This window comes from Variovorax sp. FW305-3-2-15-B-LB1 (assembly GCF_058787635.1).
Map to the genome: position 1 here is coordinate 1 of NZ_JBYSZY010000048.1, position 48,578 is coordinate 48,578.

Sequence of the window (48,578 nt, forward strand, 5' to 3'; positions counted from 1 at the left end):
CCCGCCGGCCGCCGCCTCGCTCGTCGTGCGCGGCAACCTGCAGCGCGACCTGTTCCGCCTGGGCGTCGTGCCCTGCGCGGCCGTGGCGCTGGCGCTCACCGGCTGGTTCACGCACAACCGGCTGCAGACGCTCGAAGCCGCCTTCGACGCCGAAGGCCAGGCGGTCGCCAAGCAGGTGGCGGCGATGTCCGACCTGAGCCTGTACGCGGGCGACCTGCCGGCGCTGCAGAACGTGGCCTCGGCAGCGTTACGCGGCGGGCAGGTGACGCGCGTGGAGATCAGCAACAGCGCCGGCGTGTACGTCACGGCCGGGCCCAAGAACGAATCGCTCGCGCAGCTGCGCATGTTCAGCGCGCCGGTCACCTTGCGCGAGGCCTCGCGCGCCAGCGCCTTCGCGCCGGCCGGCTCCACCGCGGCGGGCGACACGCCCATCGGGCTGGTGCAGACCTTCCGCGACACCACCGCCTACACGCACGAGCGCAGCCGCTCGCTCATCGCCGGCATCGGCATCGCGCTGGTCGCGCTGCTGGCGGCGTGGGCTTCGGTGCGCCACATGGCGCGCACGGTGGCGCGGCCGCTGCGGCGTGTGTCGCGCACCGTGGCGGCGCTGGAGGCCGGCCACTTCGAGGTGCGCTGCGATGTGGTCGAAGGCGGCACGCGCGGCACGCACGAGCTGGCCGTGCTCGCACACGACATCGACCGCCTCGCCGAGCGCCTGCAATACAACCGCCAGGTGAGCGAAGAGCGCGTGCGCGAGGCCACCGCCGTCGCGCTGCAGCGCATGGCCGAGGCCGAGCAGGCCGCCCTGTCGCGCGCGCGCTTCCTGGCCGCCGCGAGCCACGACCTGCGCCAGCCGCTGCATGCCATGGGCCTGTTCATCGACGGCCTGCTGCCCAGCGCCACCGAGGCGCAGCGCCCGGCCGTGCTGCGGCTGCAGGAGAGCACCGGCTTCATGGGCGTGCTGCTCGACGACCTGCTCGAAATTTCGCGCCTCGATGCGCAGGTGCTCACGCCCGCCATCACGCGCGTCTCGCTGGCCGCGCTGTTCGACCAGCTCGACGCGCAGCACGCGCCCGCCGCCAGCGCGGCGCAGGTGCGGCTGCACTGGCGCGACCGCGGCCTGGCGGTGCGCAGCGACGCGGCCATGGTGCAGCGCATCGTCGGCAACCTGGTGGCCAACGCGCTGCGCCACGCACCCGAGGGCGGCACCGTGCTGGTGGCCGCGCGGCGCAGCCGGGCCGGCGTGCGCATCGAGGTGCGCGACAACGGCGTGGGCATCGCGCCCATCCATCAGGGCCGCATCTTCGAAGAGTTCTACCAGGTGGCCAACACCGAGCGCGACCGCCGCCGCGGCTTCGGCCTGGGCCTGGCGATCTGCGCGCGCATCGCCACTTTGCTGGGCACCCGCATCACCGTGCGCTCGGCGCTGCAGGCGGGCAGCACCTTCGCGTTCACGCTGCCGCCCGCGCGCAAGGCCGACGTCGCGCCGCCCGAGCCCGCACCGGTGGCGCCGGCGCCGCTGGCCGGCCTGCGCTGCCTGGTGGTGGACGACGACCCCGCCATCCTCGACGGCACGCACGCGCTGCTCACGCAATGGGGCTGCGAGGTCGAATGCGTCACCACCGGCGCCGAGGCGCTGGCGCGGCTGGGCACCGGCGACATCGTCTACGACGCCGTGCTGTGCGACCTGCAACTGGCCGGCGACGCCGACGGCGTGGAAGTGATCGATGCCGCCCGCCGCCTGCAGCCCGGCGCGCTCGCCGTGCTGGTGTCGGGCGCCACCGGGCCCGAGGTGCTGCAGCGGCTGCGCCACGGCGGCGTGACGCTGTTGACCAAACCGGTGGCGCCGGCCAAGCTGCGCGCACTGCTCACCACGCGGCGCCACGCGCCCGGCGCCTGACCCCGCATGCCCACCGCCATCGACCTGAAAGACGTCCGCCCCTTTGTCGCCACGCCCTGCCACGGCGGCGCGGTCGGCACCGAGTGCGCGCGCAGCCTGCTCGGCCTGGTGAACCTCGCGTGGACCCACGGCTTCGCGATGCAGACGCGCTTTCTCGACGGCGACAGCCTCGTCACGCGCGCGCGCAACCGGCTGGCCGCCGAGTTCCTGGCCGACACGCGCTGGACGCACCTGTTCTGGATCGACGCCGACATCGGCTTCGAGCCCGAGGCCGCGCTGCGGCTGCTGGGCGCGGGCCGCGACGTGGTGGCCGGCGTGTACCCGCACAAGAGCGACGGCTGGCCCGAAGGCGGCCTGCGCGCGCCGCTGCCGGCGGGCACCACGCGCGCCGACTTCGAGGCGCTGCATGCAGCGTTCCCGGTCAACGTGAACGACGCGGGGGCGCGCGTGGACGCCGACGGTTTTCTCGAAGTGCTGGACGCGCCCACCGGCTTCATGCTGATCGCGCGCCGCGTGCTCGAGCAGATGGCGCAGGCGCTGCCCGAACTGCGCTACACGCCCGACCGCATGGACGACCCGGTCGCCGCGGCGCGGCCGCACTACCGCTTCTTCGACGTGTTTGCCGAACCGAACAACGGGCGCTACCTCAGCGAGGACTACGGCTTCTGCCGCCGCTGGCAATCGATCGGCGGGCGCGTGCATGTCGACACGCGCTCGCGGCTGTCGCACCAGGGCCTGCGCACCTACCGCGGCGACTTCGCGAGGACGTTGGGGCTGGTCGGCTGAACCGGTTCTTGCAGGTCCAGCGGCAAGGTGTTGCGGTCGTAGTCGCGGTCGGACTCGATGCGCCTCAGTTGCAGCCCCGGACCTTCTTCCGCGAGGTAGTCGTAGCCGATGGCCTGGAACTGCCGCGCCGGATCGAGCCGCGTGTACAGGTCGCGGCGCGCCACGCGGTCGGCGTGACGGATGCTCTTCAGGTGGTAGAGCCGGTAGCGGCTGTAGAACATCAGGCCGTGGCGCTGCGCATCGTCGGGCAGCCAAGGGCCGTGCAGTTCCGAACTCGATTCAAAAGAGATCTGCTGCGGCAAACGGAACAGCCGCGCGCGCGACTTGCGGCCCCACGGGCCGTCGCTGCGCCAGGCGTCGGGCGAATTCCAGAGTTCGCAGGACACGAGCGACAGGCTGGCGAGCTGGTTGTCGGGCAGCGAATCGACGGTCGCGTGCAGGTGGCGCAGGAACAGTTCTTCGTAGCGCTCGTCGGCATCGCACACCAGCACCCAGCCCGCGCCGTGGCGGCGCGCCGCTTCGAGCAGGCGGCGCTTGTTCTCGTTCTCGCGCCACACATGCGCGCCGTCGTCGCACGGCGGGTTCGACAGCAGCTCCAGCAGCATCGGTTCGCGCCGCAGGATGTCGGCGGTGCCGTCGGTCGAACCGTCGTCGAGCGCGACGATGCCGTCCACGTGGCCGCGCAGGTGGTCGAGGCAGCCCGGCAGACAGCGCGCTTCATTGCGCACTTGCAGCACGCAGACGATGCGCAGCCGCGACGTGAGACGCTGTGCGATCGGCGGGCGCGCGCACCGCGGGCAATGAAAGGCGCTGGGCTCGTGGTGCAGCAGGCGCGCGCAGACCTCGCACTGGCGGCGCGAGCCCATCGGCACCACGGGTGCGGCGGCCAGCCAGTCCGGCGCTTCGGCGGGCCATGCGCGGGCGCCGTCGTCGCGCGCGATGCGGTCGAAGTCGCGGCCCCATCCGGCATCGCCCGCGCGCGCCTCGTGCGGTGTGCACTTGATCCAGTCGACGTCGCGGTCGAACTGCTCGCCGCCCGTGCGCGTTTCGTCCGACAGGTGCAACAGGTGCGCGCCCGGGCAGGCCAGCAGCTGCCAGCCCGCCATCTCCAGGCGCACGCGCAGGTTGTCGTCGTCGCCGCCCCATTCTTCGAAGGATTCGTCGTAGCCGTGCACGGCCTCGAAGGCCTCGCGCGCGCAGCACAGCGAGCCGTAGAAGGTCTGCAGCAGCAGCTCGGACGGCACCTGGCGTGCGAAGACGGTCTCGAGGGTGTCCGTGAGTTCGTCGAAGCGCGCAAAGCCGACGCGGCCGACCGCCACGCCGCGCGCGTGCCCCATCGCCGCCTGCAGCAACAGGGCCGGCGCATCGCCCACGTAGGCGGACTCGGGCGAGTGGACCAGCACGAAGCGCCCCGCGCTGCGGCGCACACCGGCGTTGATGGCCTTGCAGGGCGGGCGCCATGCATGCGTGACGTCGTTGACGAGCACCTTCCAGCGGATCTGCGGACAGTGTTCGACCAGCGCCAGCACGCCGGCTTCCTCCCCAGGTTCGTCGAGCGCGAGCACGACCTCGATGCCGGGCCGCGCCCAATACCCCGCATTCATCGGCAGCACGCGTTCGAATTCGGCAAGCTTGCGGTAGAAAGGCAGCACGACGCTGAGCCACGGACGGTTCGTGTCAGCCTCTCGACCTTCCGACGTCATGATGTTCACTGCATCGCTCCTTCAGCGATGACGCACCGGAGATGCCCATGCAAGGCTGCTACATCAACCTCGAGCGAAGCACCGAGCGCCGTGCCGCGATGGACGCGCAGCTGCAGCGGCTCGGGCTGACGAATGTCCGGCGGCACGCAGCCATCGACGCACAGGCACTCGCGCCCGGCAACGCGGCAATCACGCCCGGCGAGCGTGCCTGCTTCCTGTCGCACACCGAAGCCCTCGCGCGTGCGACCCCCGACGAAGCGCTGCTGGTGCTCGAAGACGATGCGCAGCTCAGCGAGGCCCTGCCGGCCGTGCTGCGCAGCGGCGCACTCGCGCAACTCGAAGCAGAAGGCTGCGACATCGCGTTCCTCGAATGCCAGCCCGTGACCTCGACGCAGCACCTGCTCGCGCTCTGGCACAGCCTGCAGCGGCGCCTGCCGCCGCAAGGCAGTGGCGCGCCGCGCCATGCGCTGTCGGGCATCGATTTCCTCGACGCGCGCACGCTCTACAACTGGGGCGCGGTCGCCTACGTCGTCACGCCGAAGGGCCTGCGCGTGCTGCCCGCGCTGCTGCAGGAAGCGCTCGCGCACGGACCATCGCAACCCTACGACCTGACGCTGGGCAGCTTCCTGCGCGACGGCCGCCTGCAAGGCGTGGTTCTCTCGCCCTTCCTCGCCACGCCGGCATGGGGCAGCCATGCCGACAGCACCCTCGGCAGCCCCGCGGAATCGGCGGCGCACGACGTGCTCGGCGGTGCGTTGCGGCGCCTGTTCTTCGCCGGGCCGCTCGACGGCCTCGAGGCCCATGTCGCGCCGTGGCGCCACGCCCCGCTCACCGACGACCCGCAGCTGCGGCTGCTCGCGGACCTGATGGCCCAGCTCTTCGTGCTCACGGCCCGCGATCACGCGCCGCGCTGACACCTTCTCAAAAATCCGAACAGCCGTTGCGCCGCTCGGTGTTCACGCAGCTCAGCAGGTTGGGCCGCGAGCGCACGCGCGACCATTCACGCGCCAGCACGTCGGCGCCCTGCTGCGCGCGGTCGCCATCCAGCGGGCCGGTGGCCAGGCAGATCGGCGCCTGGCCGATGTTCCGGTCGTACAGGTACGAGGTCAGCGGCTCGCGCACCACGTCCACCGAAGGCAAGAGCGGCAGGCCGCTCACGCGCAGCTGGCCCGGCACCACGCGCACCGCGTAGCCCTCGGCCGAGGTGAAGCTGCCGTTGATCGGGTACAGGCCCGTCGGACTGCCCGGCAGCGCCGGCGAGAACATCGAGCCGCTGAAGCCCGCTCCGGTGTCGCCCAGGATCAGGCCGGTGATGCTGTAGATGAAGAACGGGTTGGGCGCGCCCACGGTGCGCGACGCGTCGGCGATCACGATGGTCGCGGTCGGTTGCTGCGCGTAGATGAAGTGGTTGTCGCCCGGCGTCACGGTCACGGTGCACAGGCCCAGGTAGGCGCAGTGATAGAAGTTCGGCAGCGGACCCGAGCCGGCCAGGCCGCCGCGCGTTTCGCCCACCCAGGTGTCGGCCCACACGCGCCACAGCGCACCCGAGATGCCATGGCCGCCCGGGTTCTGGAAGCGCGCTGCCGCCACGAGCTCGGTGCCGCTGGTGCTGCTGACCGGCGCGCCCAGCGTGAGGTCGCCGCTCAGCGTGCGCACGAACACGGTGTTGGCGGCCATCGAATCGGCCGACGTGACCTGCGGCAGGTTGCCCGCCGCATCGAAGCCCGTGACCGACACCGGCCCGATCGTGACCGCGTTCGCGTCCACGTAGGCAAAGCCGCCCGCCGCGCCGCCGCCGACCGTGGCCACGTCGTTGCCCGGATTGCGCAGGTCGACACTGCCGTTGCGCGAGCGTGCGAGCAGCGTGCCCGCCGTGATCGTGCCCGCGCCCGACTGGCTCACGTTGCCGCCCGACAGCAGCCCCAGCGTCGCGGCCGAGACCGGCGCGTTGAGCGCGATGCCGCCGCCACCGCCTTCGTTCTGCAGGGTGAGCGCACCCGAGGTCGTGAGCGCGCCGGCCACCGTGATGGCGCCTGCGTGCGTGGTGCTGCCCGCGACGATGGTCGGCGCCGACAGCTGCGCGAACTCCGCGCCCGACACCGAGAAGCCGTTGACCGTCGGGCCGCCCAGCACGATGGGCGTGGCCGTGTCGTCCGACGCGACCATGTTGGCATCGACCCCGCCCGGTCGCAGGTCGATGGCGCCGGCCGCGACCACCGGCGCCTCGATCACGATCGAATCGCCGCTGCCGTCGTTGCTCGCGCGCAGCAGCACGTTGCCGCTGCTGCGGATGCCCGGCAGCGCGCCCGGCGCGGTCGGCGCACCGCCGGCCTGCAGCACGACACCGCGCCCGCCGTTCTGCGAACGGCCCGTGACCTCGATGTTGCCGCCGCCCGTGGTGACGAGCTGCGCGCCGTTTTCCAGCCGCACGCCGCTGTCTTCGGTCACGCCCGGCGCCGAGGGGTCGTTGTTGAAGTTGTAGCCGCGCACCGCGATGTTGCCGCTGCCGGTGGTGATGGAACTGCCGCCGTTGATGAGCACGCCGTGCGCCGCCGCGAAGGTCGACGAGGCCTGGCGCCGCGCCACGCCCTGCACCGTGACGTTGCCGCTGGTGGTGCTGATGGTGCTCGGGCCCAGCTGGCCGCTGGTGATGACCACGCCGCTGTCCCACGTGGTCGAGGTGCCGCGGATGTCGACGTTGCCGGTGGCGCTGGCAATGCGCGCGCCCTGCAGCAGCACGTCGCCGCCCTCGATGCGCACGTTGCCGCCCGCGCCCGCGTCGCTCTGGCCGACGCGCGTGTCGACCTGCACGTCCTGCGTGAGCACCACGGTGCCGGTGGGCGCACCGGGCTGGCCGCTGAGCAGCGACACGTTGCCGCCGTCGGTGATGACCTGCCCGCCGTTCAGGCGGATGAAGCCGCTGCCGGGCGTGCCCGTGCCCAGCGCGTTCATCGTCACGCTGCCGCCTTGCGTGAGGATGTTGCCCCCGAAGTCGATGAAGCCGCTGTTGCCCGAGGGCGTGCCGTCGGGGTTGACGCCCGCGTTCATCACCACGTTCAGGTCGTCGCCGCCGGTCGCGCGGATGGTGGTGCCGGGCGTGCGCGTCTGGATGCCGCTGGCGGCGTCCAGCTGCAGCGTGAGCGGGCCCTTGGAGCCGGTGTAGTTGATGTCGACGTCGGCGTCGAGCGTGATGACGCCGCCACCGCCCGTGCCGGTGCCCGTCGTGATCTTCACGCTGGTGCCACCGTTCAGCGCGGTGTTGATGTCGCCGTCCTGGATGGTCGAGTTGGCAACCGCGTCGTAGGGGTTGGTCGGCAGCGTGCCCGCGGCCGTGCCATGGGCGATGGTGAGGTCGAAGGGGTCGATGAACCACTGCCCCGCCGCGCCCACCGGTGCCGATGCGTCGACGCGCGCGCCGCGCAGGTCGAAGCGCCCGGCCGAGGTCTCGATGCGCCCGCCGTCGCCGCCGGCCGCGCCGCCGCGCGCCGAGAGCTGGCCGTGCGCGCGCAGCGACTCGGTCGCCACCACCTTGATGCTGCCGCCGTTGCCCGCGCCCGTGCCCGCGTTGGCTTCCAGGCGCGTGTTGCCGCCGACGGCGATGGCGTTGCTGGCCGCGATATCGATGCTGCCGCCGCCGGTCGCGCCGCTGGCGTCCAGGCGCGCCACCGCGGGCGAGCCGTCGGAGTTCGTGGCGCCGTCGATGAGCACGTTGCGCCCTTGCACCGAGATGCTGCCGCCCTTGCCGCTGTCGCTGGCCACCGAGGCCAGCGTGCCGACGCTGGTGCCCACGCCGGAGATGAAGGTGACCATGCGCATCGAGATGTCGGTGCCCTGGGCGTCGATGGCGATGGTGCCGCCGTCGGTGCGCAGCGCCGTCGGATGGTCGGCGTCGGCCGTGACGGCCACGCCGTAGGTGGGCGTGGTGGACGCCGTGATGATGATGTCGGGGCTGCCGAGCGTGGCGCTGAAGCCTTCGCTGCCCGCGTGGCCGATCACGTCGATGCGCCGGCCCGCGCCGGCCGAGACCGCGCCCCGGATGGCCACGCCGTTGCCGCCGCCGGCCGACATGTTCCCCGCCGCAAAGCCCGTGTCGGTGCGCAGGCCGTCGAGGTTCGCGCCCTGGCCTTCGATGCGCACGTCGCGCTCGCCGGCGACGGTGGCGTCGTCGATGACGACCGCCGTGCTGGCGCCCACCGCGGCGCCGCCGATGTTGGAAGTCCAGGTCGGGCCCTGGCCCTTGATGCCGATATCGCCCACCGACTTCAGCACCGCGCCGCTGCCGATGGCGACGCCGCTGCGCCCGTAGCCCGCGAGGCCGTCGAGCTGCAGGCCGCCGGCGCCCGCTTCGACCGTGCCGCCCGTGATCGACACGCCGTTGCTGCCGCGGAAGATGAAGTCGCTGTTGTTCTGGTCGTCGATCCAGGTGCGGCCCTGGCCGCGCATCGTCACGCGGCCTTCGCCGCCGGTGGTGACCTGGCTGCCGGCCAGCGTCACGCCGTCGCGCCACACGAAGTCGCCGGTGTCGCCGCCGAGCGGGACGATGCCGCCGATGGCGCGGCCGTTCTGCGCATCGCCCTGGCCGAAGAAGCGCACGTCGCCGCCGTTGGCCGCGATGGTCGCGCCGGTCAGCACGATGGCGCCGGCATAGTCGGTCTCCGCAGAAGGGTTGCCGCTGCTGTTGTTGATGTTCTTCGCGTTGGTGGCGACGCGCCCGGTCGCGTCGGCGTTGAAGTCGACGTGCAGCGCGCCTTGCTGCGATGTGATGGCCGAGCCCTCGTTCATCACGATGCTGCCGGCCGAATCGACGCGCAGCCGCGCCGTGCCGCCTTCGCTCTTGACGACCTGCACGCCGGGCGCAAAGGTCACGCCCGCGCCGAGGCCGGTGCGCCCGCTCGCCAGCGTCACGTCGGTGCCGCGGCCCAGCGTGTCGCCGACACTGCCGGCGCTCACGGAGCCGCCGGTGAAGGCCGGCAGTTTGCTGTCATACGCCGGCACGTTGCCGGCCTCGACGATGCCCAGGTCGGACTGCTTCGCGTTCACCGTCCAGCTGCCGTTGGCGCCGCCCTGCGCACCACCGCCTGCGTCCACACGCACGGCCTGCACGCGCACTGAATCGGCCTCGTTCGAGATCGCACCGCCCTTGCCGGCGCCCGCGCCGCGCGCGGTCATCTCGCCGTAGGCCTGCAGCCGCGACTCGCGCTCGGGTGCCGGGTCGGCCTCGCCCACCAGGGCCTGGCCCTGGGCACTGGCCGTGGTGACGGTTCCGCCCGCGCCGCCCGTGGTGGCGTCGGCGCGCAGCACCGAGGTGGACGACAGCGCCACGTCGTAGCCGTGCACCGACACGCTGCCGCCGCCGGCCTGGCCGCTGGCGTCGATCACCGCGCGCTGGTCGCCGCCGCCGGTGCCTTCGATGCGCACCTGTCCCGCCGCGATGCGGATGGTGCCGCCGTGCTGCCCTGCGCCCATGCCGGTGGCGTCGAGCGTGCCGCCGTTCATCTCGATGCGGTTGTTGCTGCCGGCGCCGAGCACGATCTCGCCGTTGACGTTCTCCAGCGTGCGCGCACGCACCGTGCCCGACTGGTTCACCACCAGCTCGCCCGCCGTGGTGGAACTGCCGATGAGCATCACGCGCCCGCCGTCGGCCTGCAAGGTGGCGCCTGCGGCGTTCACCACCTTGGCACTGGTGGCCATGGCATCGGCCGCGACCACGAGGTTGGTGAGCCCGTCGTTGCCCAGGTCGAAGCTGATCTTGCGGCCCGAGGCCAGAGCGACGGTGCCGCGGTTGGCGACGATGCTGCCGGTGTTGGTCACCTCGGCGCCCATCAGCACCACGGGGCCACCGGTGGCGGTGAGCACGCCGGCGTTGCTCACCACCTTGGCGTTGGCGTCGTCGCGCAGGAAATCGAGCTTGGTGCTGGCAGCATTGAGGAAGTCGTTGTCGGTGGTATTCAGTGCCAGCGTGGACGCCACGAGACCGCCCACGTTGACCGTCGCGCCCTGGCTGAACACCACGCCGCTCGGGTTGATGAGGAACACGCGCCCGTTGGCCGTGAGCTGGCCGGCGATGGTCGAGAGCTCGCCGCCCGTCACGCGGTTGAGCAGGATGCTGGACGCGCCCATCGACTGGTTGATGTTGACCGCGTCCTTGGCACCGATGGAGAAGCTGTTCCAGTTGATGATCGCGCGCAGCGACGACTGCGAAATGCCCAGCGCCTGTCCGCCCACACTGGTGGCCGACGTGGTGGTGCCCACGGTCACGCCGCCCTGCGTGGTGTAGCCGTTCGGGCCGAAGCTCGGCAGGATGGTTTGTGCCAGCGCCGGGGCCAGGCCCATGCAGGCGATCGAAAGCGCCAGCGGGCGCAGCGGATGCCGGGGTTGGAAGGTGGTGCGGGGCTTCATGGTCAGAACGCCTTCTGCAGCTGCACGTACAGCCGCGGGTTGCGCCCGCCGCCGTCGATCTGCGCGGGCGGTGTGCCGGCGCGCCAGGCGAGCGTGGCGTTGATCGAGAAGTTGCCCGGGCGCGACCAGCTCAGGCCGATGCCGTAGCCGCGCAGGCTGTGGGAGTTCTCGCCATCGAAGGGCGAGGGATGGCGCGCGATCTTTCCGCGTGCCGCGTCGTAGAACAGGTAGGGTGTGATCTCGTCGGTCGCGGCCCAGCGGTATTCGAAGGTGCCGATCAGGCCCTGGTCCACCAGCAGTTCGCCCGAGGGGTAGGCGCGCACCGCACGCGCGCCGCCGAGCGCGAGCTTTTCGGAGGCATCGAGGTTCTTGCTGGCCCACTGGCCGCCGACCGAGAAGTACAGCGAATGGCGCGGCACGATGGCCTGCAGGCGCGACACCTGGAAGCTCAGCTTGGTGAAGCCGCCTTCGGTGTGGCGTCCGCCGAACTGCTGGTCGGACTGGAAGCTCTGCGCGTCGCGGATCGACAGGTCGCCGTGGTACAGCGTGCCCGAGCTGGCCCAGTAGCCGCCGCCCAGCACCTCGTCGCGCCGCTCCCAGGCCCAGCCGATGCCGAAGCCCTGCACGCGCTTCTTGGCCGTGAAGTCGACGCCGCGCAGCTCGTCGGTGAGGTCCTTCACGTCGGCCGTGAGGCGCAGGAACAGGTTCTGCTGGCGCTGGCGGATCAGCGGGTAGTTGAGCGACACGTCGAGCACGTCGGCGCGGCCGCGCGCGTCGAGGTCGACGAACTTGCCGCCCAGGTCGTAGCTCACGCGCGAGATGCCGATGCCCGCGCGCAGGCCGCTGGTGCCCAGCGGCGCCTCGTAGGCCACGCGGCCGTACTGCAGCGCGTTGCTGTTGGACAGCAGCAGGCGCGCATCGAGGTTGTCGCCGATGCCGAAGGGGCTGAGCCAGCGCGCCGTGCCGCCCACGCGGTAGCGCCCCGCCTCCTTGGTGCCGTGGTTGTCGGCCTCGGCCGAGAAGGCCCAGCGCGCGCCGGCCTCGACCTCCACCGACAGGTCGGTGGTGCCGGCCTGCGCGCCTTCCTGCAGGCTGGACGACACCTTGAGGCCCGGTTGGTCCGACAGCAGCAGCATCGCGCGCTCGTAGGCCGGCGCGTTGACCGCCTCGCCCGGCTGCAGCGCCGCCAGGAAGCCGCGCACGCGCGCCTCGCTGATCGGCGCCTCGGGCGCGACCAGCACGTCGACCTTGCCGAGCCGGCCTTCGATGATGCTGATCTCGACGATGCCGTCACGCACGGTCTGCACCGGCACCACCGCCTGCGCGAGGAAGTAGCCGCGCTCCTTGTAGCGCGTGGTGATGGCCTGCGCGAGGCCCTCGAGGTCGCCGAGCGTGACGTCGCGGCCGATGTAGGGCGCGGTGATGGTCTGCAGCTCTTCGTTGCTCAGCGCCTTCACGCCGTTCAGGCGCAGGTCGGTGAGCTTGAAGCTGCCCGCGGCGGCGCGCTGTGGCGGCGCGGGCAGCGTTTGCGGGGCGACGGCGCCGGTGGCCTGCGCGACGGGGCGGTCGCAGCTGCCGCACGGGTCCTTGGTGGGCAGCAGCGTGGTGGCTTCCTGCGCATGGGCGCGGGGCATGGCGACCCACAGCGTGGCGCCGACGAGTGCAGTCGCCGCAATGGCGATCGGCGTCGGCCGTGGACGAAGGCGGATCGCAGGGGCCATGGCAGTGCTTCTTTGCAGGAGGGAGCGTGGCGAAGACATGGTCAGCTCCCCACCGTGAGGCGCCAGTTGCCGATCAGGTTGAACGGCGCCCAGAAGAAGGGGTGGGACATCTTGGGGTCCTTCAGCACGGCCAGTTGCCCGGCCTGCATGGCCTTCTGGATGTCGCGGCCCTTGGCGAGCTCGCCATACAACGTGCCCATGAGCACGGCGGTGGCGTCGTCCGACACGGGCCACAGCGAGGCGATGAGGCTGGAGCTGCCGGCCGAGAGGAACGAGCGCGTGAAGCCCAGCACCTCGTCGCCCTGCGCGATGCGTCCCAGGCCCGACTCGCAGGCCGACAGCGTGACCAGCGCCGTGCCGTCCATCGGCAGTGCCAGGATCTCGTGCGCCTCGAGAAAATTCTGCTTGCCGCCTTCGTTGGCCAGCAGGATGCGCGAGTACAGCGGATCGACCTCGTCGGCCTCGGCGTGCGCCGCCACGTGCATCAGCGGCGAGCGCGAGGCCACGTCGCGGAACTGCGTCTTGGTGGCGGCCGCGCCCATGTACACCGTGTTGCGTGGGAAGAGCTGCGCGAGCTGCTTGACCTCGGTCTCGGCACCCGGCAGGTCGTACTTGTCCTCGATGCGCGGATTGCCGAAGGCCGTGAGCGACGCGTTCACGCGCGGCGTGCGCTGCGCCAGCTGCACCGCGATGCTGATCGACGGCGCCACCGACACCGGGTGCGTCTCGATGAGGTAGCGCCCGTCCAGGCGCAGCGCCTGGAACGGCAGGTAGTGCAGCGGCCCGTGCGGCACCACCACCACGCGCTGGCCCGGCGTCAGGCCCAGCGGGCCGAGCAGCGCGGCGCCGAGCTTGTCGGCGTTCGTGATGGCCGCGCGGCGACCGCGCACGATCGAGTTTCGAAAGGTCTCGACGAGTTCGGTGAGCTCGTCGCGCTTCACCGCGATGCGCTTTTCGACAATGCTGTCCGGGCCGACGACCCAGACCATCAGGCGGTCGGGCAGCGCGTGGTACTGCACCACACGCTCGTCGGCCGCCAGCGTGCGCTGCAGCGCCGCCACGCCGACCGTGCCGGCCGACGACTCGCTGAGCTTGGCGCGGCCGCGCACCGCATCGAGCAGCGCGCGCGAGCGGCTGTGCTCGCTGACCTCGAAGGCGCGCTGCGGATCGCCCGCTTCGCTGTACACCGCCACGCCGCGCTCGAACACCGACTGCAGGTCGGAGAACAGGCCCATCTTCACTTCTTCGCTGCGAAAGCGCGCGCGCACCTGGTCGACATCGGCCAGCGCGCGGCCCGCGGCCTCGGCCGCAGCCTGCTTCTGGCCCAGCGCGAGTTCGCTGCGCGCCACACCGTCCCAGGCCCAGAGCCGGTAGTAGGCGGTGTCGGTGCCGACCTGGCGCGTGGTGAGCGCGCGGTACTTGTCGCGTGCCTCGGCCGGCTTGTTCTCGGCCAGCAGCAGGCGGGCGCGCGTGCGTTCGAGCTGCGCGGCCAGCGGCGCTTCGCGCGGCTCGGCCATGTCGCCGAGCACCTGGCGCGCGCGTGCCGCATCACCCGATTCGATGAGCGCGTTGACCAGCGAGGCCTGCACCAGCGGCGCGTAGCGTGGCGAGCTGTTGGCCAGTGCCTCGTCGTAGCTGAGCACCGCGCCGGCGAAGTCGCCGCGCCGCGTGCGCACGTCGCCGATCACCTTCTGCACCGGGCCGACCACCAGCTTCGGATCGCGCGCGGGATGGCGCAGCGCTTCGCGCGCGAACTCCTCGGCCTTCTCGAGCTGGCCCGAGTAGCTGTAGACGATCGCCAGGTCGCGGTTGGCCACGGCGCGCAGGTTCGGGTCGCTGGTGGCGTTGGCCAGGTGCAGCGCCTTGCTCGCGGCGCGCACGCTCTGGCGGAACTCGCCCGCCTCGGCCAATGCGACCGCCTGGCTGCAGTATTGATAGCCCGAGAGCTTGACCGCGTCCTGCCCGTAGAGCACCGCGCCTTCGCTGGTCAGGGCCAGCAGCGTGTCGGTGTCGGCCAGCCGCGCCTGCGCCATGCGGTCGGCCGCGGCCTCTGCATTCGGGCCACCCGCCGCAGCGGCGGGAGTTGCAGGTGGTGGCGCCGGACGTTGTGCCTGCGCCGAAGGGCCGCCGGGGCCCAGAAGCAGCACACCCACCAGGCCGACCGCACCGGCAAGACCGGCACGGCGACGCGCCGGATGCGCACATCCCCATCTCGAAAACCACGCCATTGAACCCCCTCGACCCATGCACTCGCTGCCGCGAACGCTCGACGCCGCGGGAGTGCGCGCCGTTCAGGCCTCGTGGGAAAGTCTAGGAGCGGGTGTTCACCTCGCCTATTCGCAATACGGTCTAGCGCAAATGGCGTAGAGCCGGCTCACGCTAGGCGGGCACGCTGTCGATGTTGAGTCGGTCCCAGTGCCGGTGCTTCGCAATCGCCGCAATGAAGTCGTGCGCGATCTGCGTCGCCGCCGTGGCGTCGCCCAGGTTCGTGACCGGCGTTTCGGCCACCACCACGCCGGCCGGTGCCTCGCCCTCGGGCGTGACGCCGAGCGTGGCCAGCAGTTGCACGCCCTCGCCCACCGCACAGATCGCCTTGCAGTGCTTGTAGGCCTCGAGCACGAAGTGCACGGCATCGCCCTGTGCCGCGAGCGCGGCGGCACCCTCGGCGCCCGCCGGCACAAGCACGGCGTCGAACAACACCGAGGCGGTGTTGGTGAAGGTCATGTCGACGTCGATCTGGCGCTTCGACGCGCTGGCCACGGTGCCGAGCTTCGGGCCCACCACCTTGCACAGCACGCCCACCTGCTCGAGCGCATCGCGAATGGGCTTGAGCGAGGCCGAGTCGACGCCGTCGGCCACGAGGATCGCGACCTTGCGCGTGCGCACCACGCCGTCGGCGCTGCCGTCGCTCATGCGCAGCGCGGGCGACTCGTCGATGGGCAACTCGATGCGGTGTTCGCGAAAGCCCGAGTACCCCGCCGCCGCTTTCGCGTCGGGCTCGCCGATGCCCAGCGGCTCGGCCACGCGGCGCGCGAGCTTTTCATCCACGTGCGCGAGGTTGTCGACCATGCGCTGGCGGATGGCGGGCACTTCGAGCTTCGAGAGTTCGAAGCGGAAGGCCGCGACGATGTGCTCCTTCTCGGCCATGCTCTGGCTGTTGAAGAACAGGCGCGCCTGCGTGAAGTGGTCGTCGAACGAGGGGCTGCGGCGTCGCACCTTCGGCGACTCGATCTCTTCGGGGAACGATTGGAAGCCGTGGCTGCCGCCGTCCACGCGGAACTCGGTGCCGCTGCCCAGGGTGTTGGGCTCGTAGGCGACCTGGCCGCGCGCGATGGTCTGGCGGTGCATGCCGTCGCGCTGCATGTTGTGGAACGGGCACACGGCCTTGTTGATCGGCAGCTCGTGGAAGTTGGCGCCGCCCAGGCGCGAGATCTGCGTGTCGGTGTAGCTGAACAGGCGCCCCTGCAGCAGCGGGTCGTTGCTGAAGTCGATGCCGGGCACGACGTGGCCCGGGTGGAAGGCCACCTGCTCGGTCTCGGCGAAGAAGTTGTCGGGGTTGCGGTTGAGCACCAGCTTGCCGATGCGCTGCACGGGCACCATCTCTTCGGGGATCAGCTTGGTCGGGTCGAGCAGGTCGAAGCCCAGCGACTCGGCCTTGTCGGGCGCGATGAGCTGCACGCCCAGTTCCCACTCGGGGAAGTGGCCCTGTTCGATGGCTTCCCAGAGGTCGCGGCGATGGAAGTCGGGGTCCTTGCCGGCGATCTTCTGTGCCTCGTCCCACACGAGGCCGTGCACGCCGAGCTTGGGCTTCCAGTGGAACTTCACGAAGTGGCTCTCGCCGCGCGCATTGACGAAGCGGAAGGTGTGAACGCCGAAGCCTTCCATCATGCGAAGGCTGCGCGGAATGGCGCGGTCGCTCATGGCCCACATCAGCATGTGGGTGCTCTCGGGCATGAGCGAGGCGAAGTCCCAGAAGGTGTCGTGCGCGCTCGCGGCCTGCGGCATCTCGTGGTGCGGCTCGGGCTTCACGGCGTGGATGAGGTCGGGGAACTTCATCGCGTCCTGGATGAAGAACACGGGGATGTTGTTGCCCACGAGGTCGTAGTTGCCCTCGCGCGTGTAGAACTTGACGGCAAAGCCGCGCACGTCGCGCACGGTGTCGGCCGAGCCGCGCGAGCCGGCCACGGTGGAAAAGCGCACGAACACGGGCGTCTTGGCGTCGGGGTCCTGCAGGAAGTCGGCGCAGGTGTACTGCGACATCGACTGGTAGACCTGGAAGTAGCCGTGCGCCGCCGAGCCGCGCGCGTGCACGGCGCGCTCGGGAATGCGCTCGTGGTCGAAGTGCGTGATCTTCTCGCGCAGGATGAAGTCTTCGAGCAGCGTCGGCCCGCGCACGCCCGCCTTGAGCGAGTTGTGGTTGTCGGGAACCTGCAGGCCCTGGTTGGTCGTCAGGTGCGTGGGGTGCTCGGTGGTGAAACCCTCGAGCTGCAGCTGCTTGGCGTTGGCGCCGTCACCGGTCTTGGCGGTGCTGGCGCGGCGGCCTGCGGCGGCCTTGTTCTGGGGGGACATCGGGGTTCTGGGCATCGATGCGGGTCGGCTCAGCCGGCCTCGTTGCTGTTGCCGCTGCCGATGAAGATGTCGAGCACGTTCACCACGGCGATCAGGCCGATGCAGGCGGTCACGGCAGCCACCGCCCAGATCAGGATGTCGTCGCCCCAGGTGCCCATGAGCGAATCGAACAGTGCCGAGATTTCCATGATGTTTTTCCCTCCGAGAGAAGCGGGGCCGCGCGCCGGCAAATCCGCAAAGAGGAAGCTTAGGTGGGGCCCGGTGCGCGGGCCGTAGTGGCCGCCCCTCCCCGTCTGTGGGAGAAGGTGGGCGTCACCGGTAGGAGGGCGCCGACAGGCGCGAGCCTCAGGCGCCCGGGTCGAGGACGCGTTCGCTGGGCCGCGCGAAGTAGAACCACTCGGCGCCCGGCAGCGCCATCGCGTTCGGGAACACGATGAAGCCGTCGTCGGGCGCGCTGACCAGCGTGCCGTCGTGCCGCATGCCCACGGGCTCGCCGCGCTGCACGGGGTCGAAGGTGGCCCAGTCGCGCACGAAGCTGTCGTCCTCGTGCAGGCGGTCGGTCACGCTCGCCAGGCGCAGCAGCTGGGGCGGCTGCGGGGGCGCGGCCGACAGGCCCGGCGGCAGCGCCGCCATGCCCAGCAGCGCGAGCGTGCGGCGGATGGCCGCCCACGCCACCTGCGGCGCCTGCGGGTCCTGGTGCTGGCCGCATTCGAGGGTGACGCCGTAGCCGCCGCAGCTGCGGATGTACTCGTTGGTGCCGCGGCCGAAGTCGATGGCGGCCTCGTCGACGGCCGCGCCGCGCTGCGCAAGGCCGGCGGCGTAGATGTCGAGCCAGCCCTCGACCACTACGGGCGTGCCGATGTGCAGCGCGAGCCGGCCTTCTTCCTGCGCGCGCGCAAAGGGTTCGAGGCTGCCGCTGTTGTCGCGCGGGCCGATCATGGCGAAGGCCTCGCCCTCGCTCTGGAAGGAATGCAGGTCGAGCAGCACGTCGTGGCGCGCGATGACGGGCGCCAGCCGGTTGGTGATGCGGGCCTCGTAGTCGGCCGGCGTCTCGCTCGGGCGGAACAGGCGGTTGAGGTTGCGCTGGCCCTCGCGCTGCAGGCGGCGCCGTGCGAGCGGGTTGGCCACGGGCACGAGCGTGAGTTCGCCGCGCAGCAGGCGCAAGTCGCCGGCATCGAACTCGGCCAGCACGCGCGCGATGCCCTCGGTGCCGCAGGTCTCGTCGCCGTGCACCCCGCCGATCACGAGCAGGCGCGGGCCAGGGTTCAGCGACGCGAATGCGTGAAGGCGCAGGCTGTCGGTGGCGGTCGCGGCGTCGTCGAAAAGCGGGGTGGACATGCGGGCGATTATGCGGAGGCGACTGTGGCCACGCAAAAGGCAAGACCCTGTGGCATGGCGGGCGCGCAGCGCGAACCTACAGCCGCGCCCTGGCCTGTCCTACCGCCCCGTGGCGGGGCGCCGCGCAAGCTGGCGCCGGACCCCGAACTTTGAAGGAGCACACGATGGCCCAGCAGCCGCGCAAGGACAAGAAGGACACCACCCGCGTCGAAAAGGACGGCGAATCGGCACCGCGCCTGCCGCACGAGCGCGACCAGTCGTCGGACAGCCAGGTGATGCAGGACGGCCAGCCGCCCGAGAAGGGCCGGCGCGGCTACGAGGACGTGGAACGCGGCGTGGTCGACACCGACCGCGGGCTCACGCCCGAGCGCACGCCCGACGGCAAGGTCAGGCCTTGACGGTGGCCAGCTGCTGGCGCATGTCGCCGATCACCGCGCCGTAGTCCTTGGCGTTGAAGATCGCGCTGCCCGCCACGAAGGTGTCGGCGCCGGCCGAGGCCACGCGCGCGATGTTGTCGGCCTTGATGCCGCCGTCCACCTCGAGGCGGATGTCGCGCCCGCTCTGCTCGATGCGCTTGCGCGCCTGCTCGATCTTGCGCAGCGCCGAGTCGATGAAGCTCTGGCCGCCGAAGCCGGGGTTGACGCTCATGATGAGGATGAGGTCGATGTCGTCGATCGCCCAGTCCAGCGCCTCGAGGCCGGCGCCGGGGTTGAACACCAGGCCGGGCTTGCAGCCGGCGGCCTTGATGGCCTGGATGCTGCGGTGCACATGGGTCGAGGCGTCGGGGTGGAAGCTGATGTAGTCAGCGCCCGCTTGCGCAAAAGACGCGGCCAGCGCGTCGACCGGCTGGATCATCAGGTGCACGTCGATGGGCACGGGCGTGCCGTCGGCGGTCTTGGCGTAGGGCTTGAGGGCCTGGCAGATCATGGGGCCGAAGGTCAGGTTCGGCACGTAATGGTTGTCCATCACGTCGAAGTGGATCCAGTCGGCGCCGGCCGCGATCACGTCGGTCAGTTCCTGGCCGAGGTGCGCGAAGTCGGCGGAAAGAATGGAGGGCGCAATGCGGAACGGGGTGCTGCTCATAACCCCGGATTCTCGCAGCCGACGGAAATCCGAGGAAAGGCCTCCGTTACCATGCGCCCCATGTCACACAGCCCCTTCAGCGTACAGGTCGAACCGCGTTACCTGGCCGACCAGTCCTCGCCCAAGGACAACGTCTACACCTTCTCCTACACGATCACCGTCACCAATGTGGGCACGGTGGGCGCGCAATTGATCGCGCGCCACTGGCTCATCAACGACGCCTCGGGCCATGCGCAGGAGGTCAAGGGCCTCGGCGTGATCGGCCAGCAGCCGCTGCTGGCGCCCGGCGAATCGTTCCGCTACACCAGCGGCTGCCGCCTGCAGGCGGCCAGCGGCACCATGCACGGCAGCTTCTTCGTGGTGACCGAAGAAGGCGAGCGTTTCGACGTGCCGGTTCCCATGTTCGTGCTCGAAGCCGACATTGGCGGCGCCCCCGTCTCGCGCGTGCTGCACTGAGCGCGCCGCGCTCGTTCTTTTTCTTTTCTCCCCGCTCCCCATGGCTGCCGCATCGCGCGATCTGCAGGGGCTGCTTGCCGGCCTCGACCCCACGGCCGATGTGGCGCAGCGCCACATCTGGCTCATCAACCTCTTCGACTGGCTGCGCGGCGACCGCGCCTCGCCGCAGGCCGCCATCGGCCGCGTGCAGCTGCTGCTCGACGCCGTCGAGGCACGCCCCGAACTGTGCGATCGGCTGCGCGCCTGGTGGCGCGCGTTCACGCAGTCGGTCGACCTCACGGCGCTGCTGGCCGACTACGGCTTTGCGCCGCGCACCGCCTTCCTGAGCGAGTTCGGCGAACGCATGCGCCGCAAGATCCTGCCGGGCACGCCCGAGACCACCGACGCCTCGGACCTGTTCCGGCTGGTGCTGCCCGGCGTGTTCGACGCCGGCTGGATCGCGCTGCTGGACGACACCCAGCTTGCGCGCATCGGCGCGCTGCTGGCCGACGCCGCGCCCATGCCCGACGGCTCGGCGCGCTGGCGCCACACGGTGATGGACGCCGTCACCTACTGCTGCAGCCAGGTGGTGGCGACGGGCTTTTCGCCCGAGCTGCGGCTGCGCATCAGCCCCGAAGCCGGCGAGGCGCGCCCTTTCCACGCCCTCATGGCCGACCTGGACGCGCTGCGCGAGCAGATGTTCGCCCTGCCGCGCGACGAAGAATCCCTGCAGGCCGCCTTCGTGGCCTTCCGCGACCGGCTCGACGCCTGCCGTTCCAGCGCCTCGTCGGTCTACACGCACCTGGAAGACAACGGCATCTCGGTCGGCCTGGTGTTCCGGCTGCGCCAGCTGCGCGAGCGGGTGCTGCGCATCCGCGAGCTGCTCGACTGCCTGATGTCGCCCGTGCCGGGGCCCAGCATGGCGCGGCTGGTGGGCAAGCTGGTGCTGGCGGGCGGTGAGCGCAACAGCATCCGCGCGCTGATCGCCTCCAACTCGTCGATGCTCGCGGCCAAGGTGACCGAGCGCAGCGCCGAGACGGGCGAGCACTACATCACCCGCGACCGCCGCAGCTACCTGCAGATGGTGAAGAAGGCCGCCGGCGGCGGCGCCTTCACGGCGCTGACGGTGCTGGCCAAGTTCGGCATCTACGCGCTGGCCCTGTCGGCCTTCTGGAGCGGGCTGGCCGCGGGCCTCATGTACGCGGCCAGCTTCGTGGCGATCCAGCTGCTGCACCTCACGCTGGCCACCAAGCAGCCGGCCATGACCGCGCCCGCCATGGCGGCGCGGCTGCGCGACATCAAGTCGGACGACGCCGTGGACCAGTTCGTCGACGAGGTGGCCAACCTCGTGCGCTCGCAGGTGGCGGCGGTGCTGGGCAACGTGCTGCTGGTGGTGCCGGCGGTGGGCCTGCTGGTGCTGGGCTGGCAGGCCGCGCTGGGCCGGCCGCTGCTGGACGCGGCGCATGCGGCCTCCACGCTGCATTCGCTGTCGCTGCTCGGGCCGACCGTGCTTTTCGCGGCAATCACCGGCATCCTGCTGTTTTCGTCCAGCATCATCGCCGGATGGACAGAAAACGCCTTTGTCCTGCATCGCCTGGACTCCGCCATGCGTTACAACCCTCGCATCGGCGCCTTTCTCGGTGCCGCCCGGGCCCGTCGCTGGGCCGCCTTCATGCGCACACACATCTCAGGCTTCGCCTCCAACATCTCGCTGGGACTCATGCTCGGACTGCTGCCCGCGTTCGCGGGCTTCTTCGGGCTCGGGCTGGATGTGCGCCATGTCACGCTGTCGGCCGGCCAGATCGCGGCCGCGGCGGCATCCATCGGCCTGCCGGCACTGCACCAGCCGGCCCTGTGGTGGGCGGTTGCGGCGATCCCGGTGATCGGCGCGCTCAATGTGAGCGTGAGTTTCTACTTCGCTTTCCGGCTGGCGCTGCGCGCGCACAGCGTGAGCCTCGGTGACCGCGCCCGCATCCGCAGCGCGATCTGGGCCCGCTGGCGCAGCCGGCCGGTGAGCTTCTTCCTGCCTACATGAACCTGACCGCACTCCTCGCCGAACTCCAGGGCTTCTGGGCCGAATGGGCGCGCCCCTCGGCCGGCCTGCCCACCGTGCTCTGGGCCCTGCTGGTGGCCGCCGCCGCGGCCTCCGGCCACCTGGTGCAGCGCTACCTGGGAATGCCGAAGGTCATCGGCTATTCGGTGGTGGGCGCAGTGGTGGGCTTTGCCGGCTTCGAGGGCGCGATCTGGCCGCTGCGCGGCATCAGCCTGTTCCTGCTGGAGCTGGGCGCGGCCGTGGTGCTGTTCGAGGCGGGCGGGCGGCTGCCGCTGCGCTGGTTCCGCCACAACCCGATGGTGCTGGTGCAGAGCCTGCTGGAGGCGGGGCTGACCTACTTCGGCGTGTACTGGATATTGATTCTTCTGGGCCTGCCCGAGCCGGTGGCCAACCCCATCGCGCTGATGGCGATCGTCGCCTCGCCGGCCGTGCTCAGCCGCGTGATCATGGACACCCGCGCCGCCGGCCCCGTGACCGAACGCGCCATGACGCTGGCCACGCTCAACACCTTCTACGCCCTCACGCTGGGCTACGCGCAGGCCGGCCTGATCGAGCGCGCGCCGCAGTCGCTGATGCTCAAGCTGTACCCGGTGGCGGTGGTGCTGGGCATGTCGTTCGTGGTCGGCGCGATCATGGCGCTGGCGCTGCGCTCGGCGCTGCGCGTGATGAGCCCGAACAGCGAGAACACCTCGATCCTGCTGCTGGCGATCATCGCGGCGGGCGCGGCGCTCACGGCCCACATCGGTGGCTCGGCGCCGCTGGCGGCGCTGATCGGCGGCGTGCTGCTCAAGACGCTCAACCCCAAACCCTGGGCCTGGCAGCGCCAGCTCGGCACCGCCTCGTCGCTGCTGACCATGCTGATGTTCGTGCTGGTGTCGATGGTGGCGGCGCAGGCCGACTGGACCCTGCCCGTGGCCAGCGTGGTGCTGGCCGTGATCGGCGTGCGCCTGGTCACCAAGATCTCGGGCGTGGCCATTGCCAACCCGGGCAGCGGCGCCAGCTGGAAGCAGGCCTTCTGGGTCGGCTGCGCGATGACGCCGCTGTCGTCCATCGCCCTGCTGATCGCCTCCAATTTCGCCTCGGCCTCGCCGCTCCTGGGCACCATGATCACGCAGGTCGCCCTGCCCTCGATTTTGCTGATGGAAGTGATGGGCGCCGTGCTCGCCACCGTGGCGATCCACGCCGTGGGCGAGAGTTCGGTCCCCTGGACGCCACAGGCCTTCAGCACCACGGAAGACACGCAGCGATGAGCAGCAACAGCAACCCCACCTCCGTCCTCCCGATCGACCCGGACAGCGACGACGTGCGCTCTGCGCCGCTGCCCGCCGATCCGGCGAGCCGCGCCGTCAAGCTCGAGCCCTTCAACAAGTCGGAGGCGCTGTCGCTGGGCGTGGAGCTCGAGCTGCAGCTCGTGAACACGCACGACTACGACCTCGCGCCGTACGCCGAGGACATGCTGCGCCTGATGGCGCAGACGCCGCTGCCCGGCAGCGTGGTGCCCGAGATGACCTCGAGCATGATCGAGATCTCGACCGACATCTGCCACTCTGCGCAGGACGTGATCACGCAGCTGTCGCCGATCCGCGAGGCGCTGATCAAGAACGCCGACAAGCTCAACATCGCCGTGGTTGGCGGCGGCACGCACGCCTTCCAGCAATGGCACGAGCGGCGCATCTACGACAAGCCGCGCTTTCGCGAGCTGTCGGAGCTGTACGGCTACCTGAGCAAGCAGTTCACCATCTTCGGCCAGCACGTGCATATCGGCTGCCCCGACGCCGATTCGGCGCTGCTGATGCTGCACCGCATGTCGCGCTACATCCCGCACTTCATCGCGCTGTCGGCATCCTCGCCGTTCGTGCAGGGGCAGGACACGCAGTTCGACTCGGCGCGGCTCAATTCCGTGTTCGCGTTCCCGCTCTCGGGCCGCGCGCCCTTCACCACGAGCTGGAAGGAATTCGAGGCCTACTTCGAGCGCATGACCCGCACCGGCGTCGTGCGCAGCATGAAAGACTTTTATTGGGACATCCGCCCCAAGCCCGAGTTCGGCACCATCGAGATCCGCGTGTTCGACACGCCGCTCACCATCGAGCGCGCCGCCGCGCTGGCGGGCTACGTGCAGTCGCTGGCCGCGTGGTTCCTGCAGGAGCAGCCCTTCGAGCCGAGCGAGGACGACTACCTCGTCTACACCTACAACCGCTTCCAGGCCTGCCGCTTCGGCCTGGACGCGGTGTACGTCGACCCGGCCAGCGGCCAGCACATGCCGCTGCGCGACCACATCCTGATGACCATGACCCAGCTCGAATGGCACAGCGAGGCGCTCAACGCCACGCAGGCACTGGGCGAGCTGCGCACCAGCGTCGAGGCCAACCGCAACGACGCGCGCTGGCTGCGCGAGAAGCAGGGCAAGGAACGGCTGCTGGCCGAGGTCGTGCGACAAGCCTCGCTGCGCTTTCGCGGCGCGGCCTGAGTTCGCAGCTCAGGCCGCCACCGCCTCCTGGGAGAACTGCCGGCGGTACACCGTCGGCGACACCTTGAACGCCGTGGCGAAGTGCTTGCGCAGCAGCACCGCCGAGCCGAAGCCCGCATCGGCCGCCACGCGCTCCACGGAGCGGTCGGTCGTTTCGAGCAGCCGCTGCGCCAGCGCCAGCCGCTGGTTCTGCAGCCACTGGCCGACCGTCGTGCCCGTCGATTCGCGAAAACGCCGCGTGAAAGTCCGCCGACTCATGAGCGCGCGGCGCGCGAGTTCGTCGAGTTCGTGCGGCACCTGCAGATGCCGCCCCAGCCATTCGAGCAACGGCGTGAGCCGGTCGCGCTCGGCCGCCGCCGGCACGGGCTGCTGGATGTACTGCGCCTGACCGCCCTGGCGGTGCGGCGCGACGACCATGCGCCGCGCGGCGCGGTTCGCGGTGTCGGCGCCGTAGCGCACGCGCAGCAGGTGCAGGCAGCAGTCGATGCCGGCGGCCGTGCCCGCCGAGGTGAGCACGTCGCCGTCGTCCACGTACAGCACCTCGGGCTGCAGCACGACCTGCGGGTATTGTTTGGCGAACGCCGCGGCCAGGTGCCAGTGCGTGGTGGCGGGCCGGCCGTCGAGCAGGCCGGCCTCGGCCAGAACGAAAGCACCCAGGCACAGCCCGACCACGGTGGCGCCGCGCCGGTGCGCCGCCTGCAGTGCGCGGATGAGCGCGGGCGGCGCGGGCCGGCCGTCGTCGCGCCAGGACGGCACCACCACGATCTGCGCGCGGCGGATCGCCTCCAGGCCGTGCGGCACCACGAGCGTGAAACCCGCGTTGGTGGCGAGCGGGCCGGGCTCGGGCGCGCAGACCTGCACGCGAAAGCGCGGCGCGCCGGTGTCGGTGCGGTCTTCGCCGAACACCATGCAGGGCACGGAGAGGTGGAAGGGGCTGATGCCGTCGAAGGCGACCACGGCAATGGTCTCGGCGATGGTTTTGGCGGCAGATGGGCGCATGGCCCGATCTTATCGATGAATGGCTTTCGGGCCACTGTCGCAAAACCCGTGGTGCGCGAAGAATCGAGCCATTCCAGACACACAACCACCGAAGGAGATATCCATGAGCCAGTCCGCACCGCGCCGCGCCCTCGTCGTCATCGACGTGCAGAACGAATACTTCGAAGGCGGCGGCCTGCCCATCGAATACCCGCCGGTCGAAAGCTCGCTGCCGAAGATCGCGCAGGCCATGGACGCGGCCCGCGCGGCCGGCGTGCCGGTGGTGGTGGTGCAGCACCACGCGCCGAAGGGCGCGCCGGTCTTCCAGGCCGACAAGTTCCACGGCCAGCTGCACCCCGAGATCGCCCAGCGCCCGCGCGACCACCTCATCACCAAGGCCTTCCCGAGCGTCTTCACCGGCACCGACTTCGCCGACTGGCTCGCGCGCCACGAGATCGACACGCTGAGCGTGACCGGCTACATGACGCAGAACTGCGACGCCTCCACCGTGTTCGAAGCCATGCACCGCGGGCTGAACGTGGAGTTCCTGTCGGACGCCACCGGCGCGCTGCCTTACGAGAATGCGGCCGGCCGCGTGAGCGCCGAGGAAATTCACCGCGTCTTCAGCGTCGTGTTCCACAGCAACTTCGCCGCCGTGGCGACGACCGACGCGTGGATTGCTGCGCTGAAGAGCGGCACGGCGATCGAGAAGGACAACGTGGTCATGTCCAACCGCCGCGCGCGCGGCGTCTGAACTTCACAAGAGTTCAGGCCAGGTTCAGCGGCTGCAGCACGGGCTGCCAGCGCTGAACCGCGATCTTCTTGAAGCCGCGGCCGTTGGGGTGCAACTCGTTGGCCCAGTCGGTCGGGCCCAGCGTGCCCCGGCTGTCCACCACGTGCAGGTGCTGCGGGTCGCCCGCGGCGATGTTCTGCAGCATGCCGTGGAAGCCGTCGATGAGGTGGTCAACGCAGGGCTTGAACAACTCCGGTGCTACGCCCGCGTCGACCAGCGCCGGGCGCAGCCAGCCTTCGCGCCCGAACAGCGCCTTGCCGGTGGGCGGCGCGTAGTCGTAGCTGTGCATGACGATGTGGCAATCGACGCTGGTGCGGGTGTAGATGAGGCCGATGAGCGCGCGGTACTGCTCGTCCATGTCGACGAGGAACTGGTCGAAGCCGCCCTTGCCGTTGCGAAAGCACTGCGCGGCCTGCGTCTCGCCCGTGCAATCGGACTTGAGCAGCGGGCGCAGGTCGTTGAAGCCCGCGAAGTCGTTGCCGCCGCCGCTGATGAACACCGCCGACAGCGTCGGGCCGTACAGGCGCAGCGACTCACGCACGGCGTTGCGGTACTTGCCTTCCACATAGTCCTGGGCTTCCGCGCCGTTCATGCCCTTGGCCAGGATCACGTGGCCGCGCGCGCCGACCACGTCGCCCAGGAAGTTCAGCAGGCTGCCGCCCGGGAGCGGATACCAGAACCACGAATCGCCGAAGGCAAGGATGGTCGCGGTGCCGTGCGGGCCCATCTGCATCTTGGTCTCGTCCCAGTAGACAGCCATGGCGAACTCCTCGTGTAGAGGGCGCCATGGTTCTCGCAACCGCCGCGCGGCGCCATCCCCCGTTCGCAGTAGAACCTGCTGCTCAGTCCCGCAGCGACTGCACCAGTAGCACCAGCTCCGCCTGCCGGTGGCAGTCGGTCTTGCGCATCACGTTGCGCAGGTGGCTGCGCGCCGTGTGTTCGGAGCAGTGCTGCGCGGCGGCGAAGTCTTTCACGGTCTTGCCACTCGCCAGGAGCAGCGCGAGCCGCGCCTCGGTCGGGCTCAGGCCGAGCAGGCTTTCCAGCTGCCGCGGCTCCACGGGCGCCGCCTCGGCCGGATGGGCGAAGACCACGAGCGCGCGATGGCGCTGGCGCAGCACGGCCAGCGGGTGCGAGGGCTTGAGCGGCAGCACCGTGATGCGGACCACGCTGCCGGCCACAGGCAGGTGCAGCACGCCGGCCCGCGCGCCGCCGGCCGGGGCGCAGGCCTCGCGCACCCGCTGCTCGAAGGCCGACTGCAGCGCGGACGACGCGAGCCGCAATCGCCCCTGCGCGCTGTCGAACAGGCCGCCGCGGCCCGCGCAGGCCGCCGCGCGCGCGTTCAGGTGGTCGATGCGGCAGGCCTCGTCGACCACGGCGATGCCCTGCGGCAGCGCGTCGAGCGCCGACAGCCCGGTGGCCGCGTGCTCGCCCAACTGCATCATGCGGGCGCGCAGTTCGCTGGCGCGCACCAGGTGCGGCGACAGGCGCCGGCAGAAGGCCTCGCTCTCAGGACCGTAGGGCGCTTCGGCCCGGGGGCGGATGAAGCCGAGCACTTCGCGCGTGTCGTCGTCGGCGCGCAGCCCCATGGCCAGCGTGTGGCGCAGGCCGAGCGGTGCCAGCCAGTCGACATAGATCGGGCTGTGCGAGAGCGTGCGCGCGCCGAAGTAGGCGTGGTCGGCCACCGGCGTGCCCAGCGGGGCGTTCACCGGCATCTGCATGCGGATGTCGTCGCGCGCCAGGTGCTGCTCGTACTCGCGCACCTTGTCGGGCGGGCTCTCCAGGTTGGCGAGCCCCGCGCCCACCACCGAGCAGTCGGTGCGGCGCACCGTGAGCGTGTGAAAGCAGGCGGCGCCGAGCACCTCGCGCATGGCATCGAGCGCGTCGTACCAGTCGCCGGGACAGGTGATCCCGTCGTACAGCAAGGCAACGATCCGGTCGGTGTCGGCCTCGGCGGACACGCCTCCCTGCACGATGGCTGTCATGGCGGCCTCCTCCTGTTCGGACTTTCGGTGTATCCGCGTGCATGACGGTATTACAAAATGCTTCCAGTGTCAGCCCCCTTTCCCGTGGGCGCCGCGGCGGGCGGCCCCGCGCCAGGTCGTTATGCTCTCGCACCCATGGGTGAATTCGACCTGATCACACGCTATTTCAAACGTCCCGCCACGCGCTCGCCGCTGGGCGTGGGCGACGACTGCGCCTTGCTCGCGCCGGCCGCGGGCATGCAGCTCGCCGTGTCCTCCGACATGCTGGTGGAGGGGCGGCACTTTCTCTCGACCGTGGAGCCGGCCCGGCTCGGCCACAAGGCGCTGGCCGTGAACCTCAGCGACCTGGCCGCCTGCGGCGCGAAGCCGCTGGCCTTCACGCTGGCGCTGGCATTGCCCGGCGTGGACGAGCCCTGGCTCGAAGGTTTTTCGCGCGGCCTGTTCGCGCTGGCCGACGCCCACGGCTGCGAGCTGGTGGGCGGCGACACCACGCGCGGCCCGCTCAATATCTGCATCACCGTGTTCGGCGAAGTGCCGGCCGGCGCCGCGCTGCTGCGCTCGGGCGCGCGCGCGGGCGACGACCTGTGGGTGAGCGGATCGCTCGGCGATGCGCGGCTGGCGCTCGAGGTGTTCCGCGGCACGCTGAGCCTGCCCGCCGAGGCCTTCGCGCAGGCCCGCGCGCGCATGGAACAACCCACGCCGCGCGTGGCGCTGGGCCAGGCGCTGCGCGGCATCGCCACCTCGGCGGTGGACGTGAGCGACGGCCTGATCGGCGACCTGGGCCACATCCTCGCGGCCAGCGGCGTGGGCGCCACGCTCGATGCCGATGCCACCACCGCACTGATCGCGGTCGACACGGCCGGCCTGCCCTCCGAGGCGCTGCGCACCTGCGCGCTCTCGGGCGGCGACGACTACGAGCTGGTGTTCACCGCGCCGGCCTCGGCGCGCGATGCGGTGGCGCAGGCCGGACAGGCGAGCGCCACGCGCGTGACGCGCATCGGCCGCATCGAAGCGGACGCGGGGCTGCGCATCGTCGATGGGGGCGGCGCGCCGGTGTCACAGCGCTTCGGCTCGTTCGACCACTTCGTCTAGGGCCTGTTCAAGAGCCGCGCAGCATCGTGCGCATCTTGTCCTGCGCGGTGTTGATGGCGGCCGACTGGCGGCCCAGCTGCTGCACCATCTTGTCGAGCTCGGCCCTCACCGCGGGGTCGGTCACGGTGAGCGAAGCGCCGGAGACCTGCAGCTTCGACTTGTTCTTCTCCATGAAATCGCCGATGGCCAGCGCACCGTCGAACACGGCGTCGAGCGCGGGGAACACCTCCTTGAACGTGGCGGCGGGCGTCGTCACCGTCTTCTCGTAGGCCTTGCCATAGACCTGCTTCAGGTCGTCGGGCTGCTTGAGTTGCGCGCGTGCCGCATCGGCCTTGGCCAACTGCTGATCGAGCGCGGTGCGAAGGCCGCCCAGGCCCTCCTTGGCGGCCTTGAGATCGTCGCGGCGCGCCGGCAGGTCGGCCAGCGAGCGCAGCGCGCCCTTGGCCATGACCTGCGTCATAGGCTGGCTCACCGACTTGTTCATGCCTTCGTTGAAATCGGTGATCACCGCGTAGTGCTGCGCGTAGTCGCCGAACGATGCTTTTTCTTCGGCGGTGGGCGTGGGCACGCGCAAGCCGGGCTTGTCGAGCACGCGGGTCTGCAGGTAGGCGATGAAGGCGCTGCGCTGCTCGGCCTCCTTGTTGCCGCAGGCCACGAGCAGCATCGACAGCATCAGGACGAAGGCCAGGACCAGCCATGCGGAAGAGAAACGGGACCGTGTGGTTGTTGTCATGGGGCACCTGCTTTCGCGCAAAGAAAAAAGACCGGCCAGCATACGACCGCCCCGCCGCCACGGCTACTGCAGGCTCTGCTTCAACGCCTCGATGAACGCCCGCGCCGCCGCCGACAGCGAATGGCCGCGCTTGGTGACGATCGAGATGTCGCGCACCACGCGCGGTGCGCTGAGCACCTTCACCACGAGCACCGGGTTCTTCTCGGCGCGCGCGAAGGCCGACGGCATGATCGACGCGCCCATGCCGGCCGCCGTCATCCACAGCGCGGTGGACAGGAAGGACACCTCGTTCACCACATCGAGCGTCACGCCCGCCTCCGCCGCCGTGCCGTCGATGAGCGGGCGCACGCCGTAGCCGGGGCGCACGGTGATGACGGGGTGGCGGCCCAGGTCCGACCAGCGCACCACGCGCGCCTTGGCCAGCGGGTGGTCGGTGCGGCACACCACGGCGAGGTGATCGCGCATGAGGCGCTGCACCTCGACCTCGGGGCCGGGCCGCTCGGGCGTGCCGATGCCGAAGTCGACATGCTCGCCGAGGATGCGCGACAGGAACTGGTCGGGCGCGCAGTCGTTCACCAGCACGCGAACTTTCGGGTGCTGCTCGCCGAAGGCGCGCAGCGCATCGGGCAATAAAAAACCGGCCAGCGTGGGCGTGATCGCCAGCGTCACGCGCCCGCGTTCCAGCGTGGCGAGTTCGCGGAAATCGGCCGAGAGCGAATCGACGTCGCGCAGCACGCGCTCGACGGTGGAAATCATCTGCTCGGCTGCGGCCGTGGGCTTGAGCGCGCGCGTGGTGCGGTCGAACAGGCGCGTGCCCAGGCCCTCTTCGAGCTGGCGGATCAGCATGCTCACGGCCGACTGCGTGACGAACAGCCGCGTGGCCGCGGCGCCCAGCTTGCGCAGCTGGTAGACCGCGAGGAACGCACGCAGCTGGCGGATCGTAGGACTGAAGTTCGTATTCATCAGAAAATTTGAAAAATCATTCGGAATTTCTTGATTTACGAATGAATGCTGCCATCGTTCAATCTCCGATCAAAGCACCGAATTCAAGGAGAGGCCCGAATGACAGCACCCATCGCCTGCGGCATGCACGCATTTCGTGGGCGACGCAGGCAACTGCTGTGGGCCGTGGCCGGCGCGCTGGTGGCCGGCACCGCGCTGGCGCAGGCCCCGGCGGGCGATTTCCCTACCAAGCCGATCCGCATGGTCGTGACCTTCCCGCCCGGCGGCAGCGCCGACGGCGTGGTGCGCATGCTGGTGCCGCGCCTGAACGAGAAGCTGGGCCAGCAGGTGGTGGTCGACAACCGCCCCGGCGCGGGCGGCAACGTGGGGCTGACGCTGGTGGCCAAGGCGCCGGGCGACGGCTACACGCTGGGCGTGGGCGCGGCGGGCGCGCTGGCGGCCAACGTCAGCCTGTACCCGCAGATGCCCTTCGATCCGCAGAAAGACCTCAAGCCGGTGGGCATGCTGGCGGCCATTCCCTTCGTGCTGGTCGGCCACCCTTCAGTGGCCGCGAAGACGCAGCGCGAACTCATTGCGCTGGCCAAGGCGAAGCCGGGCACGCTGTCGATCGGCCATGGCGGCAACGGCACGGCCATGCACCTGTCGGCGGCGCTGTTCAACCAGATGGCGGGCACGCGGCTGGTCGAGGTGCCCTACCGCGGCTCGGGCCCGGCGGCGCTCGACGTGCTGGGCGGACAGATTCCTCTGGCGGTGGTCGACCTGCCCTCGTCGCTGCAGCAGATCCGCGCCGGCAAGCTGATCGCCTTCGCCGTGACCAGCCCGCAGCGCCTGCCGATGCTGCCCGAGGTGCCGACGGTGGCCGAGGCCGGCCTGCCGGGCTACGACTCGACCGGCTGGTTCGGCGTGGTCGCGCCGGCCGGCACGCCGGCGCAGGTGGTGGCGCGGCTCAATGCCGAGCTCAACGCCGCGCTCGGCGACGAGCAGGTGAAGACCGCCATGCGCGCGCTCGGCGTGGAGCCGGCGCCGGGCTCGGTCGAATCCTTCGACAGCTACATCCGCGCCGAGACGAAGAAATGGGCCCAGGTGATCCAGGACGCCCACATCAAGCTCGATTGAACGACAAGCCGATAGAGACATGACGAAGACCGCCGACACCTCGATGCAAGCCGACGTGCTGATCGTCGGCGCCGGCCCCGTGGGCCTCACGCTGGCGATGGACCTGGCCTCGCGCGGCGTCTCGGTGATCCTGTGCGAGACGCGCCGCTTCGCCGAGCCGCCGAACGTGAAGTGCAACCACGTGGCCTCGCGCACCATGGAGCAGTTCCGCCGCCTGGGCGTGGCGCAGCAGCTGCGCGATGCCGGGCTGCCGGCCGACCACCCGAACGACGTGGTGTTTCGCACCACGGTGACGGGCACCGAGCTCACGCGCATTCCCATTCCGTGCCGGCGCGACCGCTACACCGAGACCGAGGGCCCCGACGCATGGTGGCCCACGCCGGAGCCGCCGCACCGCATCAACCAGATCTACCTCGAGCCGATCCTGCTGAAGCACACGGCCGCGCTGCCGGGCGTGACGCTGCTCAACCGCACGCGCTTCGAGCGCTTCACGCAGGATGCCGACGGCGTGAGCGCCATCGCCACCGACATGGACAGCGGCGCCACGCGCAGCATCCGCTGCCGCTACATGGTCGGCTGCGACGGCGGCAGCTCGCCGGTGCGCAAGCAGATCGGCGCCAAGCTCGAAGGCACGGCCGTGATCCAGCGCGTGCAGTCGACCTTCATCCGCGCGCCGCAGCTGCGCGCGCTGATTCCGGGCAAGCCCGCGTGGTCGTACTACGCGATGAACCCGCGCCGCTGCGGCACGATGTTCGCCATCGACGGCCACGAGACCTGGCTGGTGCACAACCACCTGAACGCCGAAGAGCCCGAGTTCGACTCGGTCGACCGCGACACCTCGATCCGCGAGATTTTGGGCGTGGGGCCCGACTTCCACTACGACATCATCAGCAAGGAAGACTGGATCGGCCGGCGCCTCGTGGCCACGCGCTTTCGCGACGGCCGCGTGTTCCTCGCGGGCGACGCCGCGCACCTGTGGGTGCCCTACGCGGGCTACGGCATGAACGCCGGCATCGCCGACGCGCTCAACCTCTCGTGGCTGCTGGGCGCCTGCGTGCAGGGCTGGGGCGACGAGGCCATCCTCGATGCCTACGAGGCCGAGCGGCTGCCGATCACCGAGCAGGTGTCGCAGTTCGCGATGGACCATGCGCAGAAGATGATCCGCGCGCGCCGCGCCGTGCCGCCCGACATCGAGGCGCCCGGCCCCGCGGGCGAGGCCCAGCGCGCCGAGATCGGCCGCGAGGCTTACGCGCTCAACGTGCAGCAGTTCTGCTGTGGCGGGCTCAACTTCGGCTACTTCTACACCGGCTCGCCGATCATCGTGCCCGACGGCGAGCACCGCGCACCGCCGTACTCGATGGGCGAGTTCACGCCCTCCACCGTGCCCGGCTGCCGCGCGCCGCACTTCTGGCTGGCCGACGGGCGCTCGCTGTACGACGCCTTCGGCCCGGGCTACACGCTGCTGCGCTTCGACCGCAGCGTGGACGTGCGTCCGCTGGAGCGCGCGGCCGCCGCCTACCGCATGCCGCTCACCGTGCTCGACATCGAGACCGCGAGCCTGCCCAAGGCCTACGCACACCGGCTCGTGATGTGCCGCGCCGACCAGCACATCGCGTGGCGCGGTGCGCACCTGCCGGCCGATGTGTACGACCTCGTCGCCACCTTGCGCGGCGAAACGCGCCGCGAACGTGGCCGCCGGCGCGCGCTGGCCTGGGAAGGCGTGCTGGCCTAGCGCCGCGCCACCGCGCGCCACGCCAGCCAGGCGGCGATGGCAGGCGCCAGCGCGAAGACCGTGAACAACCAGATCGCGGCCGATCGCGCACCGTCGACGCCGCCCGGCACCGTGAGCCCCGCCGCGTTCGCCACCAGCCCGGCCACGGCCGCGCCGACGGCCATGCCGTACAGCTGCACGGTCGTGATCGACGCGGACGCCAAACCTTCTTCACCGTGCGGCGCGAGCGCCATCACGCGCGTCAGCAGGTGCGGCCAGCCGATGCCCACGCCGAAGCCGACCGCGGCCAGCGCCACGGCCACGAGCGCGGTCTCGACATTGGCGTCAAGCGCACCCGGTGTCGGCAGCAGCCACGCGAGCGCCAGCAGCCCTGCGGTGCAGACCACCGGCCCGGCGCGCAGCATGCGGTCGGCGCCCGCGCCAGTGCGGCCCGACGAAGTCAGCGAGCCGATGCTCCAGCCGCCCGCCATCGCCGCCGTGAGGTAGCCCGCCATGAGCGGCGAGTGGCCGTGCAGCAGCTGCAAGAAGTAGGGCACGAAGATTTCGGTGGTGGTGCCGATCAGCAGCAGCGCCACGCTTGCGTAGATCGCGCCCAGCGGCGTGCCAAGCGCATAGGCGCCGGTCGGCAGCAGGCGCACCGCGCCGGTGCGGCGGTCGATGCGGGTGGCGGCGAAGCCGATGGCCAGGCCCAGCGCCACGCCCACGGCCTGCCCCGCGAGGCCGGGCCAGAAGCCGCTGGCGGCGATCACCAAGACCGACAGCGCCAGCAGCGCGATCTGCGGCGCCGGCACGCGCGGCATCTGTGCCGGCCGGTCATGCCGGATGCCGGCCGCGGGCCGCAGCTGCACCGTCACCAGCAGGGCCTGCGCCGCCGCCACCGGCAGCAGCGCCCAGAAGGCCCAGCGCCAGTGGCCGGCCTGCGCGAACAGCCCGCCCACGGCCGGCCCGCACAGCGTGGCCACGCCCCACATGCCCGACACCAGCGCCACCGCGCGCGGCCACAGGCGGGGTTCGAACACACGCTGGATCAGCCCGTAGCTCAACGCCGCCAGCAACCCGCCGCCCAGGCCCTGCACCGTGCGCCCCGTGAGCAGCCACGGCATGGCCGGCGCCAGCGCGCAGCCGACCGAGCCGGCGGTGAACACGGCCAGCGCCGTGAGGCAGGCGCCACGCGGCCCGCGCGCGGCCAAGAGCCGCACCGAGAGCGTGGCACCGAGGATCGAGCCGACCACGAACAGGGTCGTGCTCCAGGCGTACCAGTCGAGCCCGCCGATCTCGCGCACCACCGAGGGCAGCACGGTGGTCACGATGTGGACGTTGACCGCGTGCAGCGCGACGCCGCCGGTCAGCGCCAGCGCGCGCCAGCCGTTGCGCCCGCTGAACAGCTCGCGCCAGGCGGCGGTGGGCGGCGGCGCGCCAACGGCGGCGGCATCGAGGGAAGAGGAGGAGGACGACATGAGAACGAAGGAGAACGCCAAAGGAGCCTGGATACTAGGCGGCGCCTCTCAATTAAACAAGTTATTGCTTTGATAAATAGAAACTTCGGCGCGATGCCGTCGCACAGGATGCGCGACACTTCGAAACCGATGCACGCCGTTTCTTCTTCCCCTTCTTCCTCGATGGATTCTTCTTCCGCCACCACCGGCGCCCTGCCCCGTCCCCCGATGCGTCGCCCCACCCTGCGTTTCCTGCTCTCGCACCCCGCGCACTTCATCGCGCTGGGCTTCGGCTCGGGGCTGTCGCCCTTCGCGCCGGGCACCGTGGGCACGCTGTGGGCCTGGGCCGCGTTCGTGGTGATGCAACTGTGGTTCACGCCCGCGACCATTGGCTGGATCATTCTGGCCGGCCTGCCGATCGGCTGGTGGGCCTGCACGGTCGCCGCGCGCAACATGAACGTGTCCGACCCCGGCGCCATCGTGTGGGACGAGGTGGTCGCCTTCTGGCTCGTGCTCTGGCTGGTGACGCCGGCCGGCCTGTGGGCGCAGGTCGTGGCCTTTGCGCTGTTCCGTTATTTCGACGCCGCCAAGCCCGGCCCCGTGGGCTGGGCCGACGCCGCCTTCAAGCCGCGCGACCCCGCGCGGGTGCAGTGGTGGCGCGCCGGCTTCGGCATTCTTCTTGACGACCTCGTGGCGGCCTTCTGCACGCTGCTGGTCATTGCGCTGTGGCGCGCATGGTGACCCCGATGCAACCTTCCGCTTCCCCGGCCTTGGCCGAACAGGACGTGCCCGCGCTCGTCGCCACGCTGGCCGAACGGCTGCAGGCCCGGGGCTGGATGATGGCCACCGCCGAAAGCTGCACCGGCGGCCTGATCGCCGGCGCCTGCACCGACCTCGCGGGCTCCAGCGTGTGGTTCGAGCGCGGCTTCGTCACCTACTCGAACGCCGCCAAGACCGAGATGCTGGGCGTGGACGCCGCGCTCATCGAGGCCCACGGCGCCGTCAGCGAGCCCGTGGCGCGCGCGATGGCCGAAGGCGCCATTGCCCGCGGCGCCCCGGCGCGCGCGGCCGTGGCCGTGACCGGCGTGGCCGGGCCGGCGGGCGGCTCGCCCGACAAGCCGGTGGGCACCGTGTGGTTCGGCTGGTCGGTCGACGGGCAGGTGCGCACCGAGCGCCGCCGCTTCGACGGCGACCGCGCCACGGTGCGCGCGGCGACGGTGCACTACGCGCTGCAGACGCTGATCCAGCTGCTGCCGCGCTGATCGCACGCGGGCTGTTCAGGCCTGCATGAAATCGCCGACCGGCCGGCGCGGCGCGGGCGGCACCGGCGCCGTCGGAAAGCCCAGGCGGCACATCATCTGCACGGTCGGGCTGCGCGCATGGCGCGCCGGCGCGGCGCCGATCAGCATGTCGTGCGCCGCGGCGTGGTGCGGCGCCATCTCCGGAAATTCCTCGAGCGGCTGGCTCATGGGCTGCATGCCCAGGCCCAGGTCGGTGGCGCGCAGCTGCTGGCGCACGTAGGCACGGCCCGCGGCGATCTGCTCGCTGCGGCTGTTGCCGCCGGTGCTGATCCAGACGAAGCCCATCGCCGTGTGGGCCTGGTCCTCGAACATCCGCAGCGTCTGCCGGAAGGAGAGGCTGTCTTCGGCGGCCGGCACCTCGCGGTCGAAGCGACCCAGCGCGACCGCCATGCGCAGCGCTGGGTCGTTGAGCGAGAAGCCGTCGCGGTGCGCCAGGATTTCCTGCGGCCCGATGCGCAGCAGGCGCAGGTTCTCGCGCGCGGTGTGGGGCGTGACCAGCTCCACGCGCGCCGCCGCCGCGCACAGCTTGCGCAGCGGCAGCACGCGGGCCATGTCGACGGTGCCGGCCGATTGCACGCCCCCGCTTGAAGCCGAAGCCACGGCCGCGGTGAGCCCCTGCAGCATGTCGGCCGACACCCTGCGCCCGGTGTCGAAGCGCTGCTTGGGCGTGCGCCGCCGCAGCACCTGCGCGAACAGCGGATCGGGCGTGCCGCCGCGCGACAGCGTGAGACGCGCCACCGGCAGGTCGGGCCACTGCTGCGGCGCATCGCCCACCAGTTCGCCCTGCGGCCACAGCTGCACGCGCGCCTGCACGCCCTGCTGGGCCAGCGCCATCACCAGCAACTCGATGAACGCGCCGTGGCCGATCATCAGCTGGCGGCCGAAGGGGTCGGTGGCGGGCTGCACCCGGGCGCGGTCGGCGTGCAGCACGATGGCGTCGGGCTCGCGCAGGTCGACCCGCCAGGGCTGGCCGTTGTAGGCCGTGGGCGCGGTGACGGCATAGGCGACGGCGCGCTTGCGCACATCGGGCTCGTCGCCCGGGCCGTTCCAGATCTCGAAGGCGGCGGCCGGCACGTCGGCGTGCAGCCACCAGGTGGCCAGGGCCGTCGCGCCCGCCGCCACCGCGAGGCCGCCGCCCAGCAGGCGCACGAAATTTCTGCGTTCTCTCATGGGCTCGATCGGTTGAAACATCGGGCGCGTGACACACGGCCTGCCCGTGGCCGATTGCAGCACCGCCCCGCGCGGCGCCATGCGGCCCCCTGTCGTTTCCGACAGGGGTAGGTCGGGCCGGCTCAGGGCGTGAGCAGGCCCAGCGCCAGGGCCCGCGCGCAGGTGGCGGTGCGGCCCTGCGTGTCGAGCTTGCGGGCGGCGCCCACGAGGTGGAAGTACACGGTGCGCTCGCTGATGTGCAGGATCTCGGAGATCTCCCAGGTCGACTTGCCGACCGCCACCCAGTGCAGCACCTCGCGCTGGCGCGCGCTCAGCACCGGCACCTTCGCGTCGCCCTGCAGCCGGCGCACGGTCGAATGCAGGCAGGAGGCGAAGTAGTTCATCGGCGCCAACGTCGCACGCAGTTCGCGCAGGTCGGCGGTGGCGTCGGTGGTCAGGGTCATGAAGGCCCAGTCGATGCCGGGCGTCCACAGCGGCACGGTCAGCCCCGCCTTCAGCCCGTGCTCGCCAGCGCTGCGCAGCAGGCCGCGGGCACGCTGCCCGATGTCGGCGCGCGTGTGGCTCACCTGCCCGAGCCAGCTCCATGCGGTGGCCGGCATGCCGGCGCGCACATGCTGCACGCGGGCGTCGGCCTGCTCGCCGGCGCTGCTGCGCAGCGACTCGTAGCGGGTGCGGGCCCACGCCGGGGGCAGGTCGTGGAAGAACACCAGCGCGTCCTGCGCGGGCGCGTCGGCACGGGGCGCGGGCACCGGGCGCTTGAGCACGTAGGCGCCGTGGTTGAAGCCCATCGCCCGCATCGCGCGGCGGTTGACCTGCGCGACCTCCTCGAGCGTGCGGGCGGCCATGACGGCCTCGACGAACTGCCAGTCGTTGATCACCTCGGCCATGGATGCGTCCCCTTGGGTTGTGTGCGCGGGGCGGGGCGACTGTTGGATTGTTTTTTCTGCACCCACCGCCAGGGCGCCGGCCCTGCAAGGACCGGCATCGGGGCGCATGTTAATGCGGGACACCCGGAATCACCCGTGCACTTCCTTGCACGGCGCATCCGGGCGATGATCCGGCACCACCCATCCCGAGGCCCCATGACCGCTGCCACCCACGCCCCGACCATCGAGCGCTTCTACAGCGCGTTCTCGCAACTCGACGCCGCCACCATGGCCGCCTGCTACGCGCCCGACGCGGTGTTCGACGACGAGGCCTTTTCGCTGCGCGGCCGGCGCGAGATCGGCGGCATGTGGCGCATGCTCTGCGACGCTACGAAGGCCAAGGGTGCCGACGTGTGGCGCCTGAGCTGGCGCGACGTGCAGGCCGACGCCCGCACGGGCAGCGCGCACTGGGACGCGCACTACCGCTTCAGCGCCACCGGCCGCCTGGTCGACAACAGCATCGACGCGCGCTTCACCTTCACGCCCGACGGCCTGATCGCCACACACCGCGACAGCTTCCCGTTCTGGACCTGGTCGCGGCAGGCGCTGGGCACGCCGGGCCTGCTGCTGGGCTGGACGCCGATGCTGCGCAACAAGGTGCGCGCCACCGCCGCCGCCAACCTCGCCACTTTTCTTGCACGCCAACCTTCATGACCACTTCTTCCTCGACCGCCCTCACCTTCACGAACAACGAAGCGCAGCACCGCTACGAAGCCGCGCTCGACGGCAAGCTCGCGGCCTACGCCGAGTACAACCTGCTGACCGATGCGATCATGTTCACGCACACCGAGGTGCTGCCCGAGCATGAGGGCAAGGGCGTGGGCTCGGGCATTGCGAGGCACGTGCTCGACGAGGCGCGCGCCGCCGGGCGGCATGTGATCCCGGTGTGCCAGTTCATCGCGGGCTACATTCGCAAGCACCGCGAGTACGCCGACCTCGTGCGGCCGGACATTCAACGCGCCTTCAAGATCTGACGGAGGCCGCCTTCGGCGCGGGCAGCCACGCGAAGGCGGCGATGCCGATCACCAGCAGCGCCGCAATGACGGCCAGCACGGCGGTCAGCGGATCGCCGCCGTGCGCCGCGGCCACCGAGGCCGCCACGCCCGTGCCCCACTGCATGAACGCGACGCCCAGGAACATCGCCATGGTGAAGACGGCCATCGCGCGGCCCGTGAGCGCGGCCGGGTAGGCCACGCGCACGTCGGCGTACTGCCAGACGATGAAGCCCGAGAGCACGCCGATGAGCACCATGCCCGCGATGTCCAGCCACGCGGAATGCACCACGGCGATGAGCGCGAACAGGCCGGCGTAGAGAAGGCCGCAGGCCACGATCCAGCGGCGGCGCGCGGCGCCGTCGCGATCGAAGCGGCCGAACAGCGGCGAGCCGAACAGCGCGATCACCGACACCGCGAGCGCGACGTTGCCGCTTTGCACCAGCGAGTAGCCGTGGCGCTCCATCATCAGCGGGCCCAGCCACAGCCCGCGCAGCGAGATGAAGGCCGCGTACGTCACCGCGCCCAGCACCATGATGCCCAGCGTGTGCGGCATGGCGAACAGCGCGCCGAACTGGCGCACGGCTTCGGGAATCGACTCTTTCTTCTGCGGCACGGCCGACGCGGGCTCGTGCACCCAGCGCCAGATCGCGAGCCAGGCCAGCGCAGACGCCAGTGCAAGCACCAGGAATCCCGCGCGCCACGAATACGCCTGCACCAGCCACGCGAGCGGCGTGCCCGTGGCCAGCATGCCCAGGCCGCCGATGGCCAGCACCAGGCCCGACACGGTGGCGAAACGCGCCGCCGGAAAGTGCCGCGCGATGAACACGGTGCACACGAGAAAGGCCGGCGCGCAGCCGACGCCGATCAGCGCCTGCCCGGCCACCAGCACGAGGTAGTTCGGCGACACGGCCGACAGCAGCGCGCCCGCGATCGCGACGGGAAAGGCCACGAGCACGGTGCGACGCACGCCGTGCAGGTCGATGCCGATGCCCATGAAGAGCTGCATCGCGCCGAACGCGAAGTGGAAGGCGCCCGAGAAGATGCCGAGGGCCTGGGCGGAAAGATGAAAGTCCGACTGCAGCGGGCTCGCCATGATGGCGCCGACGGTGCGGAAGGCCTGGCTGAGCGCAACCCCTGCGCAGAGGGCGAGGACCATGACCCAGGCGGCTCGGGGTGTCAGGGGCTGTGTCATGAGGTGTTCGTGTTCTTGGGGCTGCTGTTCAGGGCGCGTGCACAGGCCACCGGGTACTTCCCTCCGCGAATGTCCCCCGTCGGCGGGAGCGCGCCCTGAACAAGACGCTCCATGCCGAATCTGGGACTCAACCCAGTCACTCACCGTGGCACTTCTTGTACTTCTTGCCGCTGCCGCAAGGGCAGGGATCGTTGCGACCGGGCGTGGCTTCCTTGCGGATCGTCTCGACCTTCGGGCCCAGGCTCTTCCAGAGCTGGCGCAGGTCGTACACCGCCCAGATTGCGGCGCCGAAGTCGTCCAGGCGCTGCTGGCTCACGCTGGGCGGGCCGTTCTCGTCGTACATCGACAGCGTGGGCTTGGCGGTGTCGTCCTCGGTCAGCGCGACGATGTTGTCGAGCGCGTCGTCGAGCATCTGCGCGGCTTCCTTGTCGCGCGGCGCGGCCCAGTCCTCGGGCCAGTTCTCGACCGCGTACATGAAGCCCAGCGCCCAGACCTGGGCGAACGAGGGAATCTCTTCGGCGGCCATCTCGGCACGCTCTTCCTCGGGCAGCGAGGCGATGGCGCCGCGGGTGTCGAGCACCTCGGGCTGCCAGCTGCGCTCGTCCTCGAGCGATTCGACGGGCGCATCGAGGCCTTCCTCGATCTCGCGCCAGCGGCGCTTCCAGTTCCAGACGAACTCCATGTGCTGGGCCGGCACGAAGTGGTCTCCCAGCAGCACGGGCCAGTATTCGGTGGGGTCGATGGGACGGCGCGTGCAGATCAGCGCGGCCATGAAGCCTTCGCAGAACTCCCACTGGGGAATTTCCTCGTCGTGCTCGCGCATGGCGTCGAGCGCGCTGTCGAGGGCGTCGAAATCGTCGGGGCCCAGGGCTTGCGAGGAGGCGGCCAGGGCGGTGTCAGGGGTATCGGGGGTGTCGGGTGTGGTCGTCATGGCAGCAGTCATGGCAGGTTGGGGGCAGCCCTCTATGATGCAGCAGGCTCCAGCCGACATCTGATGACTATGCCCACGATTATTCCGTTTCCCGCACGCTACAGCGCGTTCGTCCTGTGTGTGCTGGGTCTGGTCGCCTGCCTGGCGCTGGTTCTGGCCTCGCCGCACCTGTGGCTCGCGTGGATCGGCGTGGCCGCTTTCGCGGTGCTCACCGGCACCGGCGTGCACGACCTGCGCCAGGCGCGCCACGCCATCCTGCGCAACTACCCGGTCATCGGGCACCTGCGCTTTCTGCTCGAGTTCATCCGCCCCGAGATCCGCCAGTACTTCATCGAGAGCGACGCCGAGGCCGCACCCTTCTCGCGCGCCCAGCGCTCGCTGGTGTACCAGCGCGCCAAGGGCGAGCCCGACAACCGGCCCTTCGGCACGCAGCTGAACGTGTCGGCCGCGGGCTACGAGTGGATCAACCACTCGATGCAGCCCACCAAGCTGGCGAACCACGATTTCCGCATCGTGATCGGCGGCACGCCGCAGCCGGCCGATGCGAACCTGGCGCAGGTCTGCACCCAGCCCTACAGCGCGAGCGTGTTCAATATTTCGGCGATGAGCTTCGGCGCCCTGTCGGCCAACGCCATCCTCGCGCTCAACCAGGGCGCGCAGATGGGCGGCTTTGCGCACGACACCGGCGAAGGCTCGATCTCGCAGCACCACCGCGTGCACGGCGGCGACCTGATCTGGGAAATCGGCTCCGGCTACTTCGGCTGCCGCAACGACGACGGCACCTTCAATGCCGAGCGCTTCACCGCCAACGCGCGCGACCCGCAGGTGAAGATGATCGAGATCAAGCTCAGCCAGGGCGCCAAGCCGGGCCACGGCGGCGTGCTGCCGGCGGCCAAGGTCACGCCCGAGATCGCGGCGGCGCGCGGCGTGCCGGTGGGCGTGGACTGCGTCTCGCCCTCGTCGCACAGCGCGTTCTCCACGCCGACCGAGATGATGCATTTCGTCGCGAAGCTGCGCGAGCTGTCGGGCGGCAAGCCGACCGGCTTCAAGTTCTGCCTGGGCCACCCGTGGGAATGGTTCGGCATCGTCAAGGCGATGCAGGCCACCGGCATCACGCCCGACTTCATCGTGGTCGACGGCGCCGAGGGCGGCACGGGCGCGGCGCCGGTCGAGTTCAGCGACCACGTCGGCGCGCCGCTGCAGGAAGGCCTGCTGCTGGTGCACAACACGCTGATCGGCGTGAACCTGCGCCACCGCATCAAGATCGGCTGCGCGGCCAAGGTGATCACCGCCTTCGACGTGGCCCGCATGATGGCGCTGGGCGCCGACTGGTGCAACGCGGCGCGCGGTTTCATGATGGCGCTGGGCTGCATCCAGGCCCAGAGCTGCCACACCGGCCACTGCCCCACCGGCGTGACCACCCAAGACCCGGTGCGCCAGCAGGCGCTGGTGGTGCCGACCAAGGCCGACCGCGTGCGCAACTTCCACCGCAGCACGCTGCATGCGCTGCAGGAGCTGGTGCAGGCCGCGGGCCTGGACCATCCGCAGCAGATCACCGCGCACCACATCGTGCGCCGCATCTCCGACACCGAGGTGCGCCTGCTGAGCAACCTGGTGATGCAGGTGCAGCCCGGCGCGCTGCTCGGGCCGCTGGACAACCAGCACACCGTTTTCCGCACCTACTGGCCGCTGGCCAGTGCACAGAGTTTCCAGCCCGTGACGCAGGGCCCGCACGGGCTGCTGGCGCCGGGCTTCGCCATGGCCGCATGAATCCACTGAGACGAGGAGGCGCCGCGACGCGCCTGTACAGCCAACGGGGCGCCGCGTCGGCGCCCGCGCCGCTCGACGACGCCCCGGGCTCGGCGCCCGGCGACTACGCCGAGTTCCTGCGCGTCACCCTGCCCAGGCAGGCCAAGAACGTGGCCAGCCACCGCTTCGGCAGCGAGCGCGTCTGGCTCAAGAAGGCCGGCCCGCGCCACGGCAAATGGGGCTATCGCGTGATGGCACTGGCCGCGCGGCTGGCCGGCCTCGACGTGATCAAGCCCGTGCCCAACCCGGGCGGCGAGGCCGCCATCGCCACCGAGGCACGGCGCCTGAAGCAACTGGCCGCCGCAGGTTTGCGCGTGCCGATCGTGCTGGCGCAGCAGGCCGACGGGCTGCTGATTTCCGACCTCGGCGAGAGCGGCCGTGCCACCGTGGTGCTGCAGGAGCGCATCGACCAGGCCGCCGCCGCCGGCCCGGCCGCCCTGCTCGCCGTGTGGCGCGAGGGCCTGGCCGCCATCGCCGCCGTGCACCTGTGCGGCCAGCACCTGAGCCAGGCCTTCGACCGCAACCTCGTGCAGTGCCCCGACGGCGTGATCGGCTACATCGATTTCGAGGACGACCCCTCCGAGGTCATGACCCTGGCCGAATGCCAGGCCCGCGACTGGCTGAGCTACCTGCACTCCACGGCCATGATGCTCGAGGCCGCCGCGCCGCAGGCGGCGGGGCAGCACTGGCACGCGGCGCTGGCGGAAGTTGACGAGGAAGTGCGCGAGCGCATCGCGAACGCGGCGCGGCGCATGAAGTGGGCGCAGAAGCTGCCGGCCAGCCGGCGCTGGGGACGGGATACGCAACGCGTGCGGGCCGTCGCGCGCTTGCTGGGGCAGTGGTACGAGCTGAACAAGGCCTGAGACGGACCGGCGTGGCCTAGGCCAGCGCCGAGCGCACCGCCACCCCGCGCAGCGCCAGCCGCTTCTTCATCGACAGCACCGCCTTGTCCTTGCTGAACAGCTGCGCCCCGTGCGCCACGGACAGGTCGATGAACACCTGGTCGTCCGGATCGCTGCACACGCAGGGCGCGCGCGCCGGCACCTCGGTCACCAGCTGCACGCGCGCATCGAAATCCGCGAGCACCACCGGAATCGTCAGCTCCCGCTGCGCCATGCGCCGGGCGATCAGCGGGTAGCCCAGCACACGTTCCAGTTCGCTGCGCATCGCGGGCGTGGCCAGCCAGCGCAGCGCGCCGCGCGCGAGGTCGTCGACCAGCGGCGCCCAGGCCGGGTCTTCGAAGACCAGCAGGTCGAGCGCAATGTTGGTGTCGATGACGACGAGGTCGGAGGCAGGCAAGGTCATGGGTCGCGTGAAATCTGTCTATCGCCGATGTTGCACCATGCGGCGCCCGGGCTTCTAGCGGGCCGCCGGCCGCCCTGAGGGCATCGCCAGCACCTTCGCGTCGGCGACGAGCCGCGCGTAGGCGAAGTCGGTGAAGGCCTTGATCCGCGCGACCTCCTTCAGGTCGGGATGCGTCAGCACCCAGACCTGCGTGTCGAGCGCCTCCCTCGGCGGCTCGACCTGCACCAGCTCTTCCTCGGCATCGGCCAGCATGCACAGGAGCATGCCCAGGCCCAGGCCGCGCTTCACGAGCTGCGTCATGCCGACGAGGCTGTCGACGCGCGCCGCGATCCGCGCCGGCGGCACCTGCTCACGCAGCCACTTCGCCTGCATCAGGTGCGACAAACCTTCGTCGGGCGCGACCCAGTCGTGCGCAGCCAGCGGTGTCGTCGCCGGGTGCTTCGCAAGGTAGGCCTTCGACGCATACACCGCCGTCTGCAGGCGCCCCGCGCGGCGCCCGACCAGGTGGTCCGGCGGGGCGTTGGTCGGGCGGATCGCCACGTCGGCTTCGCGCTTGGTCAGGCTCAGGAAGAGGTTGTTCATCACCACCTGCAGCTCGATGCCCGGGTGCAGCGCCCGGAAGTCCGCCAGGATCGGCCCGAGCAGCCCGGCCATGAAGGTGTCGGTGCTGGTGATGCGGATGACGCCGGTCAGCCGCAGGTCGAGCCCCATGAGGTGGCGCTGCGCGGCGTCGATCTGCTCGCCCACGCCCTGCAGGCGCTCGCGCAGCGCCTCGCCGGCCAGCGTCATCGCGTAGCCGGCGGGCAGGCGGTCGAACAGGCGCACCGCCATGCGCGCCTCGAGCGCGCCCAGGCGCCGCAGCACGGTGGAGTGGTTCACGCCCAGCTGGCGCGCGGCGCCGGAGAGCGAGCCGGCCTGGCCGACGGCCAGGAACACGCGAAAGTCGTCCCAGTCTGTGTCCTGCATTTATGCATACCCCGGATGCGATTTTTTCGAATGGCTTTGCAAACGTGCCGATCCTACAGTCGTCCGCAAGGGGCCGCGATTCGCCCGCCCCGCATCCACACCACACGGAGGTCGAACCACCATGGACGCGTTTTTCATTCCCGCCTCGCTCGTCGCCGGGGGCCTGCTCGCGGTGCAGGCCGGCGCCAACGCCCAGCTCTCCAAGGCCACGGGCAGCCCGTTCACCGCCACGACCTTGCAGCTGTCGGTCGGCACGCTGGCCCTGCTGGCGGTGGCGCTCGCCACGGGCACGCTGACGGCGCTGGCCGGCCTGCCGGGCGTGCCGTGGTGGCACGTGATCGGCGGCACGGCCAGCGCCTTCTACGTGGTCTCGACCATCCTGCTGTTCCCGCGCCTGGGCGCGGTGGTGGCGGTCGGCCTGTTCATCGCGGGGCAGATGCTGGCCTCGTTCGCGCTCGACACCTTCGGCCTGCTCGGCGTGGCCCCCAAGGCGCTGACACCGGCCATGGCCGGCGGCACGCTGGCGGTGCTGCTCGGGGCCGGGGCCATCGTCGCCGGGCAGGCCGGCAGCCTGCGCCAGGCGCTGGCGGACAAGGCGGGCTGGATCGTGCTGGCGCTGCTGGCCGGCGCGGTGCTGCCGGTGCAGGGCGTGGTCAACGGCCTGCTGCGGCAGGACCTGGGCGCACCCTTCGCGGTGGGGGCGGTGAGCTTCTTCGTGGCGACGCTGGCGATGGCCCTGGCGCTGCTGCTGGTCACGCTGTTCCGGCGTGCGCCCGCGACCACGGCACCGCAAGGCACCGCGCTGCGCGGCATGCCGTGGTGGGGCTGGCTCGGCGGTTTTGCGGGCGCGGCCTATGTGACGACGGTGTTCACGGCGATCCCGGCCATTGGCGCCGCGGCCGCGGTCGGGCTGACGGTGGCGGGGCAGCAGGTGGCGTCGGTGTTCGTCGACCGCTACGGCTGGTTCCGGCTGCCGCAGCGCCCGGTGTCGGGCCTGCGCATGGCGGGCGTGGCCGTGCTGCTGCTCGGCGTGGCCATCATCAAGCTGCTGTGAAGGGAGCGAACGCCATGGCCTGGTTTCTTCTGCTTGCCGCCGGACTGGTGGAGATCGTGATGGCCCTCGCGCTGAAGGCCGCGGCGGGCTGGGAGCGCCCCGGCGCCGGTGCGCTGGGCCTGGGCGCGGCGCTGGCGAGCATCGTGCTGCTCACCACCGCGATGAAGACGCTGCCGGTCGGGACGGCCTACGCGATCTGGACCGGCATCGGCGCCATCGGCGTCACGCTGATCGGCATCTTCTTTTTCCAGGAGAGCGCGGCGCCGCTGCGGCTGGTGTGCATCGCGCTGATCTTCCTGGGCATTGCAGGGTTGAAGCTGCAGTCCTAGGCGTCTGGCGGCGCCGCCCGGTTCGAGCCCCGCACCATGTCGAAGCGGAACAGCCGGCATTCGATGGGGCCGTTCCACATCGGCACGCGGCGCGACTCCTTCAGGCGCATCTGCTTGGGCAGCTTCAGGTCGGGCGTGAGCACCCAGGCGGTCCAGCCCGCGTAGTTCTTCTTCCAGTGGGTGGCGAGCTGCGGAAAGAAATCGCCGCCTTCACCGTCGCCCGGGGTCTGGGCGGCCTCGCGGGCGCCGAAGCGCGCCACGCCGCCGACCTCGATGCGCTCGCCGTACGGCGGGTTGAGCATGATCACGCCGCCCTCGGCCGGCGGCATGCGCTGCAGGGCGTCGCCGCCGCGGAACTCGATGGCGCCGGCCACGCCCGCGCGCTCGGCGTTGCGCTCGGCGAAGTCGACCATGCGGTGCGACACGTCGGAGCCGAAGACGGCGACGTCGCTCGCATGCTGCGCGTTGGTGGCTTCATTCTTGATGGCGGCCCAGACGTGCGCCTGGAACGGCAGCAGCTTCTCGAAGCCGAAGCGCCGCAGCGAGCCCGCCGCGATGCCGCTGGCGATCTGCGCGGCCTCGATGGCGATGGTGCCGCTGCCGCAGCAGGGGTCGTACAGCGGGGCCTTGGCGACCTCGCCGGTCTCGGGGTTCCACCAGCCGCTGGCGGCCAGCATGGCGGCGGCCAGGGTTTCCTTCAGCGGGGCGTCGCCCTTGTCCTGGCGCCAGCCGCGCTTGAACAGCGGCTCGCCCGAGGTGTCGATGTACAGCGTGCAGCTGTCGGTGGTCAGGTGCGCAAAGATGCGGCAGTCGGGCCACTGGGTCTCGATGCTCGGGCGCACGCCGTTCGCCTTGGCGCGGAAGCGGTCGGCCACGGCGTCCTTGATGCGCAGGGTGGCGAAGTTCAGGCTCTGCAGCGGGCTGTGCTGGGCCGTGGTCTCGATCTTGAAGGTCTGCTTGGGCGTGAACCAGATCTCCCAGGCCACGCCGTTGGCGATGGCGTACAGGTCGTTCTCGTTGCGGTAGGGCCCGTGGGCCAGTTCGACCAGCACGCGCTGCGCGAGCCGGCTGTGCAGGTTGAGCTTGAGGCCGTCGCGCCAGTCGGCGCGCACGCGCACGCCGCCGCGCAGGGTGAGCAGGTCCTGCCCGGCACGGCCGGTCAGGGCATGCACCTCCTGGGCAAGGAATTCCTCGACGCCGGCGGCGCAAGGCAGGAAAAATGAGAGATCGTTCACGGAAAGTCGGCCATCGGGAAGCCCGCTAAGGGCCCCCATTGTCGCCGGGGCTGGGGCCTTCTCTATATAGTCGATTTGCCCATGAC

41 protein-coding genes are annotated in these 48,578 nt (G+C 70.9%); 20 read left to right on the forward strand and 21 right to left on the reverse strand.

Annotated elements, in window-relative coordinates; all coding sequences use genetic code 11:
- Positions 1-25 precede the first annotated feature (25 nt).
- On the forward strand, positions 26-1,900 hold the full coding sequence (locus AC3WQR_RS24020) for an ATP-binding protein (RefSeq protein WP_159278937.1): 1,875 nt from the start codon (positions 26-28) through the stop codon (positions 1,898-1,900).
- Between the two features lie 6 nt (positions 1,901-1,906).
- Positions 1,907-2,686, forward strand: a complete 780-nt coding sequence (locus AC3WQR_RS24025; protein WP_492744113.1) for a hypothetical protein — start codon at positions 1,907-1,909, stop codon at positions 2,684-2,686.
- Here the strand turns inward: AC3WQR_RS24025 and AC3WQR_RS24030 are convergent.
- The gene (locus tag AC3WQR_RS24030; protein ID WP_492744160.1) at positions 2,644-4,389 is read right to left on the reverse strand and encodes a galactosyltransferase-related protein; all 1,746 of its coding nucleotides are present in this window, start codon (positions 4,387-4,389) and stop codon (positions 2,644-2,646) included. The two genes, AC3WQR_RS24025 and AC3WQR_RS24030, sit on opposite strands and share 43 nt — an antisense overlap.
- A gap of 47 nt (positions 4,390-4,436) precedes the next feature.
- Here AC3WQR_RS24030 and AC3WQR_RS24035 point away from each other — a divergent pair, with 47 nt between their 5' ends.
- The gene (locus tag AC3WQR_RS24035; protein WP_492744115.1) at positions 4,437-5,303 is read left to right on the forward strand and encodes a glycosyltransferase family 25 protein; all 867 of its coding nucleotides are present in this window, start codon (positions 4,437-4,439) and stop codon (positions 5,301-5,303) included.
- Positions 5,304-5,310: 7 nt separating this feature from the next.
- Here the strand turns inward: AC3WQR_RS24035 and AC3WQR_RS24040 are convergent, their stop codons facing one another.
- The 6 genes from AC3WQR_RS24040 to AC3WQR_RS24065 form a co-directional block, all read right to left on the reverse strand.
- Entirely contained in the window at positions 5,311-10,788 is a 5,478-nt protein-coding gene (locus AC3WQR_RS24040) for a two-partner secretion domain-containing protein (RefSeq protein WP_492744117.1), read from the reverse strand.
- Positions 10,789-10,790: 2 nt separating this feature from the next.
- Entirely contained in the window at positions 10,791-12,509 is a 1,719-nt protein-coding gene (locus tag AC3WQR_RS24045; protein ID WP_492744119.1) for a ShlB/FhaC/HecB family hemolysin secretion/activation protein, read from the reverse strand.
- Between the two features lie 41 nt (positions 12,510-12,550).
- Complete coding sequence (locus AC3WQR_RS24050; protein WP_492744121.1) at positions 12,551-14,662, reverse strand: CHAT domain-containing protein; 2,112 nt, start codon at positions 14,660-14,662, stop codon at positions 12,551-12,553.
- 226 nt (positions 14,663-14,888) lie between these two features.
- Entirely contained in the window at positions 14,889-17,078 is a 2,190-nt protein-coding gene (locus tag AC3WQR_RS24055) for a catalase (protein ID WP_159278722.1), read from the reverse strand.
- 29 nt (positions 17,079-17,107) lie between these two features.
- Positions 17,108-17,266 carry a hypothetical protein gene (locus tag AC3WQR_RS24060; RefSeq protein ID WP_167394958.1) on the reverse strand — a complete coding sequence of 53 codons (159 nt, stop codon included), beginning with the start codon at positions 17,264-17,266 and terminating at the stop codon, positions 17,108-17,110.
- Positions 17,267-17,423: 157 nt separating this feature from the next.
- On the reverse strand, positions 17,424-18,416 hold the full coding sequence (locus AC3WQR_RS24065; protein ID WP_492687373.1) for a succinylglutamate desuccinylase/aspartoacylase family protein: 993 nt from the start codon (positions 18,414-18,416) through the stop codon (positions 17,424-17,426).
- A 164-nt stretch (positions 18,417-18,580) separates the two neighbouring features.
- Between AC3WQR_RS24065 and AC3WQR_RS24070 the strand changes: the two genes are divergently transcribed.
- Complete coding sequence (locus AC3WQR_RS24070) at positions 18,581-18,814, forward strand: hypothetical protein (protein ID WP_095743382.1); 234 nt, start codon at positions 18,581-18,583, stop codon at positions 18,812-18,814.
- On the opposite strand, the gene rpe is transcribed toward AC3WQR_RS24070, so the two are convergent.
- Positions 18,804-19,499, reverse strand: a complete 696-nt coding sequence (gene rpe / locus AC3WQR_RS24075) for a ribulose-phosphate 3-epimerase (RefSeq protein ID WP_062480999.1) — start codon at positions 19,497-19,499, stop codon at positions 18,804-18,806. The genes AC3WQR_RS24070 and rpe overlap by 11 nt on opposite strands.
- Before the next feature lie 60 nt (positions 19,500-19,559).
- Between rpe and apaG the strand changes: the two genes are divergently transcribed.
- Genes apaG through AC3WQR_RS24095 form a run of 4 tightly spaced genes read left to right on the forward strand, consistent with a single transcriptional unit; the run spans position 19,560 to position 24,454 of the window.
- Complete coding sequence (apaG, locus tag AC3WQR_RS24080) at positions 19,560-19,955, forward strand: Co2+/Mg2+ efflux protein ApaG (RefSeq protein ID WP_062481013.1); 396 nt, start codon at positions 19,560-19,562, stop codon at positions 19,953-19,955.
- Positions 19,956-19,995: 40 nt separating this feature from the next.
- Entirely contained in the window at positions 19,996-21,969 is a 1,974-nt protein-coding gene (locus AC3WQR_RS24085) for a site-specific recombinase (RefSeq protein ID WP_062481011.1), read from the forward strand.
- Positions 21,966-23,237, forward strand: coding sequence for a cation:proton antiporter (locus AC3WQR_RS24090; protein ID WP_062480997.1), 1,272 nt, complete (start codon positions 21,966-21,968; stop codon positions 23,235-23,237). The genes AC3WQR_RS24085 and AC3WQR_RS24090 overlap by 4 nt, the downstream gene beginning before the upstream one ends.
- Positions 23,234-24,454 (forward strand): YbdK family carboxylate-amine ligase, encoded by a 1,221-nt coding sequence (locus AC3WQR_RS24095; RefSeq protein WP_062480995.1) that lies wholly within the window; start codon positions 23,234-23,236, stop codon positions 24,452-24,454. The genes AC3WQR_RS24090 and AC3WQR_RS24095 overlap by 4 nt, the downstream gene beginning before the upstream one ends.
- Positions 24,455-24,463: 9 nt before the next feature.
- Here the strand turns inward: AC3WQR_RS24095 and AC3WQR_RS24100 are convergent, their stop codons facing one another.
- The gene (locus tag AC3WQR_RS24100; protein ID WP_492744123.1) at positions 24,464-25,453 is read right to left on the reverse strand and encodes a GlxA family transcriptional regulator; all 990 of its coding nucleotides are present in this window, start codon (positions 25,451-25,453) and stop codon (positions 24,464-24,466) included.
- A gap of 103 nt (positions 25,454-25,556) precedes the next feature.
- Here AC3WQR_RS24100 and AC3WQR_RS24105 point away from each other — a divergent pair, with 103 nt between their 5' ends.
- Entirely contained in the window at positions 25,557-26,186 is a 630-nt protein-coding gene (locus AC3WQR_RS24105) for an isochorismatase family protein (RefSeq protein WP_492744125.1), read from the forward strand.
- 13 nt (positions 26,187-26,199) lie between these two features.
- Here the strand turns inward: AC3WQR_RS24105 and AC3WQR_RS24110 are convergent, their stop codons facing one another.
- Positions 26,200-26,985 (reverse strand): SGNH/GDSL hydrolase family protein, encoded by a 786-nt coding sequence (locus AC3WQR_RS24110; RefSeq protein WP_062483039.1) that lies wholly within the window; start codon positions 26,983-26,985, stop codon positions 26,200-26,202.
- Positions 26,986-27,067: 82 nt separating this feature from the next.
- Positions 27,068-28,207: a helix-turn-helix transcriptional regulator gene (locus tag AC3WQR_RS24115; RefSeq protein ID WP_492744128.1), complete on the reverse strand. Its 1,140-nt coding sequence runs from the start codon at positions 28,205-28,207 to the stop codon at positions 27,068-27,070.
- 135 nt (positions 28,208-28,342) lie between these two features.
- On the opposite strand from AC3WQR_RS24115, the gene thiL reads away from it, so the two are divergent.
- Positions 28,343-29,299: a thiamine-phosphate kinase gene (gene thiL / locus AC3WQR_RS24120; RefSeq protein ID WP_492744130.1), complete on the forward strand. Its 957-nt coding sequence runs from the start codon at positions 28,343-28,345 to the stop codon at positions 29,297-29,299.
- A 7-nt stretch (positions 29,300-29,306) separates the two neighbouring features.
- Here thiL and AC3WQR_RS24125 read toward each other — a convergent pair whose 3' ends face one another.
- Together AC3WQR_RS24125 and AC3WQR_RS24130 are read right to left on the reverse strand one after the other, a co-directional pair.
- Positions 29,307-30,032: a DUF3053 domain-containing protein gene (locus AC3WQR_RS24125; RefSeq protein WP_492744132.1), complete on the reverse strand. Its 726-nt coding sequence runs from the start codon at positions 30,030-30,032 to the stop codon at positions 29,307-29,309.
- 63 nt (positions 30,033-30,095) lie between these two features.
- Positions 30,096-30,995 carry a LysR family transcriptional regulator gene (locus AC3WQR_RS24130; protein WP_095743373.1) on the reverse strand — a complete coding sequence of 300 codons (900 nt, stop codon included), beginning with the start codon at positions 30,993-30,995 and terminating at the stop codon, positions 30,096-30,098.
- Positions 30,996-31,094: 99 nt separating this feature from the next.
- Here AC3WQR_RS24130 and AC3WQR_RS24135 point away from each other — a divergent pair, with 99 nt between their 5' ends.
- Positions 31,095-32,111, forward strand: a complete 1,017-nt coding sequence (locus AC3WQR_RS24135) for a Bug family tripartite tricarboxylate transporter substrate binding protein (protein WP_492744134.1) — start codon at positions 31,095-31,097, stop codon at positions 32,109-32,111.
- Between the two features lie 19 nt (positions 32,112-32,130).
- Positions 32,131-33,843 (forward strand): FAD-dependent oxidoreductase, encoded by a 1,713-nt coding sequence (locus AC3WQR_RS24140; RefSeq protein ID WP_492744136.1) that lies wholly within the window; start codon positions 32,131-32,133, stop codon positions 33,841-33,843.
- Here AC3WQR_RS24140 and AC3WQR_RS24145 read toward each other — a convergent pair.
- A complete protein-coding gene (locus AC3WQR_RS24145) occupies positions 33,840-35,300 on the reverse strand; it encodes an MFS transporter (protein WP_492744138.1) in 1,461 nt (486 codons plus the stop codon). The genes AC3WQR_RS24140 and AC3WQR_RS24145 overlap by 4 nt on opposite strands.
- 162 nt (positions 35,301-35,462) lie before the next feature.
- Between AC3WQR_RS24145 and AC3WQR_RS24150 the strand changes: the two genes are divergently transcribed.
- On the forward strand, positions 35,463-36,020 hold the full coding sequence (locus AC3WQR_RS24150; RefSeq protein ID WP_354347969.1) for a phosphatidylglycerophosphatase A family protein: 558 nt from the start codon (positions 35,463-35,465) through the stop codon (positions 36,018-36,020).
- A gap of 5 nt (positions 36,021-36,025) precedes the next feature.
- Positions 36,026-36,541, forward strand: coding sequence for a CinA family protein (locus tag AC3WQR_RS24155; RefSeq protein WP_492744141.1), 516 nt, complete (start codon positions 36,026-36,028; stop codon positions 36,539-36,541).
- 15 nt (positions 36,542-36,556) lie between these two features.
- Here AC3WQR_RS24155 and AC3WQR_RS24160 read toward each other — a convergent pair whose 3' ends face one another.
- Positions 36,557-37,750, reverse strand: coding sequence for an Acg family FMN-binding oxidoreductase (locus tag AC3WQR_RS24160; RefSeq protein WP_492744144.1), 1,194 nt, complete (start codon positions 37,748-37,750; stop codon positions 36,557-36,559).
- Between the two features lie 122 nt (positions 37,751-37,872).
- On the reverse strand, positions 37,873-38,637 hold the full coding sequence (locus AC3WQR_RS24165; RefSeq protein WP_139702162.1) for a helix-turn-helix transcriptional regulator: 765 nt from the start codon (positions 38,635-38,637) through the stop codon (positions 37,873-37,875).
- 195 nt (positions 38,638-38,832) lie between these two features.
- Here AC3WQR_RS24165 and AC3WQR_RS24170 point away from each other — a divergent pair, with 195 nt between their 5' ends.
- Both AC3WQR_RS24170 and AC3WQR_RS24175 read left to right on the forward strand, forming a co-directional pair.
- Complete coding sequence (locus AC3WQR_RS24170) at positions 38,833-39,330, forward strand: nuclear transport factor 2 family protein (RefSeq protein ID WP_369631040.1); 498 nt, start codon at positions 38,833-38,835, stop codon at positions 39,328-39,330.
- A complete protein-coding gene (locus AC3WQR_RS24175; RefSeq protein WP_070063748.1) occupies positions 39,327-39,650 on the forward strand; it encodes a GNAT family N-acetyltransferase in 324 nt (107 codons plus the stop codon). Before AC3WQR_RS24170 ends, AC3WQR_RS24175 begins: the two co-directional genes overlap by 4 nt.
- Here the strand turns inward: AC3WQR_RS24175 and AC3WQR_RS24180 are convergent.
- Together AC3WQR_RS24180 and AC3WQR_RS24185 are read right to left on the reverse strand one after the other, a co-directional pair.
- Positions 39,640-40,827 (reverse strand): MFS transporter, encoded by a 1,188-nt coding sequence (locus AC3WQR_RS24180; protein WP_492744146.1) that lies wholly within the window; start codon positions 40,825-40,827, stop codon positions 39,640-39,642. The genes AC3WQR_RS24175 and AC3WQR_RS24180 overlap by 11 nt on opposite strands.
- A gap of 172 nt (positions 40,828-40,999) precedes the next feature.
- Positions 41,000-41,794, reverse strand: a complete 795-nt coding sequence (locus AC3WQR_RS24185; protein ID WP_062480299.1) for a UPF0149 family protein — start codon at positions 41,792-41,794, stop codon at positions 41,000-41,002.
- Between the two features lie 69 nt (positions 41,795-41,863).
- Between AC3WQR_RS24185 and AC3WQR_RS24190 the strand changes: the two genes are divergently transcribed.
- Positions 41,864-43,564 (forward strand): FMN-binding glutamate synthase family protein, encoded by a 1,701-nt coding sequence (locus AC3WQR_RS24190; protein WP_492744148.1) that lies wholly within the window; start codon positions 41,864-41,866, stop codon positions 43,562-43,564.
- The gene (locus AC3WQR_RS24195) at positions 43,561-44,466 is read left to right on the forward strand and encodes a BUD32 family EKC/KEOPS complex subunit (protein WP_070063745.1); all 906 of its coding nucleotides are present in this window, start codon (positions 43,561-43,563) and stop codon (positions 44,464-44,466) included. The genes AC3WQR_RS24190 and AC3WQR_RS24195 overlap by 4 nt, the downstream gene beginning before the upstream one ends.
- A 16-nt stretch (positions 44,467-44,482) precedes the next feature.
- Here AC3WQR_RS24195 and AC3WQR_RS24200 read toward each other — a convergent pair whose 3' ends face one another.
- Positions 44,483-44,908 carry a PIN domain-containing protein gene (locus AC3WQR_RS24200; protein ID WP_139702167.1) on the reverse strand — a complete coding sequence of 142 codons (426 nt, stop codon included), beginning with the start codon at positions 44,906-44,908 and terminating at the stop codon, positions 44,483-44,485.
- A gap of 54 nt (positions 44,909-44,962) precedes the next feature.
- The gene (locus AC3WQR_RS24205; RefSeq protein WP_492744150.1) at positions 44,963-45,874 is read right to left on the reverse strand and encodes a LysR family transcriptional regulator; all 912 of its coding nucleotides are present in this window, start codon (positions 45,872-45,874) and stop codon (positions 44,963-44,965) included.
- Positions 45,875-45,995: 121 nt separating this feature from the next.
- On the opposite strand from AC3WQR_RS24205, the gene AC3WQR_RS24210 reads away from it, so the two are divergent.
- Positions 45,996-46,928 carry a DMT family transporter gene (locus AC3WQR_RS24210; protein ID WP_492744153.1) on the forward strand — a complete coding sequence of 311 codons (933 nt, stop codon included), beginning with the start codon at positions 45,996-45,998 and terminating at the stop codon, positions 46,926-46,928.
- Between the two features lie 14 nt (positions 46,929-46,942).
- Positions 46,943-47,257, forward strand: coding sequence for a DMT family transporter (locus tag AC3WQR_RS24215; protein WP_492744155.1), 315 nt, complete (start codon positions 46,943-46,945; stop codon positions 47,255-47,257).
- Here AC3WQR_RS24215 and AC3WQR_RS24220 read toward each other — a convergent pair.
- Positions 47,254-48,492 carry a THUMP domain-containing class I SAM-dependent RNA methyltransferase gene (locus AC3WQR_RS24220; RefSeq protein WP_492744157.1) on the reverse strand — a complete coding sequence of 413 codons (1,239 nt, stop codon included), beginning with the start codon at positions 48,490-48,492 and terminating at the stop codon, positions 47,254-47,256. The genes AC3WQR_RS24215 and AC3WQR_RS24220 overlap by 4 nt on opposite strands.
- Between the last annotated feature and the right edge of the window lie 86 nt (positions 48,493-48,578).

Bases quoted from the DNA above. Each gene is read 5' to 3' on its own strand.
- AC3WQR_RS24025 (WP_492744113.1), top strand. From the start codon at position 1,907: ATGCCCACCGCCATCGACCTGAAAGACGTCCGCCCCTTTGTCGCCACG.
- AC3WQR_RS24030 (WP_492744160.1), bottom strand. From the start codon at position 4,389: ATGACGTCGGAAGGTCGAGAGGCTGACACGAACCGTCCGTGGCTCAGC.
- AC3WQR_RS24035 (WP_492744115.1), top strand. From the start codon at position 4,437: ATGCAAGGCTGCTACATCAACCTCGAGCGAAGCACCGAGCGCCGTGCC.
- AC3WQR_RS24040 (WP_492744117.1), bottom strand. From the start codon at position 10,788: ATGAAGCCCCGCACCACCTTCCAACCCCGGCATCCGCTGCGCCCGCTG.
- AC3WQR_RS24045 (WP_492744119.1), bottom strand. From the start codon at position 12,509: ATGGCCCCTGCGATCCGCCTTCGTCCACGGCCGACGCCGATCGCCATT.
- AC3WQR_RS24055 (WP_159278722.1), bottom strand. From the start codon at position 17,078: ATGTCCCCCCAGAACAAGGCCGCCGCAGGCCGCCGCGCCAGCACCGCC.
- AC3WQR_RS24060 (WP_167394958.1), bottom strand. From the start codon at position 17,266: ATGGAAATCTCGGCACTGTTCGATTCGCTCATGGGCACCTGGGGCGAC.
- AC3WQR_RS24065 (WP_492687373.1), bottom strand. From the start codon at position 18,416: ATGTCCACCCCGCTTTTCGACGACGCCGCGACCGCCACCGACAGCCTG.
- AC3WQR_RS24070 (WP_095743382.1), top strand. From the start codon at position 18,581: ATGGCCCAGCAGCCGCGCAAGGACAAGAAGGACACCACCCGCGTCGAA.
- rpe (WP_062480999.1), bottom strand. From the start codon at position 19,499: ATGAGCAGCACCCCGTTCCGCATTGCGCCCTCCATTCTTTCCGCCGAC.
- apaG (WP_062481013.1), top strand. From the start codon at position 19,560: ATGTCACACAGCCCCTTCAGCGTACAGGTCGAACCGCGTTACCTGGCC.
- AC3WQR_RS24085 (WP_062481011.1), top strand. From the start codon at position 19,996: ATGGCTGCCGCATCGCGCGATCTGCAGGGGCTGCTTGCCGGCCTCGAC.
- AC3WQR_RS24090 (WP_062480997.1), top strand. From the start codon at position 21,966: ATGAACCTGACCGCACTCCTCGCCGAACTCCAGGGCTTCTGGGCCGAA.
- AC3WQR_RS24095 (WP_062480995.1), top strand. From the start codon at position 23,234: ATGAGCAGCAACAGCAACCCCACCTCCGTCCTCCCGATCGACCCGGAC.
- AC3WQR_RS24100 (WP_492744123.1), bottom strand. From the start codon at position 25,453: ATGCGCCCATCTGCCGCCAAAACCATCGCCGAGACCATTGCCGTGGTC.
- AC3WQR_RS24105 (WP_492744125.1), top strand. From the start codon at position 25,557: ATGAGCCAGTCCGCACCGCGCCGCGCCCTCGTCGTCATCGACGTGCAG.
- AC3WQR_RS24110 (WP_062483039.1), bottom strand. From the start codon at position 26,985: ATGGCTGTCTACTGGGACGAGACCAAGATGCAGATGGGCCCGCACGGC.
- AC3WQR_RS24115 (WP_492744128.1), bottom strand. From the start codon at position 28,207: ATGACAGCCATCGTGCAGGGAGGCGTGTCCGCCGAGGCCGACACCGAC.
- thiL (WP_492744130.1), top strand. From the start codon at position 28,343: ATGGGTGAATTCGACCTGATCACACGCTATTTCAAACGTCCCGCCACG.
- AC3WQR_RS24125 (WP_492744132.1), bottom strand. From the start codon at position 30,032: ATGACAACAACCACACGGTCCCGTTTCTCTTCCGCATGGCTGGTCCTG.
- AC3WQR_RS24130 (WP_095743373.1), bottom strand. From the start codon at position 30,995: ATGAATACGAACTTCAGTCCTACGATCCGCCAGCTGCGTGCGTTCCTC.
- AC3WQR_RS24135 (WP_492744134.1), top strand. From the start codon at position 31,095: ATGACAGCACCCATCGCCTGCGGCATGCACGCATTTCGTGGGCGACGC.
- AC3WQR_RS24140 (WP_492744136.1), top strand. From the start codon at position 32,131: ATGACGAAGACCGCCGACACCTCGATGCAAGCCGACGTGCTGATCGTC.
- AC3WQR_RS24145 (WP_492744138.1), bottom strand. From the start codon at position 35,300: ATGTCGTCCTCCTCCTCTTCCCTCGATGCCGCCGCCGTTGGCGCGCCG.
- AC3WQR_RS24150 (WP_354347969.1), top strand. From the start codon at position 35,463: ATGGATTCTTCTTCCGCCACCACCGGCGCCCTGCCCCGTCCCCCGATG.
- AC3WQR_RS24155 (WP_492744141.1), top strand. From the start codon at position 36,026: ATGCAACCTTCCGCTTCCCCGGCCTTGGCCGAACAGGACGTGCCCGCG.
- AC3WQR_RS24160 (WP_492744144.1), bottom strand. From the start codon at position 37,750: ATGAGAGAACGCAGAAATTTCGTGCGCCTGCTGGGCGGCGGCCTCGCG.
- AC3WQR_RS24165 (WP_139702162.1), bottom strand. From the start codon at position 38,637: ATGGCCGAGGTGATCAACGACTGGCAGTTCGTCGAGGCCGTCATGGCC.
- AC3WQR_RS24170 (WP_369631040.1), top strand. From the start codon at position 38,833: ATGACCGCTGCCACCCACGCCCCGACCATCGAGCGCTTCTACAGCGCG.
- AC3WQR_RS24175 (WP_070063748.1), top strand. From the start codon at position 39,327: ATGACCACTTCTTCCTCGACCGCCCTCACCTTCACGAACAACGAAGCG.
- AC3WQR_RS24180 (WP_492744146.1), bottom strand. From the start codon at position 40,827: ATGGTCCTCGCCCTCTGCGCAGGGGTTGCGCTCAGCCAGGCCTTCCGC.
- AC3WQR_RS24185 (WP_062480299.1), bottom strand. From the start codon at position 41,794: ATGACGACCACACCCGACACCCCCGATACCCCTGACACCGCCCTGGCC.
- AC3WQR_RS24190 (WP_492744148.1), top strand. From the start codon at position 41,864: ATGCCCACGATTATTCCGTTTCCCGCACGCTACAGCGCGTTCGTCCTG.
- AC3WQR_RS24195 (WP_070063745.1), top strand. From the start codon at position 43,561: ATGAATCCACTGAGACGAGGAGGCGCCGCGACGCGCCTGTACAGCCAA.
- AC3WQR_RS24200 (WP_139702167.1), bottom strand. From the start codon at position 44,908: ATGACCTTGCCTGCCTCCGACCTCGTCGTCATCGACACCAACATTGCG.
- AC3WQR_RS24205 (WP_492744150.1), bottom strand. From the start codon at position 45,874: ATGCAGGACACAGACTGGGACGACTTTCGCGTGTTCCTGGCCGTCGGC.
- AC3WQR_RS24210 (WP_492744153.1), top strand. From the start codon at position 45,996: ATGGACGCGTTTTTCATTCCCGCCTCGCTCGTCGCCGGGGGCCTGCTC.
- AC3WQR_RS24215 (WP_492744155.1), top strand. From the start codon at position 46,943: ATGGCCTGGTTTCTTCTGCTTGCCGCCGGACTGGTGGAGATCGTGATG.